Consider the following 57,671-nt stretch of genomic DNA (forward strand, 5'->3'; position numbering starts at 1 on the left):
TGGGGATCTTCCGGGCGTCGTCCTTTCCGGAGAACGACTACGCCTGGGTCGCGGTGAACGCCGGCTGGACGCCCAAACCGGTGGTGAGCAACGGCCTCGGCGGCACCGTGCCCGTCGCGGGCTCCAGACCGGCTCTGGAGGGCGCCTCGATCTGCCGCTCCGGCTCCACCACCGACTGGCACTGCGGGATCATCCGGCAGCTCAGTGCCAGCGTCACCTACCCCCAGGGCACCATCCACGGGCTGGGACGCACCAGTGTCTGCGCCGAGCCGGGCGACTCGGGTGGCTCGTTCATCTCCGTGGACCAGGCCCAGGGGGTCACCTCCGGCGGCTCCGGGGACTGTGCCACGGGCGGCGTCACCTACTTCCAGCCGATCAACGAGATCCTCACCGCCTACGACCTGACCCTGCTGACCGACAGCACCGTCGGCTCGCCGGGTGGCATCTCCGGCACCACCCCATCAGGCAAGCAGGACTGCACCGGCTACCCGAAGACCTACACCGGCACGCTGAACAACGGTCAGTCCGTCTCCCAGCCGAGCCGCTACTACCGGGCCGTCGTCGCCGGTACGCACTCCGCCTGCCTGGACGGCGGTGACGGCGTCGACTTCGACCTCTACCTCCAAAGGTGGCGGCGGCCGAACTGGGTCACTGTCGCCACCTCCGACCGCGCGGGCTCCGACGAGCAGATCAGCTACACCGGCCCGCCCGGCGCCTACCGCTACCGGGTGGTCTCGGTGAGCGGCTCCAGCCCCTACACGCTGAAGGCCAAGGCGCCCTGACCCGCCTTCCGCGGCCCTCACCCAGGCCGCGGCCGTCATGCCGCCGAACGGCCTCAAATCGTCTGCCGCGTGGCGTGTGGCGTTTGAGGCCCTGGCGGCAATGGCTGGATTAGGGTGGCGTTGCCCGTGCGGCGCTCTCCCCCTCCTGCTGTGAAAGCCGAGGTCGAGGAGAGTTTCATGTTCGGCAGACATGCCGTCGCCACGGGCTGCGTGCTGGCGGTCACCGCGCTCACCCTGACGGGTGTGCCGGCTGCGGCCGGACCCCGGGTTCCGGTCACCGCGTCCGCCTGGAAACCGCCGTCGGGCATGCTGGAGGCGCTCCAACGCGACCTGGGCCTGACCAGGGAACAGGTGCGGGCACGTCTGGCCAACGAGATCCGTATGTCGGGAGTCGAGGCGGACCTCCGCGAGGCGCTCGGCGACCGTTTCGGCGGCTCGTGGCTGATGGGAACCGTTTCGCAGACCCTCGTGGTGGCCACCACCGACCCCGCCGACCTCCCCACGATCGTCGCGGCGGGCGCCAGAGCCGAACTCGTCAAACGGTCGCTGACGGAACTCGCCGGGCTCATCAGTGACCTCAACGTGGACCTGCCGGGAAAAGGCGGCGGGGGTGATGTGCGCTTCGTCGACGCCAGGAACAACAGGATCGTCATCCTGTCGAAGAGCCCACTGGCGACCGAGGATCTCGTGGAGGCGGTGGGGGCCGACTCAAGTGTGGTGAAGGTGGTGCCGTCCACCGAGCGGCCCCGGCTCCTCAGCGACGTACAGGGCGGCGACGCCTACTACGTCGGTGTCGCGAGTCGTTGCTCCGTCGGTTTCTCGGTGACGCGCGGGACCCAGGCGGGGTTCGTCAGTGCCGGTCACTGCGGTAAGACCGGTGATGCCACCACCGGTTTCAACCGGGTGCCCCTGGGGATCTTCCGGGCGTCGTCCTTTCCGGAGAACGACTACGCCTGGGTCGCGGTGAACGCCGGCTGGACGCCCAAACCGGTGGTGAGCAACGGCGCCGGCGGCACCGTGCCCGTCGCGGGCTCCAGACCGGCTCTGGAGGGCGCCTCGGTCTGCCGTTCCGGCTCCACCACCGACTGGCACTGCGGCCTCATCAGGCAGTTCAACGCCAGCGTCACCTACCCCCAGGGCACCATCCACGGGCTGACCCGTACCAGTGTCTGCGCCGAGCCGGGCGACTCGGGTGGCTCGTTCATCTCCGTGGACCAGGCCCAGGGGGTCACCTCCGGCGGCTCCGGCAACTGCGCCACGGGCGGCGTCACCTACTTCCAGCCGATCAACGAGATCCTCACCGCCTACGACCTGACCCTGCTGACCGGCGACGCCACCACCCCACCGGGCACCGTCCCGCCCGCTCCGACGGTCTGCACCGGCTACCCGAAGACCTACACCGGCACGCTGAACAACGGCCAGTCCGTCTCCCAGCCGAGCCGCTACTACCGGGCCGCCGTCGCCGGCATGCACTCCGCCTGCCTGGACGGCGGTGACGGCGTCGACTTCGACCTCTACCTCCAAAGGTGGCGGCGGCCGAACTGGGTCACCGTCGCGACCTCGGAGGGCGCGGGTTCCGACGAGCGGATCAGCTACACCGGCCCGCCCGGCTTCTACCGCTACCGGGTGGTCTCGGTGAGCGGCTCCAGCCCCTACACGCTGAAGGCCAAGGCACCCTGACCCGCCTTCCGCGGTCTGGCGCGGGAGGTTCCACGGGACGTCCGCCGCGACCGGTGCCTACCGGCCGCGGCGGCGCCCCTGCTGCGGACAAGGGTGCTCTGTCCGGCAGGTAACACGCTACGTCTCGTATTATGAGACAAGTGGCCGGGGTGGCGGTATGGCGATGTAGAGTGCCTAAGACCTGCCTGTCAGGTCTCCAACTGAATATTTGCTCATCCAGAGGGGTGGAGGGATCGGCCCTGCGAAGCCCCGGCAACCATCCCGGTTCAAGACTCGTAATCGACACGAGGTCAACCGGGACAGGTGCCAATTCCGGTCTGTGACCAAGGTGGTCCGCAGACGAAGATGAGGGAAAGGCCTCGCTTCATGGCGCTCGCAACCACTGAGAACACCACCACCTCGCTCGGCCGTGTCGAAGACACCCGAAACCAGCACTTCGGCCCCGCCGTGGCCCTGTCCTGTCGCGAGTGCGGTGCCCGCTACGACCTCGGCCCGAGCTTCGCCTGTATCGAGTGTTTCGGGCCCCTTGAGATCGCCTACGACTTCGGGCGGGTGACCCGGGAGCAGATCGCCGAGGGGCCGGCCAACATCTGGCGTTACCGCTCGCTGCTGCCCGTCCCCGCCGACGTGGCCTCCAAGCCCAACATGGAGCCCGGCTGGACCAGGCTCGTCAACGCCGGCAACCTCGCCCGTGAACTGGGCATGCGCTCGCTGCACGTGAAGGACGACTCCGGTAACCCCACGCACTCTTTCAAGGACCGTGTGGTGGCCATCGCCGTCGAGGCGGCCCGTAACTTCGGCTTCCACACCCTCTCCTGCTCCTCCACCGGCAACCTGGCCGGTGCCGCCGCTGCCGCCGCCGCGCGGGCCGGGCTGGACGCCTGCGTGTTCATCCCCGCCGACCTGGAGCAGGCCAAGGTCGTCATGGCCTCCGTGTACGGGGGCAGGCTCATCGGCATCGAGGGCACCTACGACGATGTGAACCGCTTCTGCTCGGAGCTCATCGGCGACGAGCTGGGCGAGAAGTGGGGTTTCGTCAACGTCAACCTCCGGCCGTACTACGCCGAGGGCTCCAAGACGCTGGCGTACGAGATCGCCGAGCAGCTCGGCTGGCGCGTTCCCGACCAGATCGTCGTGCCGGTCGCGTCGGGCTCCCAGCTCACGAAGATCGACAAGGGTTTCAAGGAGCTGATCGAGCTCGGTCTCGTCGAGGACAGGCCATACAAGATCTTCGCGGCCCAGGCCGAGGGGTGCTCCCCGGTCTCCACCGCCTACAAGGCGGGCCACGACGTGATCCGCCCGGTGAAGCCGGACACGATCGCCAAGTCGCTGGCGATCGGCAACCCCGCCGACGGTCCGTACGTGCTGGACATCGCCCGCCGCACCGGCGGCGCGGTCGAGGACGTCACCGACCCCGAGATCGTCGACGCGATCCGGCTGCTGGCCAGGACCGAGGGCATCTTCGCCGAGACCGCCGGAGGTGTCACCGTCGGCGTGCTCCGCAAGCTGGTCGCGGCCGGGAGGCTCGACCCGGAGGCGGAGACCGTGGTTCTCAACACCGGCGACGGTCTCAAGACCCTCGACGCGGTGGCCGCCGAGGCGCGCCCCACCGCCGTGATTCGTCCCTCCCTTGACGCATTCCGTGCGGCAATCGCCTAGAAATCGTGAAAGGTACTGAATTATGAGCGTTTCTGTGCGGATTCCGACGATTCTCCGGACTTACACCGGTGGTGCTGCCGAGGTGAGCGGAGAGGGCGAGACCCTGCGCGACGTCCTCCAGAAGCTCGACGCGGACTTCCCGGGGATCGGTGCCCGGATTCTTGATGAAACGGGTAAGATCCGCCGTTTTGTCAACGTCTATGTGGGAGATGAGGACGTCCGCTTCGCCGACAACCTCGACACGGCCACGCCCTCCGGCGTCCAGGTCTCCATCATCCCGGCGGTCGCCGGGGGCTGAGACCCCGCCCCCGCACCGCGCCGGTCGCACCCGCCTCACCCTCCCGGGGGCGCTCACGACACCCTCCCCATGACACCCGCCCGGCTCCGGCCGTGTGCGGGTGTCATGCTTTGTGGCGTAAACCGGTATTCGCGGTGGGGAAAGATAATGTAATCTTTAACTAACTAATAGTGATAGTCAAACTGTGTTCTCGTACTAAATGCTCTTGTAAAGAGCTAGTTTGGTGCTTGACTCTGTTGCCCAACCGGTTCCCACAGGTATGGTCGAGGACGATCGATGTGGCGAAGTCTGCCCCGGAGATTGAGGACTTCGCGAGAGGAATGGGCGTCGTCCTTAAGTCCAGTAAGAGGAGTCGCAAGTGGCGCAGGGCACCGTCAAATGGTTCAACGCGGACAAGGGCTACGGCTTCATCGCGGTAGACGGTGGTAAGGATGTGTTCGTCCATTACTCCGCGATCATGATGGATGGCTACCGTGCACTCGAGCAGGGCCAGCGAGTCGAGTTCGAGATCACCCAGGGGCAGAAGGGTCCCCAGGCGGAGTCCGTCCGGGCGGTCTGACATGGCCGTCCCGTGAACCCGCGGGGAGGGGCCGGTGGATCCCGCGGCAGCGCAGTCCGCCGGATCCACACCACCTAGGCCCGGCTCGCCTCCCCAATCGGCGAGCCGGGCCTTCGCTTTGCGCGGAACACGCGCCCGCGTGACGCGGCGCATACGCTGACGTGGCCCGGAGCGGACGCCCGCTCCGGGCGCGACGCAGGTCAAGGGATCGTGGCTTGCACTCGGCAAGGTAGAGTGCTAAACACATTGTTGGCACTCACGCATAGAGAGTGCCAACCCTGGATCGAGGCGATGGGGCCCGCCGAACGGAGTCGTGGGCCCGCATGCCGTCGCGGGCGTCGGCTCGGTCCGGTGCAAGCCACCCTGTCTCTGGGAGGTCTAGCCGTATGGCAGCCAAGATGATCGCGTTTAACGAGGACGCCAGGCGCGGTCTCGAGCGTGGCATGAACCAGCTCGCGGACGCCGTCAAGGTGACCCTCGGCCCCAAGGGCCGCAATGTCGTTCTGGAGAAGAAGTGGGGCGCCCCCACCATCACCAACGATGGTGTCTCCATTGCGAAGGAGATCGAGCTCGAGGACCCGTGGGAGAAGATCGGGGCCGAGCTCGTCAAGGAGGTCGCCAAGAAGACCGACGACGTCGCGGGTGACGGCACCACCACCGCCACCGTGCTCGCTCAGGCTCTCGTACGCGAGGGTCTCCGCAACGTCGCCGCCGGCGCCAACCCGATGTCCCTGAAGAAGGGCATCGAGGCCGCCGTCGAGCGCGTGTCGGAGGAGCTGTCCAAGCTGGCCAAGGACGTGGAGACGAAGGCGCAGATCGCCTCCACCGCCTCCATCTCCGCGGGCGACCCGCAGATCGGCGAGATGATCGCCGAGGCGATGGACAAGGTCGGCAAGGAAGGCGTCATCACCGTCGAGGAGAGCAACACCTTCGGCCTTGAGCTCGAGCTCACCGAGGGCATGCGCTTCGACAAGGGCCTCACCTCGATGTACTTCGTGACCGACCCGGAGCGTATGGAGGCCGTCCTCGACGACCCGTACATCCTGGTCGTCAACTCCAAGGTGTCCGCCAACAAGGACCTGCTCCCGGTTCTCGACAAGGTCGTGCAGGCCGGCAAGCCGCTGCTGATCATCGCCGAGGACGTCGAGGGCGAGGCCCTGGCCACCCTGGTCGTCAACAAGATCCGCGGTCTGTTCCGCTCGGTCGCCGTCAAGGCGCCCGGTTTCGGTGACCGTCGCAAGGCCATGCTGGGTGACATCGGCATCCTGACCGGTGCCCAGGTCATCAGCGAGGACCTCGGCCTCAAGCTGGAGTCCACCACCCTGGACCAGCTCGGCCGTGCCCGTCAGGTCATCGTCACCAAGGACGAGACCACCATCGTCGACGGTGCCGGCGACGCCGAGCAGATCGCCGGCCGGGTCAACCAGATCCGCGCCGAGATCGACAACACCGACTCCGACTACGACCGCGAGAAGCTCCAGGAGCGTCTCGCCAAGCTGGCCGGCGGCGTGGCCGTCATCAAGGCCGGCGCGGCGACCGAGGTCGAGCTCAAGGAGCGCAAGCACCGCATCGAGGACGCCGTTCGCAACGCGAAGGCGGCCGTCGAGGAGGGCATCGTCCCCGGCGGTGGCGTGGCCCTGCTGCAGGCCGGCGCCAAGGCGTTCGACAAGCTGGAGCTCTCCGGCGACGAGGCCACCGGTGCCGCGATCGTCAAGAAGGCCCTTGAGGAGCCGCTGAAGCAGATCGCCGTCAACGCCGGCCTCGAGGGTGGCGTCGTGGTGGAGAAGGTGCGCAACCTCACCCCTGGTGAGGGCCTCAACGCCGCCACCGGCGAGTACGTCAACCTGTTCGAGACGGGCATCATCGACCCGGCCAAGGTGACGCGTTCCGCTCTGCAGAACGCGGCGTCCATCGCGGCGCTGTTCCTCACCACCGAGGCCGTCATCGCCGAGAAGCCCGAGAAGGCCGCGGCCGCTCCCGCCATGCCCGGCGGCGGCGACATGGACTTCTAAGTCCACCGCTTTCTGGTAAAAGAGGCGACCCCGGGATCTCGGGGGCGCCTCTTTTGCTGTTTCCCCGAGGGGTCGCCTGTCGTCGTACGTCTTCGGAGGAGTCGCCCCGACGGGCGCCGCCCGTGCGGAGCCGCGGGCGAGAGGGGGCCGCGAAAGGCCGGGACCGATCAGGGCAGGGGCCCGCGACCACATCCATGCCGTCCGGCTGATTTCCGTGCTATCAAGCAATAAATGGACAAGGTGGGCGGAACAAGAGTTCAAGTCGGTGTGTCGTTTCCGGGACACGCCGCCGTGTGGCCATAGAACGAAGTCCTTGCCGTAGCGACGGGTTCTTGGTGGTGCAGCGGTGTGCGAGGGGAACGATGGAGCATAGCCACTGGAAATCGCCCGGTCGGTTACAGAGAGGTGAGTGGCGGTCGCGCGTCCGTTCGGCTGTGGCGGTGCCGGTCATCGTGGCCGGACTGGCGGTGCCGACGGCCACGGCTGTGGCGACCAGGCTGCCGGAGAACGTCGTCTACGTGGTCAACTCACAGTCGAACACCGTGTCGGTGATCGACACGACGACCAACAGGGTCACCGCCACCATCACCGTCGGTGAGAACCCCATCGGGGTGGCGGTCGCTCCCGACAACGCGCATGTCTACGTGACCAACGCGCAGTCGGACAACGTGTCGGTGATCGACACGAGGAGCAACAAGGTCAGCGCCACCATCCCCATCAACGGCCACCCCGTCGGGGTCGACGTCTCCTCCGGCGGCACCCGCGTCTACGTGACCGACGTGCAGGCGAACGTGGTGTCGGTGATCGACACGAGAAACAACAGGGTCATCGCCATCATCCCGGTCGGCCACAGCCCCTTCAGACTGGCCGCCGCTCCCTATCGCCGTGTCTACGTGGCCAATCAGGACTCCGACACCGTGTCTGTGATCAACATGGTGACCAACAGGGTCGTCGCCACCATCCCGGTCGGCCGCAGTCCGTTCGGGATCAGGTTCTCTCCCACTCGTCCCCGTGTCTATGTGGCCAATCAGGACTCCGACACCGTGTCGGTGATCAACGTCAGGACCAACAGGGTCATCGCCGAGATTCCCGCCGGCAACCATCCCTTCAGGATCGCGGTCTCCGATGACGGCGCCTACGTCTACGTGACCAACCTGATCCCGAACGTGGTGACGGTGATCGATGCCAAGACCAACAAGATCACCGCCACCATCCCGGTCGAGGGCTCTCCCTTCGGAATCACGATCTCCCCTGACGGTGCCCAGATCTATGTGGCCAACCTGGACACGGACAGCGTGACGGTGATCGACCCCAAGACCAACGAGGTCGTCAGGGTCATCTCGGTCGGGGCAAATCCTTTCGGGATCAGAGCGGCGCATCACATTCGCCGGAGTGCCGCCCCGATCAGGGCGCGAGGGCCGGGGAGCGGGCCCTAGCGCTCGGCATCGGTGTCCCGGCGCGCGGTCACCCGCTGAGCTGGGCGGGAAGCTCCCGGGAGTGCAGGACGGTCAGTGAGGTGACGGCCCGGGTCAGGACCACATACAGGCGGGCCAGGCCGCGAGGCTCGGCATCGACGATGTCCGCGGGTTCGGCCACGATCACGTGGTCGTACTCCAGGCCCTTGGCCAGGGTCGCCGGGATGACCAGGAGACGATGGTCCTCGACGGTGTCGGGGCTCAGCACCCGGTGGTCCAGGTCGGACAGGGCCGCGGACACGGTGCCCACCAGGGCGTCGGGGACGATGACGCCGATCGAGCCCTCGCGGGCGAGTGCCTCCCGCGCGGCATGGGCCAGCGCCGTGGCCAGGTCGGGTGCCGGCCGCACCGACAGGGAGCCCGCGCCGGGGCGCAGCGACCGGGGGGCGGCCAGGTCCGGGGCGACGGAGGGCAGCAGCCTGGCCGCGTAGTCGAGGACCTCGCGAGGCACGCGGAAGCCGAGGGTCAGCTCGGTGACGGCGCCGTCCTCGAAGCCCAGATGACTCAGGACCTCGCTCCAGGACCGGGCGGACCAGGGCGTGGTGCCCTGGGCGAGGTCGCCCAGCACGGTGGCGGAGCCGGTGCGGCAGCGTCGGCCGAGGGCACGCAGCTGCATCGCCGACAGGTCCTGGGCCTCGTCCACGACCAGGTGGCCCAGCGGGACGGTCCGCTCGATCATGTCGCCCAGCTCGTCCATCAGCGCGCCGTCGGCCGCCGACCACTTCGCCGAGCGGAAGGACTTGGGAGGCTTGGGCCAGAGCAGCAGCGACTGCTCGGCGGCGGTGAGATCGTCCTTGGCGGCGGCGGCGAGGAAGGCGGGGTCGCTGAACAGCCGGTGGAGCACCTGCTGTGGAGTCAGCTTGGGCCAGACCGTGTCCACGAGCTGCCTGACCGGCTTGGACCTGGCGACCGCGTCCTGCACCCGGTCGTCGGGAGACTCACCGCGCTGCTCCATCCGGACGAGCACCAGGTGGGCGAGCCGCTGGGCGAGCGTCGCGCGCCCCGGACCGTAGCGAGTGGTGCCGCGGAGCGAGGCGACGATCTCGCGGACCTCGTGGTCCGCCACCCGGTAGCGGTTGATCCCCTTGGTGAACAGCACGCCCTCGGTGGGCTTGACCACGTGCGCCCACAGGGCGCGTCGTAGTACACCGACGATCCTCGCGTCACCCTTGAGCGTGCCGACCGCGGGGTCCTCGGGCGCGGAGTGGTCGCCGAGGATCCCGGCGACCGTGGTCTGGTCGACCTTGACCTCGCCCAGCGCGGGCAGGACGGAGGAGATGTAGGAGAGGAACGCCCGGTTCGGGCCGACGATCATCACGCCCGACCTGGCGAGCCGCTCGCGGTGGGTGAAGAGCAGGTAGGCGGCCCGGTGCAGGCCGACGGCGGTCTTCCCGGTGCCCGGGGCACCCTGGACGCACACCGTCCGGCCGAGTTCGGAGCGGACGATCTCGTCCTGGTCGGGCTGGATCGTCGCGACGATGTCGCGCATCGGTCCCGAGCGGGGGCGTTCGATCTCCTCGGTGAGGATCCTGCTCTGGGCGAGGGCGGCGCCGCCCTGGTCGAGGCGCTCGTCCTCGTAGGCGGTCAGGTCGCCGCCCTGGTAGCCGAATCGGCGGCGCAGCACCACGCGCATCGGATCGGACGGGCTGGCCTGGTAGAAGGCCCGCGAGACCGGGGCGCGCCAGTCGATCACCAGGGGGCGGCTGCGGTCGTCGTGGACGTGCCTGCGCCCGACGTAGACCGTGCCGGGAAGGTCGTCGCCCGCCTGGCGGTCGAGGCGGCCGAAGAACAGGGGCGTGCCCGAGTGGTCGGCGAGCGCCGCGACCCGCTGGTCCAGCAGCGCCTGCAGGATCTGCTGGGAGACCCAGTCTCCGGCGGCGTCGGAGGAGAGGGACTGGGCGTGCTCGCGCATCGCGCGCAGCGCCGTTCTGGAGATGGCCAGGTGCTCGCGTTCGGCGGCGAGGATCCGGGCGGGATCGTCGGTTATGTCAGGGGCCAATTGATGTGCGGGCACGCTGAAGCGCCTCCCATTCGATAAACGGAGGTGGTGGTCATCGGGTAGCGAATGGACCAGCTTAGCGGCGACGCCGGTGTGTCTCAAAAGGATTAACGCCGGACTGGGGCGCGGCGGGCGCGGGTATCCCGACGGTCGTGCGGATCTCCCCTGTCATACCGACGGTCGCCAATCTTCTACTGGCCGCGCTCTGGGGGCTTTCGGTGTTCGCGGGCTGGGGGCCGGACGCATTCTGCTCCGACCCGGGCTGCGTGGCTCGGCTGGACGGGGTGGCCTGGGTGTCGGCCCTGTTCGCGGTGATCGCGGCCGGTTGCACGGCGGGCGCCTGGCTGGCGCCCCCGATTCGCGATGACGAAAATCGTTTCATCACTCTGATGATCGCTGCGGTGATCATGTGGGTGATCGCGGAAAGCGTTTTCTTTACCGGCGGACTGATCGTTCGGTAATCGTCCTGGCACCCTCCGTCATTCTCCCGTGAAATGGCGAAAAAGCCAGGCGAACATGGTGACTCCCGCAGATCATGGGGGTATGTCGCCAGTGGCCGTAAGGCCTAGCGAGGGGGTGGTTTGTTTGTCGAAAGCCCGCGGGATTTCGTGGACCTGACACAAATTGACGACGTGTTCGCCATGTGGGGCTATTCTCCGGCGAGCACGTCGTCCGCGTCGATGATCTGATACGCGTACCCCTGCTCGGCCAGGAACCGCTGCCGGTGGGCGGCGAAATCCTGATCGACCGTGTCGCGGCTGACCACCGAGTAGAATCGGGCCCCGCCTCCGTTCGCCTTCGGCCGGAGCACCCGGCCGAGCCGCTGCGCCTCCTCCTGCCGCGACCCGAAGGTGCCCGAGACCTGAATGGCCACCGCCGCCTCCGGCAGGTCGATCGAGAAATTGGCGACCTTGGAGACGACCAGGACCTGGATCTCCCTGTCGCGGAAGGCCTGGAAGAGCCGCTCCCGCTCCTTGACCTTCGTCTCCCCCTTGATCACCGGCGCGTTCAGGTGTTCGCCCAGCTCGTCGAGCTGATCGATGTACTGCCCGATGACCAGCACCTGCTCGCCCGGGTGCTGCCGGACCAGTGCCTCGGTCACCTGCGTCTTGGACGGGGTGGTCGCGCAGAACCGGTAGCGCTCCTCGGACTCGGCCATCGCGTAGGCCAGCCGTTCGGTGTCGGTCAGCGTCACCCGCACCTCGACGCAGTCGGCCGGGGCGATCCAGCCCTGGTTCTCCATCTCCCTCCACGGCGCGTCGTACCGCTTGGGGCCGATCAGGGAGAACACGTCACCTTCGCGGCCGTCCTCGCGCACGAGCGTCGCGGTCAGGCCCACCCGCCGCCTGGCCTGCAGATCGGCGGTCATCCGGAAGATCGGCGCGGGCAGCAGGTGCACCTCGTCGTAGACGACCAGGCCCCAGTCGCGGGCGTCGAACAGCTCCAGGTGCCGGTAGACGCCCTGCCTGCGGGTCGTCATCACCTGGTACGTGGCGATGGTGACGGGCCGGATCTCCTTCTTCGTGCCGGTGTACTCGCCGATCTCGTCCTCGGTCAGCGAGGTCCGCTTGAGCAGTTCCTGCTTCCACTGGTGCGCCGAGACCGTGTTGGTCACCAGGATCAGCGTCGTCGCCTTGGCCCGCGCCATCGCCGCCGCGCCCACGATCGTCTTGCCCGCGCCGCAGGGGAGCACGACGACGCCGGAGCCGCCGTGCCAGAACGCCTCGGCGGCCTCCCGCTGGTAGGTGCGCAACTCCCAGCCGTCCTCGGTGAGCGTGATCGGGTGGTGCTCGCCGTCGACGTACCCGGCCATGTCCTCGGCGGGCCAGCCCAGCTTGAGCAGGTGCTGCTTGATGTTGCCGCGCTCGCTCGGGTGCACGGCCACGCCGTCGTCACCCAGCCGCTCGCCCAGCAGCGGCTGGATCTTCTTGGAGCGCAGCACCTCCTCCAGCACGGCCCGGTCGGTGCTGGTCAGGACGAGCCCGTGGACGGGATGCTTCTCCAGGCGGAGCCTGCCGTACCGCGACATCGTCTCGGCGACGTCGACCAGCAGCGCGTGCGGCACGGGGTAGCGGCTGTGCGCGATCAGCGCGTCGATCACCTGTTCGGCGTCGTGCCCGGCGGCCCGCGCGTTCCACAGCGCCAGCGGGGTGACGCGGTAGGTGTGCACGTGCTCGGGCGCACGCTCCAGCTCGGCGAACGGGGCGATCGCCTTGCGGCACTCCCCGGCCCTCTCGTGATCGACCTCAAGGAGCAGGGTCTTGTCCGATTGGACGATCAGTGGTCCGTCAGTCACAGACTTCTCCCTATGGTCACTGCGGGCTACGGCGGATCAGCTCATGGTCGCACTCGCGGGCGCGCCCCGCTCCATGTCTCCTGTGTGCAACGGGCGGGAGCGCCCAGGCAGTCCCGCCTCCCGTCCGGCGTGATCGATCTCACCACCTGGCCATCCCTCGCCTGCCCGGTCTGCGGCACCCGTGCGCGACCACAGGCCGCGGATGGCGATCCCGGGGATGTTCAGTCGAAGGCGCCGTTGATGCCGGCGATGATGAAGGCGGCCACACCCAGGATGATCAGCCCGATGTTGATGCCGATGCTGATCCAGGTCCACTTGAGCAGGTTCCTGGCGGCCGGGGGATCGGTGTCCACCCTCCCCAGGGCGACACTCGACAGGATGACGCCGACCAGGCCGCCGAGGGTCACGTAGCAGCTCAGCGTGCACACGATGCTGATGACCATGGCGACGATCGCGTGGGTCCTGACACCCTCGGTGTTGCGGTGCGGGGGCGCGCCGTAGCCCTGGCCATAACCGGGCCGGCCATAATCCTGTCCGTAGCCGGGCTGGCCGTAACCGGGTTCGCCGTAGCCGGACTGACCGTAACCGGGCTGACCATAACCGGGCTGACCATAACCGGGTTCGCCGTAGCCCGGCTGTCCGTAGCCGGACTGGCCGTAGTCGGGCTGGCCGTAGCCGGGGGCCTGGTAGCCGGACGGCTGGGAGTGCTCGGAGTGGTGACCCTGCTGGGGCTGGCCGTAGCCGGGGGTCTGGCCGGGCCCCGTGTTATAGGGGCTCTTCCAGTCGTCCGGGTTGGTACTGGGACCTTCGGAGTGACCGCTACTCACTGTGGATCTCTCGCTTCTGTGGAGCTCGGAACGTCGACAGGTATCACGATATGGGGCGTGAGTCGTGTGCCTTCGGCGAATGGACCCGGTCGCATCCCGGTGGCCAGGCCTTGTCCTCCTGGAACTTTCGCCCGTCGCGGCCGCTCGGGCGACGCCCCGCCGCGTCGTCGGCCACCGCGGCTCCCTCCCTCCGCCTCGCGAGGCACCACCGGCCGATCCTCGCGACGGCAAGGTCCGCGGGACAGGGCCCGGGGCCGGGATGAGACTGAAAAGGGGCCCTCGCGTCCCGGCGAGTGGCGCGATCCCACAGGACCGGTGACCGAGCTCGCGGCGGCCCCATCCCTGGATCGAGACTACCCCCGTGGCCTTTCCCCGGCACGCCGGGGCCGCCCCGGGCCCGCCGAGGGCGTCTCAGGCGATGTCGGCGATGCCGGTGATGCGGTGCAGGGCGAAGCGGTGCACCGCCGCCCGCGTCTCGTCGTAGGCGGTGAGATAGCCGCCCTCCAGCCGGGCCGGTTCGAGGATCCGGCTGGTGGCGTTGCCCTGGGAGTCGAGGTAACCGATCCAGACCTGCGACCCCTGCCGGATGGCCTCGCGCAGGGCGACGATCGTGGAGGTGGCGGGGGAGCGCGGCACCTGGCCGCCGGGAGCGGCCACCGGGGCCCTGCGGGCCTGGTGGGCGGCGTCACCCGCGCGCACGGCGCGGACGGCCGCCGCCACCACGTCGGCCTCGGGGCCGCCGAACGTGATCGGGGCGCGGGCCGCCAGGGTGCTCTCGGTCCTGCGGACGTCGAGCTGGGTGATGATCACGTCGCCGTCGAGGGACTCCGCGGCCGGTGCGTACCCCATCGCGCGCAGCGAGTCGACCAGCGTCGGCCGGGAGGACTTGGAAGCGATCACCGTGGGGGCGAGTCGCCGCAGCCGTAGCGGGATCGCCCGCTTGTCGGCCATCACCTCGTCCAGCAGCGAGGAGTCGTCGCATCGCACGTACGCGCTCGCCGTGCCGACGCGCATCCGGCCGTGGCGCCGGGCCACGTCGGTGACCAGGTAGCTGAGCGGTTGCGGCACCGGCGTGGTCGAGTGGCGCTCCAGCATGGCCAGCATCTCCTCGGCGCCCTGCCCGGAGTCCAGTGCCCGCCGGATCGACCGCTCGTCGAAGCGGTAGACCGTCGCACCGCCGGTCGACTCCACCTCGGCCGCCAGCGCCAGCCACCGTCTCAGGTCACCGGTGAGCGGCCCGGGGGCGACGGCGGTCAGGTCGGCCTGGAGGAGCACGTGGTCGAGCGGCTCGGGCAACAGCGGGAGCAGCAGGCGGGCGGCGGAGGCGGCGCGGCCACCGCCGGGGTCACCGGAGACGCCGGGGCCGTCGAGGGCCTCGGGGAGCAGGGCGCGGCCGTGGCCGGAGAGCAGCCCGAGGCCGGTGACGCCGATCTGCTCGGCCTCGCGCAGCGTGAACTCCACCAGCTGGTCGCGCTGGCCGCCGCGACGGCGGGGCTGCTCCCAGGCCAGACGCGCCCGTACCGCGTCGAGAGTGGGTGCCACCCCGGGCGTCGAGGCGAGCATGGCCAGGGTGGTGGTGCGGACCTCGGCGGCGGCGGTGCGGCGCAGGTCGGGATGGAGGGCGTTGAGCAACCGGTCACGCTCGTCGCGCTCGCCGATGACCCCCGGCACCCGGTCCATGGTGAGCCAGGCGCCTGCCAGCACGGCCCAGCGGTCCTCGGTGGCCTTCACCCGCCAGCCGTCGTAGCCGGGGGTGGGCATCCACTCCCCGTCGACCGCGCCGCTCGCCGCGACCAGCCCCGCCGCGTGGCACACCTCGACGATCAGCCCCGCCACCCACTCGGGCAGGTCGAGCAGGGTCGCGACCCGTTTGAGGTCGCGCACGGCCAGGCCGCCGCTGCGGAGCACGCCGGGCGGGTCGACGCTCCAGCGCTCGCACAGTTCCTCCACCGCGCGGGTGAAGGTGAACGCCTGTCCGGCCGCGGTACGGTCGGCGAGCCGCTGGTCGCGCTCGGTGCCCCCGGTCGCGGGCGGGAGGGGGGACAGGTCCCGGTGGATCCGGCCGTCGCGCAGGAACAGCGCGACCTCGCGGGGCAGCACCACGGTCTCCTCACCGGTGGCGGCCAGCAGCGCGCGGGAGAGGAGCTGCTCGATCGGCGACTGCGCGGTGGCGGCCCGAACCTCGCGACGGGCGTTGGGCACCCGGCCGCTGGCCGGCCCCCAGGCCAGCTCGTTGAGCGCCGACCGGGCCTGCGGCGAGACCTCCTCGACCAGCCGTCCGACGATCTCCGGATCGCCGAGCAGTGCGGCGAGGGCCTCCCTGGTGTCACCGCCCTCGCCTCCGATGTCCTGGATCAGCTCGGCCAGCCGCTCGGCGGAATGGTGCCGGAACGCCTCCTGGGCGGGCGGGCCGAGCCCGGCGGGACCGTCCAGCACCTCCCGCACACCGGGGGCCGGGGCCAGGGCCCGGTCGGGCCCGTAGACCAGCGCCATGGTGCGCAGCCGCTCGACCGCCTCCTTGAGGGCGCTCTGGAACGCCGGGCCCGCCGTCCCCGGCAGGGCGCGGGCCAGCTGGGCGCGTAGCGACCGGTAGGGGACGGGGGAGGGGAGCACGACCAGCGTCTCCATGACCGCGAGTGCGAACCGGTCGAGCCGGTCGAGTGCCCTGCCCACCGCCGACGGGCTGCAGGCTCGCCCGGCCAGCCCCTCCAGATGCGCGGGTACGGGGGTGATGAGCTCGGGGCGTACGGAGACGAGTGCCCGCAACCGGTCGTCGCTCTGACTGCGCAGCCACTCGGTGAACTCCGTGCTCATTCCGTCAATGGTAAGAGGCTTGACCGACATCATGCGGCCTGAGCGAATTCCGTGATCACACGAAGGGGGTGAATCGATCACGTGATGGGTGGTGAATGGGGAAAGAAGCCCACGAGCGAGACGATGTCGAGAGAGGATGGCCAGCGTGATCGAGCGTGCCGATTCCGATTCGGTGGATCCGGACGAGGTAGCACCGGGCGATCTCGATGTCCCCGCTCCCCGCCGGCCCGTGCGGGGGCATCCGTACGCCTCGACGGGAGTCCCCTCGGACGCCGCCGAGCCCGCACCGGGCGATTCCGGCCCCTCGGCCGCTCGCGCGTCAGGGCGGAAGGACCAGGGGACGTCACCGGACGGCGGATCGGGGGGCGGAGCGGACTCCGTGGACGAGTGGGAGGACATCGTGGAGGGCGATCCGCCGACCGAGGAGATACCGCCCGTACGGGAGCCCTCGCCGCGGGAAGCGCGGGACGCGCGGGGAACCCCGCCCGAGGCGCGGGAGGCGTCACCGGCGGCATCGGGGACGGCCCGGCAGGAGGCGCCGGAGGACGCGGGGCCGCGGCCCCGGGTGCCGCCCGGTGTGGTCAGGGGCATGCGAGCGGCGGAGGAGCTGCTGGCCAGGAGACGGGCAGGTGGTCAACGGGGGTGGCCGCGCCGGCGAGGCCCGGCCCGGTCGCGAGAGGACGTCGCCCCCGCCGCGCGTGACACCCGGGCGATCCTGCTGAGCCACCGGCGTGAGACGGTCGGCATGGGCCTGCTCGCCCTGGCGGGACTGCTGATCCCCATCCCTTTCCCGCCGATCGCGATCTTTCGGATCCCGGTGCTGGTCTGGGCCGTCGCGGTGCTCGTCGTGATCGCCTGCCAGAGCTGGCACACCTCCGACAAGGTGCTCGGGATGGCCGCTCCGATCGTGAGCTACACCCTCGGTGGCGGCCTGGTCGCCCTGGTCCGGGCCAGGAACGACCTCGGCACCGTGGTGGACGAGTTCTTCGGCATCAGCGGGCTCATGTTCCTGCTGGGCGCGGCATGGGGGGTCTTCTGGCTGGCCTACCGCCTGCTCGACTCCGAGGTCACCCCGGTGCGGGGAGGCAGGTGACGCTCCACGGGCCGGGCCGGGCCGCTCAGCCGACGGCCTGGACCGCCGACCGGGGCAGCAGGCCGAGCGCGAGGCACACCCAGGCGGCGACGAAACGGTCGCGCTCCGCGCGACCGGGAGGTTCGCCCACGGTCTCCTCGAACAGCCGGTAGTGGACCACCGCCCCGCCGAGCGCGGCACCGATGGCGGGCCAGTCGGCATCGGCCTCGGCGTACTCGGGCTGGGCGCGGAACCAGGTGGTGATCGCGTCGAACATGGGCTGCAGGAGGCCCTCGCGTACGGTCGTGACCAGCTCGGGGAACTGGCTCAGGTCGCGGAAGAAGACGCGCGTGAGGTCTCTCTCCTCGCGGACCTTGGCCAGGCCGGCCCTGCACAGGTGGGTCAGCCGCTCCTCGATCTCGGTCGAGGTGTCGACGGCGCTGAGGTCGGTCAGGGTTTCGGCGATCTGCGCCCGTGTTCTGGCCGCGTGCTCGTTCACCGCCGCGGCCAGCACCTCGTACTTGGACTTGAAGTGCCGGTAGAGCCCCCCGGCTCCCGGCGACAGCCCGGAGGCGGCCTCGATCTCGGCCACCGAGGTTGCCGAGTAGCCCCGCTCGGCGAACAGTCGCAGGGCTTCGTCGATGATCCGCTCGCGCGTTGATCTGGTCATTTCTCTGCCGATACCTCCACCATGACCCTATCCAGTGCCGACCATGCCGGGTCGCACCGCGCCGGTCCAAGCCCGTTGTGAGGGCACGTTCGCCCGGCCGTCGGGCGCTCGGGGGAACCGTCCGGGGAGGTTTGCCCGCAGGATAAGTAAACCCTTCCGGTGAAGGGTTCCACAGTGGGGGACGTCATGTACAACACCTGGGATTGGCCATATTTAGGGGGATTTGGCATTCTTTGAGGGCTTCTCGAAGAAACCTCTTCGGGTAGCCGACAAGGAGCGGTGAGTGACCCGATGAACTCGGTGGGATTCGACCTCGATCTGACGCTTGCCGACACCCGTGCGGGCATCGCCGCCGTTTACGACGAGGTGGCGTCGCGCACCGGCTTCTTCATCGACAGCGGCGCCGTGCTGGCCAGGCTCGGACCGCCGCTGGAGTGGGAACTGGCCAACTGGATGCCCGCCGCCGAGGTCCCCGCGGCGGCCGACGTCTACCGGCGGCTCTACCCGTCGATCGCGGTCCCGGTCACCACCCTCATGCCCGGTGCGCGCGAGGCGGTCGACGCGGTACGGCGGGCCGGGGGCAGGGTCACCGTGGTGACGGGGAAGAACGCCCGCGACGCGGCGCACACCGTCGAGTTCCTCGGCCTGGAAGTGGACGAACTCGTCGGATCGGTCTTCGGGGCGGCCAAGGGGCCCGCGCTCGCGACTTTCGGCGCCGCCGCCTATGTTGGAGATCATGTCGCGGACATCGAGGCGGCGCGAGCGGGAGGAGCCGTCAGCGTGGCGGTGGCAACGGGCGTCTATCCGGCGGTGGAACTGCGTGATCACGGAGCGGATGTGATCCTGGGCGATCTGACCGAGTTCGCCGAATGGTTCGACAGCTGGCGAACTCCTACGGCTCTTGTGTAATTCAGGCCCCAATACACGGTCGCTCTCGGCGTCCGCTGGGCATAACCTACATCCATTCCTTTTCACGACAGTCTGAACGAGGTCACCCCTGTGCCGAGTGGCAAGGTCAAGTGGTACGACGCCGACAAGGGTTTCGGTTTCCTCACCCGCGACGACGGCGGTGAGGTCTTCGTGCATTCTTCCGCGCTGCCCTCCGGCGTGGACTCTCTCAAACCGGGCCAGAAGGTCGAGTTCGGCGTGGCCGAGGGACGCCGCGGCCAGCAGGCGCTCTCGGTTCGAGTGATCGACCAGCCCCCCACGCTCGCCAAGACCGCCAAGCCCAAGGGCAAGCGCAAGAAGCCCGACGAGATGGTCGTCATCGTGGAAGACCTGATCAAGCTTCTGGACACGGTCTCCACGTCGTACCAGAAGGGCAAACACCCCGAGGCCACGCACGCGAAGAAGATCGCTGCAGTGCTCCGGGCGGTGGCCGACGACCTGGACGACTGACCGCCCGCCGACCGCCCGCCCCCGGCTCAGCCGTGGGGGGTGGTCAGCGGCCTGGTCCGCTTCTCGGTGGGGGCGTTCTCCGGCCGCACGACCACCGTGGCCGTCTTCGCGGCCCGCGGCCTGACCCACTCCGCGGACACCCCGTCCCGCGCGAACCGCTCTGTACCTTCGGCGGGACGAGGCCCCGGGGGGGAGGTGCCCGGATCCCGGGCGGCCTCGACCCTGGCGTCCACCTCCCGAACCCGCCTGCGGCGGCGGACCAGCAGCCAGCCGAGCGAGCCCGCCAGCACCACGGTCATCAGAGCCAGCCCGGCCGATCCGCCGGCGAACAGCGAGAGCAACAGCCCGATCAGGCCGCCCAGCACCCAGGAGATCTGCAGGAAGGCCTCCACCACGCCGAACGTGGACGAGCGCACCTCCTCGCCGATCTCCCGCTGCACGATCGCGTCCAGTGCGAGCTTGCCCAGGCCCTGGGCGAAGGCGGCCACCAGCGCGACCGCCACCGCGCTCCACAGCTGGAAGACGACCGCGGCCAGCACCGTGATCGTGGTCGTCACCGCGAGCGTGGCCAGCACGATGACCTGTGGGGAGTGGTTGCGCACCCAGGAGGCCACGGCCGTGCCCGCCAGCCCGCCGGCACCGGCGGCCACGGCCAGCACACCGATGGCGACCGTCGGCGGAAGGCCGGGCAGGTTCCTGTCCTGCACGAGGAAGAGCAGGTAGAAGAGGAGGAATCCGGAGTAGAGGCGGATCGCCACGTTGGCCCACATCGCCTCGGCCACCACCGGGCCCACGTTCAGCATCGTGCGCCAGCGGTGCGGCCGCTCCTCGCCGCTCTCGTCCAGCTCCTCCAGGTCGGGGGAGTCGACGTGGCGCGGGAGCCGCACGGCCAGCACGCCCTGGAGCAGGAAGAGCACCGTCGCCCCGCGCAGCACCCACTCGGCGCCGAGCCAGGCGCTGACCCCCGCGCCGACCGGCACCGCGACGCCGGCCGTGACCAGCGCGAACAGGGCGACCCTCGCATTGGCCGTGACCAGCGCGATGTCGGCGGGCAGCACGCTCGGCATGATCGCCGCGCGGGAGACGTTGTACGCCTTCGACAGCACCAGCACGGCCAGCGCGGCCGGGAAGATCGTGAACACGTCTCCGGGGACGATCGCCGCCGCCATCGCGAAGCAGAGCAGCCCGCGGCCGAAGAGGGTGCCGGCCATCACGAAGCGCCGCCCCGAGCGAAACCGGTCGAGGACCGGGCCGACGAAGGGGGCGACCACCACGAACGGAATCATCGTGATCAGCAGGTAGAGGGCGACCTGGCCGCGGGCCTCGTTCACCGGGAGCTTGAAGAGCGTCCCGGCCAGGGCCGCGGTGACCAGGGCGTCACCCGCGCTGTGCGCGGCGGTCAGCTCGATCAGCTGGCCCAGCCCGGTGCGGCCCGCGCCCTGGGCGTGGGTCAGCCGTCGCGCGGCCCGGCCCACTCGCTGGGTGCCGTTGACCGCGCCCAGGGCCGCCCGGGTCGTCGCCCGGCCCGTGCCCCGGCCGGCGCGCGCGCCGGCCCGGCCCGCGGCGGCGACCGACCTGCCGACCTGCCGAGAGGCGTCACTCACCGTCTTGCGAACCCGCTCCCACCCAGCTGCCACGTATCCAGTCATACCCGAAGGGCGGGGGAGTTGTCCGATGCGCCTGGTCACTCCCCGGGCTAACGGGAGTCCGCGGTGCCGTTCGCTCCGGTCATGGGTGAGAATGAACTGTGAGCGCAGTGAGCGAGCGAGCCAGTAGGGACAGCAGCCGTCGTGCTGCGGGGCTGACGGGAGACGACTCGTGAGCCGGACTCGATCCCGCGCCGTGGTCCTTGACCAGGCGTGTGTCGCGGCCGTCGACCTGGCCCGTGCCGCGGTCGAGGAGAACGTCAGGCCGGGCGATGTGGGCGAGCACCTCGGGGTCGAGGGCGAGGGCGACCGCGTCGTCACCCACTACTTCGCATGTCTCGACCGCGCCTACCGCGGCTGGCGCTGGGCCGTCACCGTCGCCCGCGCCTCGCGGGCGCGCAACGTGACGGTCAGCGAGGTCGTGCTCCTGCCGGGGGCGGGCGCGCTGATGCCGCCGCAGTGGGTGCCCTGGAGCGATCGGCTCCGTCCGGGCGACCTCGGCGTGGGCGACCTGCTGCCCACCTCGGAGGACGACGACCGGCTCGCGCCCGGCTTCACCGAGACCGGTGACGACTCCGACCAACAGATGATCTTCGAGTACGGCCTCGGCCGGGCCCGGGTGCTCTCCCCGATCGGCCGCGACCGGGCCGTGCGGCGCTGGCACTCCGGCGAGTCGGGACCGCACACCCCGCTCGCGCACGCCGCCCCCGCCCAGTGCTCCACCTGCGGTTTCTACTGGCCGCTCGCGGGCGCGCTGCGTACCGGCTTCGGCGTCTGCGCGAACGAGTACGCCCCCGACGACGGGCGGGTGGTCGCCGCCGACCACGGCTGCGGCGCGCATTCCGAGGCCGCGGTGCTGCCGCACCAGGTCGAGCCGACCGCGCCGATCCTCGACGATCTCTCGCTCTCGTACGACACCGCCGAGGACGTCCCGGAACCCGACCTGACCGGGTCGGTGGACGATACGGCCTCCGAGCCGCTCGGTCACTCCTGACCCGGCGCCGCCGGGTCTGTTCCGCCCCGCAGCCGCCCCCGCAGCCGCCCCGCCGCCCTCCCGGCGGTCCGCCCGGCCGTCGCCGTTCGGGCGCCGCTCTCGTGGTGTCCCGGCGGGGGAGCCCGGCCGCGGGGCCCTGACCTTTGGAAGATCGCCTTGACTGACATCTTCGGTACCGAACGACTGCGCTCCACCGTCCTGGCGGCCTGGAAGGCCTCGCCCGCGCGTTTCCGCGAGGACGCCAACGCGGAGGAGGACTTCGCGCTCGGCGGCTACCGTGACCGGCTGATCGTCGAGCTCGCACAGAACGCCGCGGACGCCGCGCTCCGCGCCGGGGTGCCGGGAAGGCTGCGCCTCTCGCTGCGAGAGGGCGTGCTGTCGGCGGCCAACATCGGCGCTCCCATCGACACCCATGGGATCGAGGCGCTGTCCACGCTGCGCGTCTCCGCCAAGCGCGGCGACGCCCACGCGGCCGGCCGGTTCGGCGTCGGGTTCGCGGCCGTGGTGTCGGTCTGCGACGAACCGGTGATCGGCTCGCTCGGCTCAGGGGTCGTCCGCTGGTCCCGTGACCAGACCGCCGCCCTGGTGGCCGCCGAGCCCGAGCTGGCCAAGGAACTCGCCGAGCGCGGAGGGCACGTCCCGCTGCTGCGCCTGCCCTTCCCCGCCGGCCCGATCGAGATCCCCGCCGGGTTCGACACGCTCGTCCGGCTGCCGCTCCGGGACGGGGCGGCCGAGGACGCCGTCAGAGCGATGTTGAGGGAGACCAGCCCGGCTCTGCTGCTGGGCCTGCCCGCCCTGGAGGTGATCGAGATCGACCTGGACGGGGAGACGAGGGTCGTCACCGCGGAGGGCTGGCAGGTCGTCTCGGTCTCCGGGCGCTTCACCCCCGAGCAGATGGCCGAGCTCTTCGCCGACCGTCCGACCGAGGAGCGCTCCCGGCCGCACTGGCTGGTCCGCTGGGCCGTACCCGTGAGCGAGGCGACCGGGGAGCCCCGGCCGCTGCCCGCGCTGGTGCCGCCCGTGGTGCACGCGCCCACGCCGAGCGACGAGCCGCTCGACCTGCCCGCGCTGTTGATCGCCTCGTTCCCGATGGCCACCGACCGGCGGCACGTCGCACCGGGCCCGCTGACCGACTTCCTGGTCGAGCGCGCCGCGGACACCTACCTGGAACTGCTCGCCGGCCTGCCGCGGACGCCCCGGCTCCTCGACCTCGTCCCCGGCCTGATGGGCAAGGGCGAGCTCGACGCGAGCATCCGCCGGGCGATTCTGCGCAGGCTCCCCGACGCCCCGCTGCTCCCCGCGCTCTCCCTGCCGGCCGACCAGGGGGCCGACCAGGGGGCCGAGGCCGGTCCCGGCGAGGCCGGGGCCTCGCTGCTGCTTCCCGACGACCTCGCGGAGAGCGCCGGCGCGGCCTGGGCTCCGCCCGCGGTCGGCGCGGACCTGGTCATCTCGGGGCGGCAGGCGTCCGTGGTCACGGCCACGGCCGAGCTGCTGGAGAGGATCGCTCCGATGATCGGTGGGCTGCTGCCCGCGGGGTGGCCGTCCCGGCATCCGGCGATCAACGCGCTCGGCGTCAGGCGGGTGCGACTCTCCGACATCGTGGACATGCTCTCCGGCGACGCCGTCAAGGACCGGGATCCGGCCTGGTGGCGGTCGCTGTACGAGGTGCTGCCCGCCGACGACCCGGAGGCGCTCGGCGCGCTGCCGGTGCCGCTCGCCGACGGCCGCCTGGTCAGGGGACCGCGCGGCACGCTGCTGCTGACCGACGGCTCCGCGCTGGACCCGGCGGTTCTCGCCCCGCTCGGGTTGCGCGTGGTGCACCCGGACGCGGCCCACCCCCTCCTGCTCAGGCTCGGCGCGGCTGAGGCGACGCCCCGCACGGTCCTGGAGGATCCGCTGACCCGCTCCGCCGTCTCGGAGTCGCTGGAGGGCGCCGACCCGGAACCGGTGGCCCAGGCGGTGCTCGCGCTGGTCGACGCCGCGGGGCTGACCGCGGGCGACGCGCCCTGGCTGGCCGAGCTGGCGTTGCGCGGCGCCGACGGCGAGCTGTACCCGGCGGGCGAGCTGCTCCTCGCCGACGGGGCGCTGGCCGGGCTGCTCGACGCGGAGACGCACTTCGGCACCGCCGCGCCCGAGCTGGTCGAGCGGTACGGCCGGAGGGTACTCGCCGCGGTCGGGGTGCTCGACGGCTTCGCCGTGGTCAACGACCACGACGTCATGATCGACCCGGACGAGTGCGACCACGACCTCGATCGCGAGGACGAGTGGCTGGAGACGGTCCTCGACCTGCTGCCCGAGATGAACGTGCCGCCGGTCGCCCGGGAGTTCTCCGCGGTCCGGGACCTGGAGTACGTCGCCGACTGGCCCGCCGCCCTCGCCCTGCTGTCCCGCCCGCCGCTCCGCTCGGTACTGCATCCGCTGCGGGTCCTGGTGTCGGGGGAGGTCGTGGAGGTCCCGTCCTACACCGCGTGGTGGCTCTCCACGCACCCGGTGCTCGGCGGCAGGCGCCCCACGCAGCTGCGACTCCCGGCGGGTGACCCGCTGCTGTTCGGCCTGTACGGGGACGCCCCGGCGGATGTCGACGAGGCCGCGCTGGCGATGATCGGCGTCCGGAGCACGCTGGCCGACCTGCTCGCCTCCCACGGGGGGCCGGACGAGCTGCTCGATCTGCTGGGCGACCCCTCCGTGGAGGTCGACCGGGCGCAGCTCCGCTCCCTGTGGGTGGCCCTCGCCGCCGTCGACCCCGCCCGTGTCGCGCCCCCGCGCGCCGTCCGCGCGGTCCTGGGTGACGAGATCGTCGTGGTCGACGCCGCCGACGGCCGGCCGGTGCTCGCCGGTGCCGAATCGGGGGCCGGTTCGGGGGACGAGGGCGCGGGCGAGCCGGTCGTGGTCGAGGCGCCCGACCTGCTGCCGCTCGTCGCGGGACGGCCGTTGGTCCTGGCCCCGTTCGACCTGGCGGAGGCGCTCTCCGAGCTGCTCGACCTGCCGTTGGCCGGCGAGGAGGCGGCCGGGGAGGTGACGTCCTCGGGCGAGGTCCGTGACGTCCCGCCCGCGGTACGGTCGCTGCTGCCGACCGCGCCGGCGAGCTACGTGGCGCACGAGCGGCTGCTGGTGGACGGCGTCCCCGCGGCCTGGCGGTTCTTCGAGGGCATGGTGCACGCCTCGGATGTGGAGGGGCTGGCGCGCGGGCTCGCCTGGGCGTCCGGCCAGTGGGGCGACCGGCTCGCGGTGGCGGCGCTGCTGCGCGATCCCGCGGCGGTGCCGCTGCTGCTCGCCGAGGCCGACCTGGACAGCTGGACCGCCTCGACCTAGGGGCTCGACCACTTGGGGCTCGACTCGGACGATCGTCCCGGGCGCGAGCGTCGGGTCACGCTCGCGCCGGTTCCGGGCACGCTGCCGGGATCGGCGCGGGCGTGGCCGGTACGGGCGTGGCCGGGACGGGGGCGGTCGAGCGGCTCAGAAGATCGCCGTGGTGGGTTCGATCGGACCCTCGGACGGGGGCGGGGGGCGGCGGTCGCGGCGGCGTACGAACCAGAGGCCGAAGAGGCCGCCGCAGATGCCCGACACGCACATCCAGATCCACCAGCGGTGCTCGGGGTCCGGCTGCACGACCAGGAGGACGACCAGGGCGACGGCCCACAGACCCGTACCCGTGAGGATCGTGAGCTTGTCGTTGGTCTTCAACGGCTGCAGATCCGGGAGGCGTGGCTGGTTCACGCGCTCCAGACTAGGCGACGGGGTCGCAGGGTTCGCAAAACGGATTACGTCAAAGCGCGAATCCATCTCGAAACCATCACCATCGGCGACCAGGTCTTCCCGGAAGGGGGACTCGCTGTCACTCTGCGTGAGTGAAAGATAGTAAAACCTCCCAAATAAGTGGACTTGACCGTTTCTTCCACATCTCCGACCGGGGCTCCTCCGTGGGCCGGGAGGTGCGCGGCGGTCTCGCCACGTTCTTCACGATGGCCTACATCGTCGTGCTCAACCCTCTGATCATCGCTACCGTCCCGGACGTCGAGGGCCAGTTCATCGGCGACGGGAGTGTGCCCAACGTCCCGCTCGTCGCGGCCGGTACCGCCTTTGTGGCGGGAGTGCTCAGCATTCTGATGGGGGTCATCGGCAAGGTCCCCTTCGCGATGGCCGCGGGACTCGGCCTGAACGCCTTCGTGACCTTCGGCATCGCCTCGCAGATGTCCTGGGAGTCGGCGATGGGCCTGGTGTTCCTGGAAGGTGTGATCATCGGGCTCCTGGTGCTGACCGGGTTCCGCACCGCCGTGTTCAACGCCATCCCACCTCAGCTCAAGACCGCGATCAGCGTCGGTATCGGCCTGTTCATCGCCCTGATCGGCTTCGTGGACTCGGGCTTCGTCCGCCGCGTGGCCGCGGGACCGCCGCTGGAGCTCGGCATCGCGGGTTCGCTGGCCAGCTGGCCGATCTTCGTCTTCGTGGTCGGCCTGCTGCTGATGGTGGTGCTGGTGGCGCGCAAGACGAAGGGCGCCATCCTGATCGGCATCATCGCCACGACGGTTCTCGCGATCATCGTCCAGGCCGTCACCAAGGTCGGTGCCGCGACGGTGCCGGGCCAGGACCCCAACCCGGCGGGCTGGCAGCTCGTCGTTCCGGAGATGCCCAAGGAGATCTTCGGGTTCCACAACCCGCTGGTGCTGTTCGCGGAGTTCGACCCGATCGGCGCCTTCGGCTCGGTCTCGGTCATCGTGGCCCTGCTGCTCGTCTTCACCCTGCTGATCACCGACTTCTTCGACACCATGGGCACGATCGTGGGCGTCGGCGGGCAGGCCGGGCTGGTCAAGGAGGACGGCACCCTGCCCAGGACCCGGGAGATCCTCCTCGTCGACTCGATCGGCGCGGCGGCCGGAGGCGCGGCCTCCGTCTCCTCCAACACGACCTACATCGAGTCGGCCGCGGGTGTCGGCGAGGGGGCGCGCACCGGCCTCGCCAGCGTCGTCACCGGTGTCCTGTTCCTGCTGGCGATCTTCTTCTCGCCGCTCGTCGCGGTCGTCCCCTACGAGGCCGCCGCCCCCGCCCTGGTCGTGGTCGGCTTCCTGATGATGACCTCGATCCGCGAGATCGACTTCACCGACTACGAGATCGCCATCCCGGCGTTCCTGACGATCGTCCTGATGCCGTTCACGTACTCGATCGCCACCGGTATCGGCGCGGGTTTCGTCACCTTCGTGCTGATCAAGCTGATCAAGGGCAAGGCCCGCGAACTGCACGCGCTGATGTGGATCGTCGCGGCGCTGTTCGCCGTCTACTTCGCCCTCGGCCCGATCAAGGTCCTGTTCGGCCTGGGCTGAGAAGCCGCGCGGAAGCCGTCACGGTGCTCGATCCTCATCGGTCGCCGTGGCGGCTTTCGCGTGTCGGGGGCGGCTGCTTCACGCCAGGATTGGCGAGCCCCTGATCGTCCGGCCCGCCCCCGGCAGGAAACCCGTTGGAGGGAATCACGTGCGGTCGTATATAGTTAGCAAAGGTAATGACTTATGATAACGAATCATCCCAGGAAGGACCACGTCGCGATCCTGCGAAGCGACGCCGGTCTGGCTTCGTCCCTGCGCGTGTCACTGGCACGACTGAACAGGCGCCTGCGCAGGCAGGCCGCGGTGCACTCGCTGACGCCCACCCAGCTCGCGACGCTCGCCGCCGTGGAACGGCATTCCGGGATAACCCCCGGAGAATTGGCCGATCTAGAGAAGGTGCAGCCGCCCTCGATGACCCGCGTGATCGCCGTGCTGGTCGAGCGGGAGCTGGTGTCGCGTACGCCGCACCCGACCGACCGACGCCAGGTGACCGTGAGCGTGACCGGCCAGGGGTCGGCGCTGCTGAAGGAGGAGCGCCGCCTCAAGGAGGCATGGCTGACGCGGCAGCTGAAGGAGCTGACACCCGAGGAGAAGGCGACGCTCAGGCAGGCGGCCCTGATACTGGAGAAGCTCAGCCGGATCTAGCCGACCCCGAGGAACCCGGGGCCCCGGCGGTCCCGTGTGACGCCGGGGCGTCCGCCGTGCCAGGCGGAAAGTCCGGAAGAAGGCCCGGAGGAAGACTCGGACTGAGGGCGCGGGTGCGGCGGCGGGCCGCGAGGGCCGCCGCGGTGAACGAGCTCCAGGCCACCGAGAGTGGATCGGCCCAGGTCGTGCCCGAGACGCGGGACGGGATGTTCCGGTCGCTCCGCGTCTACAACTACCGGCTGTTCGCGGCCGGAGGCGTGGTCTCCAACGTCGGCACCTGGATGCAGCGCACCGCGCAGGATTGGCTGGTGCTCGACCTGACGAAGGGCAACGCCGCCGCGCTGGGCCTGACCGTCGCGCTGCAGTTCCTGCCGCTGCTGCTGTTCGGACTCTGGGGCGGCATGCTCGCCGACCGCTATCCCAAGCGGTTGCTGCTGATCGTCTGCCAGTCGCTGATGGGCCTGCTCGCGCTCACCATGGGTGTGCTCACCGTGACCGGCTCGGCCCAGGTCTGGCAGGTCTACGTGATGGCCTTCACGCTCGGCCTCATCGCCTGTGTCGAGGTGCCGACCCGGCAGGCGTTCGTCGTCGAGATGGTCGGCCGCAAGGACCTGTCCAACGCGATCGCGCTGAACTCGTCGAGCTTCAACCTGGCCCGGGTGGTCGGCCCGGCCGCCGCGGGTGTCCTGATCCACGCGCTGGGGGGCACCGGCCCGATCTTCCTGATCAATTTCGTGTCGTTCGCCGCGGTGCTCAGCGGGCTGCTGCTGATGCGCACCTCCCAGCTGACCACCCCCGAACCGGTGCCGAGGGCCAAGGGGCAGCTTCGCGAGGGCCTGCGCTACGTGATGGCGCGGCCCGAGCTGCTCATGCCGATCCTGCTGATCGCCTTCGTCTCGATGTTCACCCAGTCGTTCTCGATGTCGATAGCGCTGATGGCGCGCGAGACCTTCGGGGCCGGCGCCTCCTCGTTCGGGCTCGCCTCCAGCATGTTCGCGATCGGGGCGCTGGCGGGAGCGCTGATGGCGGCGCGGCGGGTCAGGCCGAGCAGGCGCCTGCTGGTCGGTGGAGCCGTCGCGTTCGGCCTGTTCCAGATCGCCAGCGGCCTGGCGCCCTGGTATCCGCTCTACCTGATCCTGCTCGTGCCCGCCGGCGTCGCGCTGATCTCGATAAACACCGCGGCCAACGCCGGCGTGCAGCTGGCCACCTCGCCGGAGATGCGCGGCCGGGTGATGGGGATCTACGTGCTGGTGTTCACCGGGGGAGCCCCCCTCGGTGCGCCGCTGCTCGGCTGGATCTCCGAGCTGGGCGGGGTGCGTACCGGAGTCGTGATCGGCGGGGTGCTCACTCTGATCGGCGCCGCTGCGGCGACAATGCTGACAAGGGTGATCAGCAGGAGGTCGCATGCGGCTGTTCGTGGGATTACCGCCGCCACCGCCGGCGCGCGATGAGCTCGTCCGCGCCCTCGAACCTCACCTGGCGCGATGGCCGGGGCTGCGCTGGCTGGACGCGGAGAACTGGCATGTGACGCTGTCGTTCCTGGGGGAGGTGCCCGACCGTGCGCTGCCCGAGTTGCGGACGCGGCTCGCCAGGGCGGCCGCGCGGCACGTCCCGATGACACTGTCCTTCGCCGGCGCCGGCGCGTTTCCCTCGGCGGGCAGGGCGCGGGTCTTCTGGACCGGGCTGTGCGGTGACCGCCTCCGGCTGGGCCGCCTGGCCGACTCCGTGGCGGCCGGGGCGCGCCGCGCCGGAGTCGGCCAGGCGGAGCACCGGAGGTTCACCCCGCATCTGAGCCTGGCCAGGTGCCGTCCCGAGACGGACATCGGTCCTCTGGTCGAGGCGTTCGGGCCGTTCTCCGGCACCGAGTGGGAACTGGGGACGGTGCACCTGATACGGAGCAACCTCGGGGCCAAGGTCCGCTACGAAACGGTTGAGGAATGGGACCTGGCGGCGCGGGCACCTCGTGGGCAGGGCTAGGCTCCAGGGCGTGGATCGTCCCCGTCGCTGGCTGCTGCCCACGGTGCTCGTGCTTCTCGTGCTCCTCGTGGTGATCGGCGCACTCGTGTCCTAGGCCCTGTCCCCTGGATCTTCTGCCCCGCCGCACCGCGGCCCCCTCTCACGCCCCACGAGAGGCCCCTGACCGAGCCTGGCCACGGCGAGAGCCGCGGGACGGGAGGCCGGCCGCCCGTCGACGGCCTACCAGGCGTACTCCTCCGGCGCCGTCCTGAAGCCGGGGAAGATCTCGTCCAGGCGGGCCAGGGCCTTCTCGTCCAGCGTGATCTCCAGCGCCTTGACGGTGCCGTCGAGCTGGTCGAGCGTGCGCGGCCCGATGATCGGCGCGGTGACGACCTTCTGGTGGAGCAGCCAGGCCAGCGCGAGGTTGGCCGGGTCCACACCGAGCTCGTCCGCGAACGCCTCGTAGCGCTCGATCTTGTCGCGGTGCTTCTCCAGCTGGGCGGTGATCTGCTCCGAGGCCGACCGGCCCTTGTCGATCTTCTTGAGGATGCCGCCGAGCAGGCCGCCCGCGAGCGGGCTCCACGGGATCAGGCCCAGGCCGTAGTCCTCGGCCGCCGGGATGACCTCAAGCTCGGGGGCGCGGACGATCAGGTTGTAGTGGGACTGCTCGGAGACCAGGCCGAGAGTGTTGCGCCGCCGCGCGCTCTCCTGGGCCTTGGCGATGTGCCAGCCCGCGAAGTTGGACGACCCCACGTACAGGATCTTGCCCTGCTGCTTGAGGATGTCCATGGCCTCCCAGAACTCCTCGAACGGGGTGCTCCGGTCGATGTGGTGTGCCTGGTAGAGATCGATGTAGTCGGTCTGCATCCGCTTCAGCGACGCGTCGGCGGCGCGCCGGATGTTGAGCGCGGACAGACGGCCCTCGTTGGGCCAGTCGCCCATGTCGCCGTAGAGCTTCGTGGCGATCACCGTCTTCTCGCGGCGCTCGCCTCCCTTGGCGAACCATCGACCGATGATCTTCTCGGTGATGCCCTCGCCCTTCTTCCAGCCGTACACGTTGGCCGTGTCGAAGAAGTTGATCCCCAGCTCATGGGCGTGGTCCATGATCGCGAAGGAGTCGTCCTCCGAGGTCAAGGGGCCGAAGTTCATCGTGCCCAGGCAGAGGCGGCTGACCTTCAGGCCGGTACGGCCAAGCTGCGTGTATTCCATGCGCCCACCCTAAATACCTGGAGTGCACTCCAGGCGAGAGGATCGGCGGGGAAATCCGTGCCGGCCGCCTCCGTCGCGTCTGTGACGTCCGCCGGTTCCGCCGGGGCATGATGGCTGGATGCTGAGTAAGCCGGGGGAAGTCTTGGTCCGCGCGTTCGCGGTGGTCGGCCTGACCGCGGCCACGGCCTTCACGGGGCAGAGCGCGCCGGCGGGCGGTGGGCGGGCGGCATGGGCCGACGCGGGTCAGGGCACGCGAGCGGACGGTGAGGAGCGGATCCTCTTTCGCTTCAAGGACGGCCGGATCGGCGAGTCGAGCGGGCTGGCGGTCTCGCCGACCCACGAGGGCGTCTACTACACGCACAACGACAGCGGCTCCGGGCCGGTCTTCTACGCGGTCGGCCCCAAAGGTCAGACCCGTGCGACCTTCACCCTGCGGGGGGCGGAGGCCCGCGACTGGGAGGGCATGGCCGCCTCCGTCGACCAGAAGACCGGCCGGGGGGTGCTCTGGTTCGCGGACATCGGCGACAACTTCGACGGGGCCTGGCCTGACATCTCGGTGTACAAGGTCGCGGAGCCCACGGTGCTGAGCGACGCCGTCGTCCCCGCCGTGCGCTACCGCTTCCGCTACGAGGACGGCGGGCACAACGCCGAGGGCGTCATGGTGAACCCCCGCACCGGGCGCCTCTACATCGTGACCAAGCAGTTCGCCGGCGCCGTCTACGAGGCACCGAAACGGCTGCGCACCGACAGGGTCAACGTGCTCCGCAAGGTCGGTCCCGCGCCCCTCATGGCCACCGACGCCGCCTACGCCCCCGACGGGTCGAGCTTCGTGATCCGAACCTACTTCTCCGCCACGGTCTACCGCGCTCCCGGCGAACAGATCACCCGGGTGACGATGCCGCAGCTGGATCAGGCCGAGTCGATCGCCTACACGCGTGACGGCAGGTACCTGCTGACCGGTAGCGAGGGGAAGCGCAGCCCGGTCTACCAGGTGCCGCTGCCCGAGGAGGTTCTCCGCGAGGCGGCTCCGGAACCCACGACCGCCCTGCGGCGGGCGGCCCCCACGCCGGACGCCGAACCGGCCCCCACGCCGGTCGCCGGGAAGAAGGCCGAACGGGACGACGCGGGCGAGGACGCGGGCGTGCCGACCTCGGCCGTGCTGCTCTGGCTGGCCATCGCCGCGGGCGCCACGGGCACCATCACCCTGATCGCCCGTAACACCCGTTGAGCGGCGATCTCCGGCCGGGGAGGCTTCCGGTTCAGTCGGGAAGTCGCAGGTCGCGAGGGGCGGCCTGAGTCAGGGAGGCCGCCACGTCGGCGTCGACGGGGAACCAGGCGGACAGCCCGGTTATCTGCAGGAGACGTCCCAGGACGTCCGAAACCTCGGCCAGCCGCAACCAGCCGCCCGCCTCCGAGGTCATGCGCGCGCCGCTGAGAAGCGCCCGCAGTCCGGTGGAATCGCAGAAAGTGATCTTCTGGGCGTCGATGACGATCCGCGGGCGGCATTCGGAGACCAGCCGCTCGATGGTCTTCCTGAGCAGTTCGCTGGAGTTGTGGTCGATGTCGCCCGCGACGCTGATCACGGTGCAGCCGGCATGCTCGTGGTGGTCGACGCCGATGGAGAGTTCTCTGCTCATCGCCTCGCATTTCCACCCGGTGAAGCTGTCGGTCTCGGCTGTCGTCCGACCTGATCAAGGTATACCCCGCCGGACCGCCGGGGTGGGCGACGGGCGGGAGACATGTGCGTAACGGCTGCGAGGACCATCGTTCGTCTCCCGTACCGCCGGCCGGTCCGGAACATGACCCCGTACCGAAGATGAATGACCACATCCAGATTTATTGCCCTGACATATTCGAATATTCCTCAACCGTCCCGGATGGATTTCCGGCAATAGGCAATGATGGTTAAGAACCAGAGGGGTTATCCCTTCTCTTCCGGTGAGGATTGCCGCTAACTTTCGAAGATGCGCGTTCTGGTAACCGGGGCATCAGGTTTCGTCGGTTCGCATGCGGTCGCCGCGCTTCTCGCCGACGGGCACGAGCCGCTTCTTCTCATCCGCAATCCAGAGAGAACGCGCGAAGTGCTGGCCGGTGTCGGGGTGACGGAGCCGGTTCCCCTGCACAGGGCCGATATCCGCGATACGGCGGCGGTGCGGGACGGGCTCGAACAGTGCGACGCGGTCATTCACGCCGCCGCGGAAATCGGGGTCATCGGCCGTGCCGGTGATCTGGCCGGTACGAATGTGACCGGAGCGAAGAACGTCCTCGGGCAGGCCGTCGAACTCGGTCTCGACCCGGTCGTGCACATCTCGAGCATCGGTGTCTTCGTGCCCCCGACCGGTCCGGTGATCACGACCGAGAGCCCGCTCTCCACGCCGAGGAACGAGTACGGCAGGAGCAAGATCTCCGCAGAGCACTACGCCAGACGGCTCCAGGAGCAGGGGATGCCGGTCACGATCGTCTATCCGGCGGCGGTCGCCGGACCGTACCAGCCCTCGCTGGACGCGCTGATGGACGGGCTGCGCGCGGGGCTGGAACAGGGGTGGCCGATCACCGCCGGCGGCGTCGGCGTCGTCGACGTACGGGATCTGGCCCTCGTGCTCGCCCGCTGCCTCGAACCGGGGCTGGGGCCTCGCCGATTCATGCTGGGCGGGCACTACCTCACCTGGGCGCAGCTCGCCGACGTCTGCGACGAGGTGACCGGGAACCGCTGCCGGAGGTTCCGGGTCCACCGGTCGGTGCTGCGCGGCGCGGCGGCCGTGGTCGACGCGATGAAACTGATCAAGGAGATCGACTACCCGCTGACCAGGGACGCCGTCGAGATGATGGTCACGATGGTCCGCGCGTACGACACCCCGACCCTTGAGGCGCTCGGCGTGGGGTTGCGGCCGGTCCAGGAGACCGTCACCGACTCGCTGCGCTGGCTGGCGCAGGAAGGGCACCTCGGTCTGGACAAGGTCGGCAGGCTGGCGGGTAGTGTCACGCGGTAACGCGATCCCTCCAACGCGACAGGGGTGGCGGCGGTGACCACCTCACAGTCAGGAGTCGGCGATGGACGTCGGGGTCGTCGGTGCGGGGATCGTCGGTCTGGCCGTCGCCAGTTCGTGGGTGGGCGTCGGCGGTGGGTGTCGGGGTCGAGGTGCGGACGGGGGGCGGCGATGAACGTCGGGGTCGTCGGTGCGGGGATCGTCGGTCTGGCCGTCGCCAGGGAGGCGGCGCTGACCCGCGGGGCCAGGGTGACGGTGCTGGACAAGGAGGACCGCGTAGGAGCCCACCAGACCGGGCACAACAGCGGCGTCGTCCACGCCGGGATCTACTACCGGCCCGGTTCGCTCAAGGCCACGCTCTGCCGTGAGGGGGTGGCACTGCTGCGGCAGTACTGCGCCGAGCACCGCATTCCCTACGACGAGGTCGGCAAGCTCGTCGTCGCCTCGACCTCGGCCGAGCGGCCCGAGCTGCGGCGGATCGCCGAGCGGGCCCGCGCGAACGGGGTTCCCGGCATCGCCGAGCTGGACGCGCTGGGCCTGCGGGAGATCGAGCCGCACACCGTCGGCACGGGTGCCGTGCACTCCCCGCGCACCGCGATCGCCGACTTCCCGGCCGTCGCCAGGCGTCTGGCCGCGGACGTGGCGGAGAACGGCGGATCGGTGCTGCTCTCACATCCGGTGCGCGCGGTACGGGAGACCGCGAGCGGGGTGAAGGTCCGGGCGGGGGAGCGGACACTGAGCTTCGACCGGCTGATCGTCTGTGCCGGGCTCGGCACCGACACCGTCGCACGGATGGTCAAGGCCACCGGGGACGTGCGGATCGTCCCCTTTCGCGGTGAGTACTACGCGCTGGCCGGCGCGGCGAGGGACCTGGTCCGAGGGCTCGTCTACCCGGTTCCCGACCCCCGCTACCCGTTCCTCGGCGTGCACCTGACCCGCAGGATCGACGGCGAGGTGCTGGTCGGCCCCAACGCGGTCATGGCGCTGGCGCTGGAGGGCTACTCCTGGCGGGACGTCGACCTGGCGGAGCTGGGCCGGATTCTGGCCTGGCGTGGCACCCGGCGGCTGGCCGCCCGGCACTGGCTGACCGGCATCAGGGAGGTGGCGGGTTCGATGGGCAGGAGGTCGTTCCTGAGGGCCGCGCGCCGCTACGTCCCGGCCCTGACCTCCGCCGACCTCGTCAGGACCACCGGCGGCGTCCGCGCACAGGCCGTGGACGCCTCCGGCGGCATGCTGGACGACTTCGCGATCGACGTGCACGGCCGCGTCGCCCTCGTGCGCAACGCCCCTTCCCCGGCGGCAACCTCCAGCCTGGCCATTGCCAGACATATTGTGGGGTTAGCCTCTGTGTTGACCAGTTAACTGCTTTCTCATGTGGGCCGGTGAAAATAGACCAGTGACCGACTCACCCGAGGCACGTCTGCTGATCGTCGAGGACGAGCCGAACATCCTTGAGCTTCTGGCCGCGAGCCTGAGGTTCGCCGGGTTCGGCGTCAACACGGCGGGCAACGGTACGGACGCCGTCGCCGCCGTCCAGCGGCACCGGCCCGATCTCATTGTGCTCGACGTGATGCTTCCGGACATGGACGGCTTCGACGTCGTACGGCGCCTGCGCGGTGGCGGCAGCGACACCCCCGTGGTCTTCCTCACCGCTCGCGACGCCACCGAGGACAAGATCCGGGGGTTGACCCTGGGCGGGGACGACTACGTGACCAAGCCGTTCAGCCTGGAGGAGGTCGTGGCCCGGATCCGGGCGGTGCTGCGCCGCACCGGCTCCGGCGATCTCGTCCCCCGGCAGCCCCGGCTCAACTTCGCGGACATCGAGCTCGACGAGGAGAGCCACGAGGTGTGGCGCAAGGGCAAGGCGGTGGCGCTGTCACCCACGGAGTTCAAGCTGCTCCGCTACTTCATGGCGAACGCGGGGCGGGTGCTGTCCAAGGCCCAGATTCTCGACCACGTGTGGGACTACGACTTCCGGGGTGATGTCGGGATCGTGGAGTCCTACGTATCCGTGCTCCGTCGCAAGATCGACAACACGGACCCGCGGCTGATCCACACGCTGCGCGGCGTCGGATACGTGTTGCGCCTGCCGCCGACGCCGTGATGCTCAACGCGACCCCGCTGCGGGTGAAGCTGATCGCCGTCATCCTGGCCCTGCTGATGATCGCGCTCACCCTCATCGGGCTCGGCAGTGTCTCGATCATGAGTGGTTACCTGATCGACCGGGTCGACACCCAGATCGACCTTACGGTCGACACCGCGCTGCGCCGGATGAACCGGGGGGTCATGCCGATCGGCAGGCCGCTGTCGCCCGACGCGAGGTTGGAGCTCCGTGACTCCAGCGGCAAGGTCGTCGACGCCTACAGCGGCGCCGACGTGGAGGGCAAACCGGGACCGTCGGTGCCTCAGGGCCAGGACAACCGGCCGTTCGACAGCGGCGACTGGCGAGCCCGTGCGGTCTCGCTGAACGACGGCGGAAACCTCGTCGTCGCCGTCGACATGGCCGAGGTCCGGCAGATCGTCGGCCAGCTCGCGCTGGTGGAACTGCTCGGCGGCGGGGGCCTGATGCTGATGCTCGCCGGGGCCGGGGTGTTGATCATACGCAGGAGCCTGCGCCCGCTGGAGGAGATCGAGCGCACCGCCCAGGCCATCGCCGCCGGAGACCTGAGCCGCCGGGTCCCCGATGCCGACCCGCGCACCGAGGTGGGCCGCCTCGGCCAGTCGCTCAACGGCATGCTCGCCCAGATCGAGACCGCCTTCCGGGCCCGTTCGGAGTCGGAGTCCGCGGCGCGCAGGTCGGAGGAGCGCATGCGAAGGTTCGTGGCGGACGCCTCGCACGAGCTCCGCACACCGCTGACCTCGATCCGGGGGTTCGCCGAGTTCTACCGGCAGGGACCGGGAATCGACGCCGCGCCGCTGATGCGCCGGGTCGAGTCCGAGGCGGTCAGGATGGGCCTGCTCGTCGACGACCTGCTGATGCTCGCCCGGCTGGACCAGCAACGGCCGCTGGTCATGCGCCCGGTCGACCTGCTCGCCATCGCCGCCGATGCCGTCCACGACGCCCGCATCCTCGCCCCTGAGCGCGAGGTCACGCTGTCCGTGGACGGTTCCGCGCTCATCGTCTCCGGCGACGAGGTACGGCTCCGCCAGGTCGTGGGCAACCTCATGACCAACGCGCTCACCCACACTCCCGAGCGGACGCCCGTGCGGGTGGTGCTCTCCGCCGATGACGGGATGGCCGTCATCGAGGTCGCGGACGAGGGGCCCGGCCTCACCTCCGAGCAGCGCGAACGCGTCTTCGAGCGGTTCTACCGCGTCGACTCCGCCCGGGGCCGCCGCGCCCCCGAGGACGGCGGGAGCGGGCTCGGCCTGGCCATCGTGGCCGCGATGGTGGTGGCTCACGGCGGCAGCGTCGCCGTGGACTCGGAGGTCGGCAAGGGGGCGACGTTCCGGGTGCTCCTCCCCCTCGCCCCCGAGTCCGACTGACCTCCGTCCGGCCCGACGCCGGCTGTTCGGGGTGTGGCGACCCCACCATGGCTCCCGTGCCGGCGGTGGCCGTCCGGGCTCAGAGGGCGCCGGTGCCGGCCTCCGGCCAGCTGCTGTCGGGGAACTCCCCGCCGGCCGCGCTGCCGGGCAGTACCACCCGGTCGTTCTCGGTCAGCCCCGAGGTGATCTCGACGTACCGGTCACCCCGGACGCCCGTCTCCACGACCCGCTCGACGCCGCCCTGCACGGTGACCCGGGAGACCCCCGCACTGGTCCGCACCGCCTGGGCCGGGACGTAGAGAGCCTCCGCCGACCTGGCGACGGTCACGGTGACCGAGGCGGTCTGGCCCACCATGAGGTCCGCCGGGGGCTCGTCGAACGCGATCGTGACGCCGTACCTCACCAGGCGGTCCGTGGTGGTCGCGGTGGGGGCGATGCCGGTCACGGTGCCCGTGTACCGCTCCCCCTGCCGGGTGGCCAGGGTGATCGCCGCCTGCTGGCCCGGTTCCAGGCTGCCGATGTCCGACTCGGTGAACAGCGCCTCCACCTGAAGCTCGTCCAGGTCTCCCAGGGTGAGGAACGTCCCGGTGCCCACGCTGTCGCCGACCGCGCCGGCCACGGACATGACGGTGCCGTCGGCGGGGGCGACGATCCGCACGCCCGCCAGTTCCTCCCTGGCATCGGTCAGCTCCGCCCGGGCCTGCTTCACGCGGGCCTCGGCCTGCTCCACGCTGAGCGTCCCCCGCCCGGCGCCGCCGCTCTGCCCGGTGCTCGGGGCGGTGCCCTGCTTGGCGGCCTGCCCGGAGTTCCGGCCCGCGCCCGTGTTCGCACCGGCGTCGGCGCCGGTGGTCGCGCCCGGCTTCTGGGTGGGGCATCCGGTGGACCCGGGAGTCGGCGTCCTGACCGTGGTGGGCCTGGCGGTCGCCGTCGGCCTGGCCGTGCCGGTGGGGGCGGCCGTCGGCTCGGGGTGGGCCGTCGGTCCCGCGGGCCCATCCGGGCCGGTCGTCGGGCCGGAGGGCCGGGCCGTGGGCGCCGGCCCCGAGGTCGCGGACGGCCCGCCACCGTCCGGCCTCGCGGTCACGGTGACCGTCGCGGTGGCCGTCACCGTCACCGTCGGAGCGGCCGTCACGGTGACGGTGACCGTCGGGGCGGGCTGGGGAGAGTCGCTCCCCGGCCGTCCCGCCGCCGACGGGGTGGGGGTGGCCGTGGGCGTCACGGGCGAGGTCCGGGTGAGCGCGGCGGCCGGCGTGGAGGAGCGCGCCGGGTCGGGTACGGGCGTCGGGGTGACCGGTGCCGTCATGAGGCGATATCCGGCGGGTGCGACACCGGCGGCCGGGACGACCCGTACCTCCCGCTCCGTTCCGGTCGGTTCGGGCGCCGGGGCGCTCGGCCTGGTCGGTGTGGGGGTGGCGCCCGCCTCCGGAGGCCGGGTCGCGGTGGGCTCGCATCCGGTCTGCCCGGTGGGATCGGACCGGTCGGTCCCGGTCCGGCTCTGTGTCGGCTGCTGCCGCTGGGGAGCTCCGACCGTCGCATCCCCCACGGTGCTTCCGGTCGTGCTTCCCGCCTCCTCCAGCGCCTCCTCGGCCGCCGCGAGTTGCGCCTTCGCGGCGGCGTAGCGCTCGCGTGCGGGCGCGGAGCCGATCCTGGCGAGCACATCTCCCTTGCCGACCTTGTCCCCGGCCTTGACGTAGACCTTCGTGACCGTTCCCGATCCGCCGAAGGCCAGGTCCCGGGTGCCGTCGTCCACGGTGTTGCCCGCGGCCGACACCGCGGCGGTCACCGTTCCGCGCCTGGCGGAGGCCAGCTCCACCCGGGGGGCCTGGTCGGAGCCGCCGTCGAGCACGACGACCGCGCCCGCGCCCACCAGGACGAGGGCGGCGAGGGCAAGCCCTCCCACGCGCAGGTTCTTCGACAGATGGGTCGGTCTCATGGCGGACAATCCTGGACCGTCTGATTCACAGCATGCTCACAGGTGCCTGAAGGTTTGCTGTGCATCCTGAGCGGTAAGACACGGTCTACAGGAAATCTTCAGCCTTTGCCGGGGTAGGCCCAAGCCTGGTACGTCAGGGTCGAGCGCTGTGAAGCTGTCGACCAAGCGCGGAGCGCTGATCGTGAACGGGACCCTCGGGGTCCTGTTGCTGGGCGGCGCGGTGATCGCCTACTCCTCCCTCGGCGGCGAGGCCTCGTCAGCCGACGCCGCGGTGCGGACCGTGCAGGTGACCCGGGCCACCGTCACCGCCTCCGTCTCCGCCTCGGGGACCGTGGCCAGCGCCCGCGCGCGGGCGCTCGATTTCGCGTCGAGCGGCACCGTCGAGAAGATCTACGTCAAGGTGGGGGACAAGGTCACCAAGGGCCAGATCCTCGCCAGGCTGGACGACGACTCGGCGCAGGAGAGCCTGGACGCGGCCGCCGCCGCCCTCGACACCGCGGACGACGACACCTCGACCGCCGCGGCCTACGCCCAGTACGTCACGGCCAGGAACACCTACCGGGCCGCGAAGCGCGCCGTGGACGGCACGGTCATCAAGGCGCCGTTCTCCGGTACGGTCACCGCGATCAACGGCACGGTCGGGGGCTCCTCGGGTTCGGGCTCCTCGGGCTCCTCCACCAAGGCCACGGGCAACGCGAGCGGCGCGGCCGGCTCGGGTTCCTCCGGCGGTGCGGCGAGCGGCTCGGGCGGTTTCATCGACATCGCGGACACCGGCAGACTCCAGCTCGTCGGCACCTTCACCGAGTCCGACGTCACCCGGCTCAAGGTCGGCCAGCCGGCCTCCATCGGGTTCGACGCGCTCAACGGCGTCACCGCGGCCGGGAAGGTCACCCAGATCCAGCCGACCGCCACCACCAGCAACAACGTGGTCCAGTACCCGGTGACGATCTCCTTCACCGAGGTGCCGGACGAGGTCAGGCTGGGCCAGACCGCCACGGTCAGGGTCGTCGTCGAGACCGTGGAGAACGTGCTCGCGCTCTCCTCCACGGTGATCTCCACCACGGGTTCCCGCAGCACGGTGACGGTCCTGCGCGACGGGCGGCAGGTGCCCGTCCAGGTGGAGGCCGGGGTCAAGGGCGACACGCTCACCGAGATCAGATCCGGGCTGAACGAGGGCGACCAGGTGGTCCGCCCGGCGACCACCGGGACCACCCAGCAGGGTGGCGGTCTCCCCGGCCTCGGTGGCGGCGGCGGTCGTAACTTCGGCGGTGGGGGAGGGCCCGGCAGATGACCGTCCCCGTCCTCTCCCTGAGGGACATCACCAAGGTGTACGGCCGAGGCGACGCCGAGGTCCGGGCGTTGCGCGGTGTCTCGCTCAGCGTCGAACGGGGCGACTACGTCGCCATCATGGGCGCCTCCGGGTCCGGCAAGTCCACGCTCATGAACATCCTGGGCTGTCTGGACGTGCCCACTTCGGGCGACTACCACATCGACGGCACCGATGTCGGCTCGCTGGACGAGCGCCGGCTCGCCGTGCTCCGCAACCGGAAGATCGGCTTCGTCTTCCAGTCGTTCAACCTCATCCCCCGGATGAGCGCGCTCGCCAACGTCGAGCTGCCCATGGCGTACGGCGGGGTCGGCGCCGCGGATCGGCGGGCCCGCGCCCTGGCGGCCCTGGAGCAGGTCGGTCTCTCCGACCGGGTCCGCCACGAGCCGAACGAGCTCTCCGGCGGCCAGCAGCAGCGGGTGGCCGTGGCCAGGGCGCTGGTCACCGCGCCCGCCCTCCTCCTCGCCGACGAGCCGACCGGCAACCTCGACACCGCCTCCACCGAGGACGTGCTGGGCATCCTCGACGGGCTCAGCGTCTCAGGCAGGACAATCGTGATCATCACCCATGAGGACGACGTGGCCGCTCACGCCAAGCGGGTCATCCGTCTGGTGGACGGCCAGATCATCGAGGACCGCCGCCAGGCCCCCGTCGACGGGCTCCCGCCCCGCATGCCGGAGGTCATCGCGTGAGCCGGCTGGAGATCCTGCGGTTCGCGCTCCGCGGGCTGGCCGCGAACAAGCTGCGCAGCTTCCTGACCACGCTCGGCATCCTGATCGGGGTGGCGGCCGTGATCCTGCTGGTCGCCTTCGGCGAGGGAGCCTCACAGAGCATCCAGCAGTCCATCCAGCGGCTCGGTGCCAACACCCTCACCATCTCGGCGTCCTTCGCCGGTGGCGGTGGCGGTGGCGGTCTCGGCGGCGCCGGGGGAGGCCGGGTGAGCGCGGGACAGAACTCCGGTCCGCGTACCCAGGCCAGGTCGCTCACCCTGGAGGACGCCAGAGCGCTGACCGACCGCGAGCAGGCGCCCTCGGTACGGAGCGTGTCGCCCGTGGTGACCGCGAACTCGGCCACCGCGGTCCACGAGGGCGCCAGCCACCCGATCGCGCAGCTCGTGGGCACCTACCCCAGCTACTTCGAGGCGACGAACAAGCCCGTCGAGAGCGGCACCTACTTCGTCAACGACGACGTGATCGCCGCCAGGAAGGTCATGGTGATCGGGCGGACCGTGGCCGAGGGGCTGTTCGGCACCGCCGATCCGGTCGGCAAGCCGGTCAGCGTCTCAGGCGTGCCGTTCACCGTGATCGGGGTGCTGAAGGAGTCGGGCTCCACGGGCATGCAGGACGCCGACGACGTGGCCATCGCGCCGTTGCCCGCCGTGCAGCAGAGCCTGACCGGGTTCGGCGCGCTCGGTTCCATCATCGTGCAGGCGACCGGCGCGGACGCCACCGACTCGGCGCAGGCCGAGGTCACCGCCGTGCTCAACCAGCGGCACGGCATCACCCCGACGGGCACCGCGGACTACCGGATCCTGAACCAGGCCACCCTGCAGGAGACGGTCAGCTCGACCATCGGGATCTTCACCGCCCTGCTCGGTGCGGTCGCCGCCATCTCCCTGCTGGTCGGCGGCATCGGCATCACCAACATCATGCTGGTCACCGTCACCGAGCGGACCAGGGAGATCGGCATCCGAAAGGCCATCGGCGCACCCAGGAGCGCCATCCTCGGCCAGTTCCTGCTGGAGGCGACGGTGCTGAGCCTGCTGGGCGGCCTGTTGGGCGTCGCGATCGCGTTCGCCGGCACCCGCTTCACGATCGCCGGGATCTCACCGGTGCTCGTACCGTCCTCGATCGCGCTGGCCCTCGGCGTCTCGGTGGGCATCGGGCTGTTCTTCGGCGGCTACCCGGCCAACCGGGCGGCCAAGCTCCGGCCCATCGAGGCCCTGCGCCACGAGTGACCCGTACGGCTTAGGCAAGGAGAGAGACATGGGCGGCAACGCCGACGAGACGGTCCCGGCGGGGAGATCCCTGGAGGGCTCCCCGTTCCGCGGGGACCTGGACAGCGAGCTGGCGGCCCGGCCGCCGCGCCGGCTGTCCACGCTCACCCTCGTGCTGGGCGCCGGGGTGATGCTCGTGGCAGGGGTGATCGTGGGTATCCAGGCGCAGAAGACGATGGGCGTCACATCCGGTCCAGTCGGTGCCCCGGGAGCCGTGACGCGGCAGGGCGCGGGTCCCGGCGGTTCCGGGGGATACGGCGGTTTCGGAAACGGGCAGCAGGGGGGTCAGGGCGCGGGCCAGGGGCCGGGGCAGGGCGGTGGCGGCCGAGGTGGCATGACCGTCGGCACCGTGCAGCGGGTGGAGGGCGAGAAGGTCTACCTCCAGACGACCGACGGATCCGTCGTGACGGTGAACACCACGGACGAGACATCCGTGCGCCTCACCAAGGAGGGCAAGGTCGCGGACCTCAAGCCCGGTGGCACGGTGGTCGTACAGGGAGCCAGGGCCGAGGACGGCTCGGTCAGCGCGACCGCGATCAACGAGGGGGGTGGCCGGCGGTGAGCCGGTTCCCAGGAAACGTTCAGCTTCGGCTGAGCTTCGTTCCAGAGAGGTGAGCGAGCCTCGGGGGGTGCTGGACAGAGTGGAAGCCCGATTGCTGGTCGTGGACGACGAACCGAATATCAGGGAGTTGCTCTCGGCCAGCCTGCGACTGTCCGGGTTCGAGGTGGTGACCGCGGTGGACGGCAGGGAGGCCATGCAGTTCGCCGAGCGCATCCGCCCCGACCTCGTCGTGCTGGACGTGATGCTGCCCGACATGGATGGCTTCGCCGTGGCCGGGCGGCTGCGGGAGATGAGCGGGCAGATGCCGGTGCTCTTCCTCACCGCGCGGGACGGCACCGACGACAAGGTCGCCGGGCTGCGGGTGGCCGACGACTACGTGACCAAGCCGTTCAGCCTGGAGGAGGTGCTCGCCCGCATCCGGGCCGTGCTCCGGCGTACCAGGGGAGACCTCGACCTGCCGGCCCGCCTGCAGGTCGGTGACCTGGAGTTGGACGAGGAGGCGCACCAGGTCTGGCGCTCCGGTGTCCCGGTGCGGCTGTCGCCCACCGAGTTCAAGCTGCTGCACTACTTCATGGTCAACAGCGGCAGGGTGCTGTCCAAGGCGCAGATCCTCGACCACGTCTGGAACTACGACTTCGGCGGTGACGCCGGGGTGGTCGAGTCCTACGTCTCCTACCTGCGCAGGAAGGTCGACACGGCGGAGCCGAGGCTCATCCACACCCTTCGCGGGGTGGGGTACGTGCTGCGCCCCCCGCACGGTGATTGAATTTTCAGCTGATATTCAGCACTACCTGACCTGATTCTGAGTTTTGTGTGTTCAAATAGACACTGCACGACCCCCGATCTCCTCGGAGCCATCCGATGGACTCGGGCTCGCCTCCAGCTGCGGGGGAGACGAGTCCGGCATGGTCCGCGGCTGGAATCCGAGGGCTGGGCCCCACCGCTTTACCGAGTTCGCCCCCGTAACCCGGTCAGGCGGTGGGGCCGATTTCGTCTGAGGGGGGCCCGCGGCGACACGCCGGCCGGATTCGCCGCCGTGACCCGGGTGAGCGGTGGCACCGATCGCGTCTAGAGGGGCGTCCTGTCGGGCAGGATCGACCGTATGGGCGACAACGACGGTCTGCTGGAGACGTTGCGAGAGTTGCGGCGACATCTCGACCGTGACCTGTTCCCCCTCGCGATCGGCGACGTGGCGGCCGACCGCCGGGCACTGCGCGAGCTGACCGGCCAGCTCGACGACTACCTCATCCCCCGGCTGAGCGCCATCGACGCCCCGCTGCTCGCCGTCGTCGGCGGCTCCACCGGGGCCGGCAAGTCGACGCTGGTGAACTCCCTGGTCGGTACGGACGTCTCCGAGCCCGGCGTGCTGCGGCCCACGACGATGGCCCCCACCCTGGTCACCAGTCCCGCCGACCGCGACTGGTTCACCGCCCAGAACATCCTGCCCGGCCTGCCCCGCGTCACCGGGAGCGGCAGGGGCGAGCCCGGCACGCTCAGGGTCGTCACCACCGAGGCGCTGCCGCCGGGACTGGCCCTGCTGGACGCCCCCGACATCGACTCGGTCGTCACCGCCAACCGCGAGCTGGCCGCCCAGCTGCTCGCCGCCGCCGACCTGTGGCTGTTCACCACCACCGCCGCCCGGTACGCCGACGAGGTCCCCTGGAGTTTCCTGCGCTCGGCCAGGGAACGGAGCACGGCCCTGGCCGTCATCCTCTCCCGGGTGCCGCCGGAGGCACTGGGCGTGGTGCGCAAGGACCTGGCACGGTTGCTGGAGGCCAACGGCCTGGGCGGAACCCGGCTTTTCGAGGTGCCCGAGCTGGTGCTGCCCGAGGAGAACGCCCGGCTGCCGCGCCAGGCGGTCCAGCCGGTCGCCGACTGGCTCGCCACCATCGCCGCCGACTCCCGCTCCCGCGCCGACGTGGTGCGCCACACCCTGTCCGGTGCGCTGGAGAGCCTCTCCACCCGCGTTCCCGCGCTCGCCGGAGCGGTCGAGCGCCAGCACGCCGGAGCCGCCGAGCTGCGCTCGATGGCGGACGCCGCCTACGCCGTGGGCCTCGCCTCCTTCGACGAGGGCATGCGGGACGGGTCGCTGCTGCGTGGGGAGGTCCTGGCCCGCTGGCAGGACTTCATCGGGACCGGTGACCTGATGCGCTCCCTGGAGAGCCGGGTCGGCCGGCTCAGGGACCGGGTCGTGGCGTTCGTCACCGGGCGGCCCGCGCCGGAGAGCGAGCTGCGGGTCGCGCTGGAGAGCGGGGTGGAGGCACTGATCAGGGCCTCGGCCGACGGTGCCGCCGAGCGCCTGATGGAGTCGTGGTCGTCGCACCCGGCGGGACGCGCCCTGCTGGAGCGTGAAGGGGTCGCCACCGCGGGGCGTCTCGGCCGGGCCTCCGCCGACCTGCCCGCCAAGGCTCAGGAGGCGGTCAGGGGCTGGCAGTCGTACGTGCTCGACCTGGTCAGGAAGGAGGGGGCGGACAAGCGGACCACCGCCCGCATCACCTCGTTCGGACTCAACGGCGCCGGACTGCTGCTGATGCTCGCGGTGTTCGCCTCGACCGGCGGCCTAACCGGCATCGAGGTCGGCATCGCCGGAGGCACCAGCGTGCTCAGCCAGAAGGTCCTGGAGGCCGTCTTCGGCGACCAGGCCGTCCGCACCCTCACCGTCAAGGCCCGCTCCGACCTGCGCGCCCGGGTGGCGATCCTGCTCGGTGCGGACGCCGACCGCTTCACCGCCCTGCTGGACGCCGTCCAGCCGCCCGAGAACACCGCCCCCGCCCTCCGAGCCACCGCGGACGCGGTACGCGAGCACCTGCGCGAACTGCCCGTCGCGGACCGCAGGGCCGCCCTCTCACCGGGCTCCGCTCCCGAAGCCGAGGTGGTCCATGATGCCCGGCGGCGGTCCGGCGGCGTCCAGCGCCCGGCGGGCGGGCAAGGGCCGCATCCGCCCGGCGGCGACGTTCCACGTACGAGTGGCGGGATCGATGACGGGGGGTCGCGCGCCACCGGCGCCGGAGAGGTGGGCGAGGCGTGAAGCTGCTGCGCAGGGAGAAGGCGGTCTCGCTGGACGACCGGCTGGCCGCGCTGGCGCGGGCCGCCGACCTGGCCGACGGGCGGCTGGACGCCGAGACGGTCGCCGTGGCGCGTTCGGTGGTCTCCCGCGCCGGGGTACGGGCGAGCCTGTCGGTCGACCACACCGTGGTCGCGCTGGCCGGAGCCACCGGCAGTGGTAAGTCCTCGCTGTTCAACCTGCTGTCCGGCACCTCGCTCGCCACGGTCGGGATCACCCGGCCGACCACCTCGACCGCCCAGGCCGCCCTCTGGGAGGGCGGCGGCGCGGGACCGCTGCTCGACTGGCTGGGTGTCCCCCGCCGCCACGAAATCCTGGACACCTCGGGCTCGGCCGGCGTCGCTCCCGACGTTCCCGGCGTTTCCGAGACGCCCGCCCCCGGTCTCGTCCCCGACGCTCCCGTGCCCGCAGGGCAGCCGTCCGGGATGGACGGGGAGGCCGCCGGACTGATCCTGCTCGACCTGCCCGACCACGACTCGATCGAGCCTTCGCACCGGCTGGAGGTCGACCGGCTCGTCGAGCTGGTCGACCTGCTGGTCTGGGTGCTCGATCCGCAGAAGTACGCCGACGCGGCGGTCCACGACCGCTACCTCAGGCCGCTGGCCCGGCACCGGGAGGTCATGGTCGTCGTCCTCAACCAGATCGACCGGCTCTCTCCGGCCGCCGCCGAGCGGTGCCTGAAAGACCTCCGGCGGCTTCTCGACGCCGACGGGCTGGCCGGGGTGCCGGTGATCGGGGTCTCCGCCCGCACCGGCGCGGGTGTTCCCGAGCTGCGTTCCCTGCTCGCCTCCCGGGTCGCCGGCCGGCGGTCCTGGGCCGCCCGCCTCGCCGCCGACACCGGCATGGCCGCCGACGTGCTCGGAGAGGCGTCCAGTGCCACCACTCCGGGAGAGAACCTCTCGATGGACGCTCTGGTGAAGCCGCTGGGGGACGCGCTGTCGGAGGCCGCGGGGGTGCCGGCCGTCGTCGAGGCCGTGGCCAGGTCCCACCGGCACCGCTCGGTCGCCGCCACCGGGTGGCCGCCCACCCGGTGGATCCGCCGCCTGCGGCCGGACCCGCTCCGCCGCCTCCGTCTGGACGCCGGCAGCCGTGCCTCCGGGGAGCAGGGAGACATCGTCGGGAGGACCTCGATTCCGGTGGCGACGGTCGTCCAGCGCTCCCGGATGGACAACGCGATCAGGGAGGCCGCGAGAGGCGCCTCTGCCGGGCTGCCCGCGCCGTGGACGACGGCCGTGCGGCAGGCGGCGAGGTCACACGAGGACGAGCTGGAGGACGGCCTGGACCGAGCGGTGGCCACCACCTCTCTCGGTGCCGCCCGGCGGCCCCTGTGGTGGCGGCTGGCCGGGCTGGCCCAGTGGCTGGCGCTGGCGACGGTGCTCGCCGGAGGGGCCTGGCTGCTCGCCCTGCTCGCCATCGACTACCTACGACTTCCGCAGCTCTACCTGCCGACCGTGGGAGAGCTGCCCTGGCCCACCACGCTGCTGATCGGGGGCGTCCTGCTCGGCCTGCTGATCGCGCTGCTCTCCCGGGTGGCCTCCCGGCTCGGCGGCCGGCGTCGCGCCCGCAGGGCGGCGAGGGCGCTGCGGGCGAGTGTCGACCAGGTCGCCCGCGAGCTGGTGCTCGATCCCATGGAGGAGGAACTGGCCCGATACCACCGTTTCGCCGAAGCGGTCACGCTGGCCCGGAACGGGACTCGCAGGTGAGGTGGACGGGCCTTGTGCCCTGCCTGGCGAAGCCTGCCGAAGGTCACGTGCTCGTCGGCATGGGTCTCGATACGCGGGGCGGGAAGCGGTCCGGGGCCGTGCGGTTCCCGGCGGATGCTCTGGGGGCGAGCGCCTCCCGGTAGAAGGGGACGGACCCGGAGAAGGGAGATCGGTGTCCGTCACGCAGGAGGCGCTCAGTTGGGTCCTCACCGCGGGGCCGGACGGTCGGTGCCGGTCGGGGCGTCAGGTGAGGAGGCGGATCAGGCGACGAGGTTGACGTAGTACGTGGAGTAGCCGTTCATGTCGATCAGACGGGTGCCCACGCGCCTGGCCGCGGTGCTGCCGATGTTGATGCAGGAGTCGAAGGCGTTCTGATAGACGTACATCGGGCCGTAGGCACCGGTCCAGACGGCGCCGTTGGCGGCCTCGGCGTAGTAGGCGGCGTAGCGGTTGTTGGTGTTGAGGACGAACGCCTCGCCGCCCGGGTCGATGGCCCACCAGCCCCGGGTGCCCCACTGGCCGTAGTCGCGGCAGCCGTCGGGGCTGTAGAACATGATCGCGACCCACACCTTGGAGCCGTAGCGGTTACGGAAACGCAGCTGCATGTCTACTCCTCCGCTTCCGTGAATCGCAGGGCGAGGGGCCTGTCGTCGAGCGCCTCGCCGGCCACCGGGGGAAGGTGGTCGTCGCTCTTCGCGACGACCGCGACGCGGTCGGCCGCTCCCGGCCGCTCGCTCGTCTCTCCCGTGCTGGCCGCCGTGGCGTCCGCGAACGCCACCCGGGGGTCCGGGGGGTGTTCGGTGCCGTTGTCCGGCATGGTTGCTCACCTACATTCGTTTGAGTGCGTAGGGTGATCGAGAGACAACATACAGTAACATTCAAGGTCATGTAAAGAATCGTTTTCATTTCCACGGTGGGTGCGCCGGTGGAGTGAAGGTCAGGGCGGCGCAGGCAGAGTCATCGTGCGAAGCAGGTTTGGCGTCCGGCCAGGTGGTCCGCCGCGGTCCGCAAGGTGGGTGAAGAACTATGACACAAGGTGTCGGGTTTTGGGGCGAGCATGGGTTCACCGGTCGGCGTCGATGGCGTGTGTGGACCGGGCCCTACGGATGGACAAGGACTTCAATGCGCGAAACGTCAGAAGAGCTCAAAGAGCTCCAGGCTCTCCTCGACGCCTCCCTCTCCCGCTCCACCTCGCACCTCCGCTCGATCATCAGCGGCGAGCGCACCCTGACCGCGGAGCAGCTCACCCAGGTCCTCACCGGCATGTGCCCCCTCGCGCTGTCCACCGTGACGGCGAAGGGCGAGCCGCGAATCAGCGGTGTGGACGGGCACTTCCTGCACGGAAAGTGGCACTTCGGCACGGCGCGCAACGCCGCCAAGGCCCGCCACCTCGCCGTCCGGCCCGCGGTCAGCGCCGCGCACATGCGCGGTGAGGAGCTTGGCGTGTTCACGCACGGTACGGTGGAGATCCTCAACCCCCAGGACGGCGAGCCGGCCGCGGACTGGCCGGACCTGCTCGGGTACTTCAAGGACTTCTACGGCGACGACGCCTTCGACTGGGACAACGACGTGGTCTACTACCGGTTGCATCCGCACTGGACGACCGTCTACGCGTCCGACGTCGCGAAACTCATCGCGGTGTCCCAGCCCTGATCCACAGCACAGTCCTTAGCGGGACCATGTCCCCCGACGAGGCCCCCCTGAGCCTCCACAGCCAACGAGTCGTCAGGCCGTGCCGGGCGGCGCGGCTCACCTGCGACACCGGTCTGTTCAGCCGAGATGGGCAGTGCGATGCGCCCGCCCGCCGGGATCTGGTGCTGCTGGAGCCGAAGTCGGTGGACGGGAAGGCGCTGGTCGACAAGGTTCTGCGGGGGATGGGGGCGCGGTCGACGACCCGGCCGGCCCCGCTGCCCGGTCCGCGTGGATGGCGTTCGCCGGGCCCCGTCGGAAACTTCCTGTTGATCCGCGGCTCCATCGCGAATGAGCGCAGCCATCGTTCAGAGAAGATGACGGTACGATCACGGTCGGGGAGGTGCGACGGCATGTATATCGCCGATCTCAAAGTCTCCGGTGTCCGCGGCTTCTCCGGCTCCCGGAGCGCGGATCTTCGGCTGACCCGTCCAGATGGCAGTCACGCCGGATGGACGGTTCTGGCGGGGCGGAACGGCTCGGGCAAGACGACCCTGTTGCGCGCACTCGCGCTGGCCATGGCAGGGCCTTCCGCGGCGCGCAGTCTCGTTCCCACCTTCGACGGCTGGATCTCCAACGACCTCCTCGACGCGACGGTCGAGGCGAAAATCGTGTTCGATGACCGCCTGGACGGGTTCGGCCGTGGGCGGCGCCCTCGGCACTCGTTTCCCGCTCGGTTGACCTGGTCCCGTGCGCTCATCGGCGACTCCGGCCGGTACGGCCCGCAGCCGAACATGCAGGGCCATGGAACGACTGCTTCACGCGGGCCGTGGGCGGACAACCCGCAGGGCTGGTTCTTCGCCGGGTACGGTCCCTTCCGGCGGCTGACGGGCGGCTCGGCCGACACCCGGCAGCTCATGCGGAGCGCGGGGCCTGTGGCACGCCTGGCCAGCCTGTTCCATGAGGACGCCTCGTTGGCCGAAAGTGTCAGCTGGCTGATCGACCTGCACCTTCGGAGCCTGGAAGGGCAGCACGGGGCCGCGGACCTGCTGGCATTCGTCACCGAACTACTCAACGACGGCCTTCTGCCTGACGGGTTCCGGATCGAACGGGTCAACAGTGACGGCCTGTGGGCCAGGCGGGACGGCGAACTCATCTCGCTTCGGGAGATGAGCGACGGATATCGGACCGTCACCGCGCTGGTCCTCGATCTCGTCCGCCAGATGAACCAGGCGCGTCCTGGTTACATGGAGGGGAGCGTCGCCGGTCGGCTGGCAGATCTTCCCGGCGTACCATTCGCCTCGCCCGGGGCGCCTGATTTCAAATTTCCGGGTGTCGTGCTGATCGACGAGATCGACGTTCATCTCCATGTGAGCTGGCAGAAGAAGATCGGCGAGTGGCTCAAGCAGCACTTTCCCGCCACCCAGTTCATCGTGACCTCACACAGCCCGTACATCTGTCAGAGCGCCGATCCGGGAGGGCTGATCCGGCTCCCCGGCGTCGACGAGGACGTTCCACCGCGTGTTGTCGACGAGGAACTGTACGAACGCATCGTCTACGGCAGCGGCGACGACGCACTCCTTACCGACCTCTTCGGGATGGACTCCCCCTACTCCAGCCACGCCGAAGACCTGCGGCGCAGGCTCACCGTGCTGGAGCGTGCGGTTCTTCGGGGGAAGGCGACTCCCGAGGAAACGCGCGAGTACGAACAGCTTCGGGAAACGCTCACCAGCTCCCTGACAGCTCGGGTGGACGAGGTCTCCGCGAGGATCGCCTGACTCCATGATCCGCATTCACCGCGTGACGCTCCCCTCCCACCTGGCCGACCAACTCCGCGATCGAGCCGGCAAGCTGCGTGAGAGCCAGGCCGACTGCCCGGCGGCCCGTGCCGCGTGGAAGTCCGCAGCCACCACCCGAACGCGGCTGACCGAGCAACTGACCACGATGGCCGCTGGAATCCGTCGTTGTATGTACTGCGGCGACGGTCTTGGCACCGACATCGACCACTTCGAGCCTCTGGCGGAGGCGCCGCTACGCGCCTTCGACTGGCCGAATCACCTCCTGGCCTGTTCACACTGCAACAGCCATCAGAAACGGGAGCTCTTTCCACGGGACGGGGACGGCAGGCCCCTGCTTGTCGATCCGTCGGCGGAAGATCCGTACGAGCATCTCGAACTCGTGCTGAGCACGGGAACCTACGAGGCGCTGACTGCCCGAGGAGACGCCACGATCAAGGTCTTCGGCCTGAACCGGGGCGATCTGAAGCGTGGCAGGGCCGCCGCTTTCATCCGGACGGTGTCAATGCTCCGTGACCACGCCCGTCTGCGGCGATCCGATGCCGGCGAGGCAGAGGCAACCGAAGTCGCCCTGTCGCTCCTCGACCAGCCCTTCGCCGATGTCCTCTACGCCATGATCCGCTATCGCGACCTACCCGGCGCCGAGCACGTTCTGAGAGGCCGGGATGTCGTAACCGCCCTCGCCGACCCAGCACTGCACTTCTGGTCTTGATCCGCTCCACAACCTGACAGGCATGTCCGCTGCTTTTCTCTGGCGAACTCGGAGTATGCGGGAATGAATGCCGATGTCGATACGCCTCTTACGGTCTCTGGCCGGCAGGGGGCGGGTTGAGAGAGTCGCCGTCCCAGCCGAGTCGGTGGTCGACGCTGACCTTCATGACCTCCAATTCGTCATCGGCGACCAGCGTCGCGATGCATTCGTCGGTGCCGCCGACATAGGTGGTCATCAGGTCCACATCGGTGGCGACACACCACGCGCGGTCCCGTGGCCACCACAGGCCGGCCCGCTGGTCGAGCCACGACGGCTCGCTGAGCGAGGTGGTCGCGGCGGACAGTGGTCCCGACAGCAGCAGCATCGACCGGGCGGGCATCTCCATCCTTGGGATCTCCTCATTCTCTACGGGAAGGCCGAGGCCACCAAAGCCCTCCCATACGGCGAACCAGCACTGTTCAGGGATCACGGTGTACGCGGCGAGGATCCGGGCCAGCCGTGCCGCCTGCCGCACCGGGAGTGATCCCTCCCTCGGAGGCGTGTCCCACAGTCCTGGCTGGTGACCGGAGAAGAGGGATCGCCAGGAACCGGTGATGGAAGGCCACTGCATCGCCGGATGCGTCAGGCGCCCGTTGGCGTCGGCCACCTCCGCCCACGACACCTCCTCGGTCCGCTCACCGTCCTCCCGGAGGGCCGGATGGAACACCCGCGCGTAGGCCGCGAAGATCGGCGGGACCAGGCATCCCACGACGTTGTCGCTGAAGTTCCGGGCTGTGGCCATCGCCCAGTCGGCGGGGCGCATGTCGGTCCGCAGGGTCAGGCCGCCGATGGTGAAGGGTTGATCCATCCCGCGATTATGTCGGCCCCGTCATGGTCTGCCCTTGTCAGTACGCGGGACTACGCCATCGTTTAACCCGGCTTTCGCGCAAAATCGATGACATCGCCCGCGCCGCGCTGGTCCTCGCCCGTTTCGAGCACGGCAGGCCTCATTTGAGAGTCGCTGAGATCATCTCGGTGACTAAGCGGGAAGATCCCAGCTTGGTCCGTCAGGCTCGCCCAGCCATACATGTTGGCGGTCTCTGGTGGCTGTGAGCCCGAACGCCGACTGGTGTGGCGATCCGGCGGCTTGCCAGAGCAGGATGGCGTCCTCGACCGCGTCCCACAGCCGCAGGGGGCCGTGTTGGTGCACGATCCAGCCTCCGCCTGGGCTCGGACTGGTGTCGGCCCGCGACCCGGTGCCGACATCCAACAGGATCGTCATGTCCTCACCCGACGCCCGCTGAGCGGCCGGCGCGGCGAGCTGGGCGACGAACAGGGCGGCCTCGTCATCCAGGATCGCCGGATCGATCCTGCTCTCCCGGGCGTCTCCGATACCGGTCACGATGGGTGGCCGAGGCGGCGGCAGGTGGGAACGGGCCCGCATGAAGTAGAGGTCGTCCTGCAGGAACCGTCCACTCGCCTTCCCTTCGTCGTCGAGGGTGAGGTGCGCGAACGCGACCCCACCCATCCAGCCCCAGGTGGGAGTGGTGATGGTCCCCCCGGCGCGCATCTGTTCCAGCCATGCCGGGGGGATGGTCCGTACCGAGCAGGTGCCGATCAGCCTGTCGTAGTCGGCGTTCTCGTAGTAGCCGTGCAGGCCGTCACCCACAACCAGAGTCGGTGTGTGCCCGGCTTTGGTGATGGCCTTCCTGGCGCGCTCGGCCACGGCAGGGTCGTACTCGACCGAGGTGACCGTACCGCTGCCGAGGCGCTGACACATCAGCGCGGTCGAGTAGCCGGTACCCGTGCCGATCTCCAGCACTCTGTCACCCGTACCGATCTCCGCTGCTTCCAGCATCCGTACGACCAGGCTCGGGGTCGTGGACGACGAGCTGGGTGATCCTGTCACCATCCCCGTCGCCTCCTCGGCCAGGACCCCGTCCACCTGGGTCACCCACGTCTCGTCGGTGTAGACCAGGGCCAGCCAGCCGTCCTCACCTACCTCGGCGCGCCGGACCGGCGTCCAGAGATCACCTCGGGTCGTGTCAGCCAGGTAGACGGCATCTCCCACGAACAGCTCACGAGGCACCTCCTCCAACGCCTCGTGCCAGCCCGACGACCCCACAGTGTGCGCCAACGCATGGCGGAACTTCATGGCCGTGGTCACGGCCACCACCCTTCCAGTAGTACGTCAGCGAAGGCGTGCGCCATCGCGGTGGCGTCAGGTAGCCAGGCCCATTGCCCGTTCGGGTTGCATTCGATGAAGGTCCAGGATTCGGACCTTCGCCCACTGACGGCTTCGAGCGCGAAGTCGAAACAGCCGAATACCAGCCCAAAATGGTCGAGGTAGGCGCGTAGGGCGTGTCTGATCGGTTCGGGCACGTCGATTGGATCGTGGGTTAGCTGCTCCCAGTCACCGCTGCGCCAGTCGAGAGCGTCATCGGGGGCGGTGATTCTGCTTGCGAACACACTTTTCCCGATTACGGTCACTCTGGCATCGGCAGTCTTACGCACCTCCTGCTGAAACAGGTGAGCAGTCACCGAAACCGAGTCGTCCAGATCTTCCGGGTCAATCCGTTGTGTCCATATGGCAGCAACGTGACCATCCAGAGTGCGTGGGGCACCTCGGAAGGACTTGTAGATAATTGGGCCGTGCTCAGCGGCAAACTTGCGTGCCTGCTCCACGTCATTGGTGATCAGGGTCAGCGGGACGGTCAGTCCAAGCTGAGCGGCCGTCTGGAGTTGGTAGGGCTTGTAATCGGAGCGGTTGTTCGCTGCCGGGTGGTTGACGTACACCGCGCCGTGCAGGTGGTTCAGGATGCCATTGAGCCCATGCTGAGCTTCAACCGCAGCGAACTTCCGATCCAGGGCAGGCAGGTGGGCGAATCGGGCGGAGAACGGGGTGGGGCGGCGGTAGTACACCGCCCCAACCTCCTCCAGCGCGATGTCACGACTCGGCGTACGAAGCCGGCCCGCCCACTCCTTCCGGCGGTCATCGCCGATGTAGGCGCTGAATACCAATTCGGCGCCGATATCGCCGGGATCGGCGCGGACGATCTGCACCTGGCGCTCGTTCAAAACCTCGATGACCAGGTTGGCAGTGATGTCCTCTGCCGATGTGACGACCAGAACGGTCTGTGGCGAGGGCCGCATGCCCCTACCCGTCGTTGTTGCTGTCGTCCGCTACCGAGGAACTTCCGCTTGAGCCATCGCTCCCGCCGCCCCTGGATTTGGTAACGGTGACCTTCTTGCCCATGTCCACGATGGCGCCGGCTCCGTCGTAGAAGTGAGTGAGCTGAGTTACGGGATCGAATTCAGCCGTTTCGTACAATGGCGGTTCCTCGGGAAGAGGCTCCGTCATCCGGCTAAGCCCCCAGGGAGTGACTGCTGTCATGGCGCCCTTCTTTCTTTTGGCGGCGCGGGGGTTGAGTGGCGGTGCAGCCCTGGTAGGGAGAACAGAGAGGATTGCCTGCTGCGGGTCCAGAGAACCAGGCTCCTGAATCATTGGGCCCGAGAGACATGGGAGCATGATAAGCCGCAACGGTCTTACCCATTGAGATGTCGCTTTGATCTGTTGCGTCGTCTCTTTCGTCATGTTAGGGGGGTTATGTCGAGATGACGCATTCACTCGGAGGGATTGTCGGATAGAAGCCCTTGTGAACGTTTTGGTCAGGCGAGGTCGCCGTTCTTGATGCTGCCGGCGAAGGTGGACCACGCCGCGGGGGTGAGGATGAGGGCGGGGCCGGTGGGGTTTTTGCTGTCGCGGATGGCTCGGTGGTTGCCGGAGAGGTTGGCGATTTCGACGCAGTTGCTCGCGTCATCGCCGGAGAGGGTGGATTTGCGCCAGTGGGCGGTGTGAAGTTCCTGGGTCAGGTCGTCCATCGCTGGATTGCCTCCTTGATCATGTCGCGTGAATCGCTCCGGGATAGGGCATCCGCACGGATCAGGTCGTATCTGAATTCTAGTCTTTTTACCTCTTCTGTCCGCTCGCTTACTCGGTCCTCAGTGCTCTGGGAATCGATGTAGGCCACGGGAGGTGCGCTTCCCGGCATGTCGGCGATGGTGAAGCCACCCAGCAGGCCGAGTACGTTGCGCGCGGTGTAGGGGAGCACCTGCAGAGAGAGCCATGGGCTCTCCGACATCTCCAGAAGGTAGTGGAACTGCCCCCTCATCACCTCGGGATCGGCGATGGGACGGTGCAGGATGCCCTCGTCCAGGATGGCCCAGAGCATCGGGGGGTCGGGTCGGCGAAGAATGCTCTTTCTGTCCATCCGGGCCGCGATGTTCTCCTTCACCTGCTCGGGAGTAACGCCGGGGCTGCGGCTGAGGATGGCTTCCGCGTACTGCTCAGTCTGGAGGAGGCCGGGCACTATCAGGGGTTCCCAGATGCGCTGGGAGACCGACAGGGGCTCGAACGCCAGCCAGGGGCGGAACCAGCGGGGGACCTGGGTGGCGACGCGGTCCAGGCGGTCCAGGAGGTCGACGAGTGTTGTGCCCAGGTCGAATGCCTCGTCCAGTTGATGGGCCAGTTTCCTGGTGGGAGCCCGGTGGCCGTTCTCCAACATGCTCAGATGGCTTACCGCGATGGGGACGACGGTGCAGAGCTGCCTTTGGGTAAGTCCGGACAAAATCCGGTATTTCCGTAGCTCTCTGCCGAATTGAACGCGCGTGGATTCGTATGAATACGTATCGAACTCCAGCTCCGAGTCCGGCTCGGGCTCCGGCTCCATGGCGATGCTCACCTCGGTCTCCTCTCGTTGCCTCTTTAATAGTCTCCTTCATTTTCATTACCGAGGGAATGGATATGAGGTTCTCGGAGGTTCACAGTGTTGTGAACTTACTTCGCGAACTGTGAACCCGTGATAAGCGCGGATCGGCTTCCGCTGTGCCCCGGTGTTTGGGACCGTGTTCCTGTCGAGCTATGGCTGTCACGGGATGTCAGTTAATGGCTCCGGTGAAAGCAGGTCGGCTTGATTCGGTCGGAAGGGGCAATTCCATGGAACCGGAGACGTTCAGCGAAATACTTCTGCCCAGTAATCCCGAAGCCGCCTCGCGGGCGCGGGAGGAGGTCCGTAAATGGCTGGGGGAGAGTCATCCGGCCTATGAGAACGCGCGGCTGGCCGTGTCCGAGCTGGTGACCAACGCGGTCCGGCACGCCCGGCACGGGACCGCCGGGCACGGGGTCGCCGGG

51 protein-coding genes and 1 riboswitch (1 of these 52 running past the window's edge) are annotated in these 57,671 nt (G+C 69.9%); of the genes, 33 read left to right on the top strand and 18 right to left on the bottom strand.

Features of this window, described 5'->3' with window-relative positions; genetic code table 11:
* From AB0J58_RS21405 to AB0J58_RS21435, 7 genes are all read left to right on the top strand, one after another.
* On the top strand, positions 1-782 hold a 782-nt coding region (locus tag AB0J58_RS21405), incomplete at its 5' end, for a S1 family peptidase (RefSeq protein WP_364218053.1).
* 177 nt (positions 783-959) lie between these two features.
* On the top strand, positions 960-2,462 hold the full coding sequence (locus AB0J58_RS21410) for a S1 family peptidase (RefSeq protein ID WP_364218055.1): 1,503 nt from the start codon (positions 960-962) through the stop codon (positions 2,460-2,462).
* A 209-nt stretch (positions 2,463-2,671) separates the two neighbouring features.
* Positions 2,672-2,814, top strand: a riboswitch (SAM riboswitch).
* Positions 2,815-2,828: 14 nt separating this feature from the next.
* Positions 2,829-4,121 (top strand): threonine synthase, encoded by a 1,293-nt coding sequence (gene thrC / locus AB0J58_RS21415; protein WP_364218057.1) that lies wholly within the window; start codon positions 2,829-2,831, stop codon positions 4,119-4,121.
* Between the two features lie 22 nt (positions 4,122-4,143).
* The gene (locus tag AB0J58_RS21420; RefSeq protein WP_343983009.1) at positions 4,144-4,419 is read left to right on the top strand and encodes a MoaD/ThiS family protein; all 276 of its coding nucleotides are present in this window, start codon (positions 4,144-4,146) and stop codon (positions 4,417-4,419) included.
* Between the two features lie 358 nt (positions 4,420-4,777).
* The gene (locus AB0J58_RS21425; RefSeq protein WP_012895270.1) at positions 4,778-4,978 is read left to right on the top strand and encodes a cold-shock protein; all 201 of its coding nucleotides are present in this window, start codon (positions 4,778-4,780) and stop codon (positions 4,976-4,978) included.
* A 386-nt stretch (positions 4,979-5,364) separates the two neighbouring features.
* On the top strand, positions 5,365-6,990 hold the full coding sequence (groL, locus tag AB0J58_RS21430; RefSeq protein ID WP_364218059.1) for a chaperonin GroEL: 1,626 nt from the start codon (positions 5,365-5,367) through the stop codon (positions 6,988-6,990).
* A 440-nt stretch (positions 6,991-7,430) separates the two neighbouring features.
* On the top strand, positions 7,431-8,426 hold the full coding sequence (locus AB0J58_RS21435) for a YncE family protein (RefSeq protein ID WP_364218061.1): 996 nt from the start codon (positions 7,431-7,433) through the stop codon (positions 8,424-8,426).
* A 28-nt stretch (positions 8,427-8,454) separates the two neighbouring features.
* On the opposite strand, the gene AB0J58_RS21440 is transcribed toward AB0J58_RS21435, so the two are convergent.
* Positions 8,455-10,479, bottom strand: coding sequence for an AAA family ATPase (locus tag AB0J58_RS21440; RefSeq protein ID WP_364218063.1), 2,025 nt, complete (start codon positions 10,477-10,479; stop codon positions 8,455-8,457).
* 137 nt (positions 10,480-10,616) lie between these two features.
* Between AB0J58_RS21440 and AB0J58_RS21445 the strand changes: the two genes are divergently transcribed.
* Complete coding sequence (locus tag AB0J58_RS21445) at positions 10,617-10,925, top strand: hypothetical protein (RefSeq protein WP_364218065.1); 309 nt, start codon at positions 10,617-10,619, stop codon at positions 10,923-10,925.
* A 188-nt stretch (positions 10,926-11,113) separates the two neighbouring features.
* Here AB0J58_RS21445 and AB0J58_RS21450 read toward each other — a convergent pair whose 3' ends face one another.
* The 3 genes from AB0J58_RS21450 to AB0J58_RS21460 form a co-directional block, all read right to left on the bottom strand.
* Complete coding sequence (locus AB0J58_RS21450) at positions 11,114-12,760, bottom strand: DNA repair helicase XPB (RefSeq protein WP_364218067.1); 1,647 nt, start codon at positions 12,758-12,760, stop codon at positions 11,114-11,116.
* A gap of 221 nt (positions 12,761-12,981) precedes the next feature.
* The gene (locus AB0J58_RS21455; protein ID WP_364218069.1) at positions 12,982-13,587 is read right to left on the bottom strand and encodes a hypothetical protein; all 606 of its coding nucleotides are present in this window, start codon (positions 13,585-13,587) and stop codon (positions 12,982-12,984) included.
* Positions 13,588-13,998: 411 nt separating this feature from the next.
* A complete protein-coding gene (locus AB0J58_RS21460; protein WP_364218071.1) occupies positions 13,999-16,401 on the bottom strand; it encodes a helicase C-terminal domain-containing protein in 2,403 nt (800 codons plus the stop codon).
* 379 nt (positions 16,402-16,780) lie between these two features.
* Between AB0J58_RS21460 and AB0J58_RS21465 the strand changes: the two genes are divergently transcribed.
* Positions 16,781-17,494 (top strand): hypothetical protein, encoded by a 714-nt coding sequence (locus tag AB0J58_RS21465; RefSeq protein ID WP_364218073.1) that lies wholly within the window; start codon positions 16,781-16,783, stop codon positions 17,492-17,494.
* Positions 17,495-17,519: 25 nt separating this feature from the next.
* On the opposite strand, the gene AB0J58_RS21470 is transcribed toward AB0J58_RS21465, so the two are convergent.
* A complete protein-coding gene (locus AB0J58_RS21470; RefSeq protein ID WP_364218075.1) occupies positions 17,520-18,143 on the bottom strand; it encodes a helix-turn-helix domain-containing protein in 624 nt (207 codons plus the stop codon).
* A gap of 279 nt (positions 18,144-18,422) precedes the next feature.
* On the opposite strand from AB0J58_RS21470, the gene AB0J58_RS21475 reads away from it, so the two are divergent.
* Together AB0J58_RS21475 and AB0J58_RS21480 are read left to right on the top strand one after the other, a co-directional pair.
* The gene (locus AB0J58_RS21475; RefSeq protein WP_343982976.1) at positions 18,423-19,052 is read left to right on the top strand and encodes an HAD family hydrolase; all 630 of its coding nucleotides are present in this window, start codon (positions 18,423-18,425) and stop codon (positions 19,050-19,052) included.
* Between the two features lie 90 nt (positions 19,053-19,142).
* The gene (locus AB0J58_RS21480) at positions 19,143-19,541 is read left to right on the top strand and encodes a cold-shock protein (protein WP_355624224.1); all 399 of its coding nucleotides are present in this window, start codon (positions 19,143-19,145) and stop codon (positions 19,539-19,541) included.
* Positions 19,542-19,567: 26 nt separating this feature from the next.
* Here the strand turns inward: AB0J58_RS21480 and AB0J58_RS21485 are convergent, their stop codons facing one another.
* Positions 19,568-21,178, bottom strand: coding sequence for an MFS transporter (locus AB0J58_RS21485; RefSeq protein WP_364218077.1), 1,611 nt, complete (start codon positions 21,176-21,178; stop codon positions 19,568-19,570).
* Positions 21,179-21,359: 181 nt separating this feature from the next.
* Here AB0J58_RS21485 and AB0J58_RS21490 point away from each other — a divergent pair, with 181 nt between their 5' ends.
* Entirely contained in the window at positions 21,360-22,181 is an 822-nt protein-coding gene (locus tag AB0J58_RS21490) for a DUF3027 domain-containing protein (RefSeq protein ID WP_343980863.1), read from the top strand.
* A gap of 156 nt (positions 22,182-22,337) precedes the next feature.
* Positions 22,338-25,493 carry a hypothetical protein gene (locus AB0J58_RS21495; RefSeq protein ID WP_364218079.1) on the top strand — a complete coding sequence of 1,052 codons (3,156 nt, stop codon included), beginning with the start codon at positions 22,338-22,340 and terminating at the stop codon, positions 25,491-25,493.
* A 144-nt stretch (positions 25,494-25,637) separates the two neighbouring features.
* Here AB0J58_RS21495 and AB0J58_RS21500 read toward each other — a convergent pair whose 3' ends face one another.
* Entirely contained in the window at positions 25,638-25,898 is a 261-nt protein-coding gene (locus tag AB0J58_RS21500) for a DUF2530 domain-containing protein (protein WP_364218081.1), read from the bottom strand.
* Between the two features lie 131 nt (positions 25,899-26,029).
* On the opposite strand from AB0J58_RS21500, the gene AB0J58_RS21505 reads away from it, so the two are divergent.
* The 4 genes from AB0J58_RS21505 to thpR all read left to right on the top strand — a co-directional run bounded on the left by AB0J58_RS21505 (position 26,030) and on the right by thpR (position 30,121).
* The gene (locus tag AB0J58_RS21505; protein ID WP_364218083.1) at positions 26,030-27,499 is read left to right on the top strand and encodes an NCS2 family permease; all 1,470 of its coding nucleotides are present in this window, start codon (positions 26,030-26,032) and stop codon (positions 27,497-27,499) included.
* Positions 27,500-27,682: 183 nt separating this feature from the next.
* Positions 27,683-28,144 carry a MarR family transcriptional regulator gene (locus AB0J58_RS21510; protein ID WP_343980792.1) on the top strand — a complete coding sequence of 154 codons (462 nt, stop codon included), beginning with the start codon at positions 27,683-27,685 and terminating at the stop codon, positions 28,142-28,144.
* A gap of 143 nt (positions 28,145-28,287) precedes the next feature.
* The gene (locus AB0J58_RS21515; protein ID WP_364218085.1) at positions 28,288-29,595 is read left to right on the top strand and encodes an MFS transporter; all 1,308 of its coding nucleotides are present in this window, start codon (positions 28,288-28,290) and stop codon (positions 29,593-29,595) included.
* Positions 29,549-30,121: an RNA 2',3'-cyclic phosphodiesterase gene (gene thpR / locus AB0J58_RS21520; protein ID WP_364218087.1), complete on the top strand. Its 573-nt coding sequence runs from the start codon at positions 29,549-29,551 to the stop codon at positions 30,119-30,121. The genes AB0J58_RS21515 and thpR overlap by 47 nt, the downstream gene beginning before the upstream one ends.
* Positions 30,122-30,340: 219 nt before the next feature.
* Here the strand turns inward: thpR and AB0J58_RS21525 are convergent, their stop codons facing one another.
* Entirely contained in the window at positions 30,341-31,309 is a 969-nt protein-coding gene (locus tag AB0J58_RS21525; RefSeq protein WP_343980783.1) for an aldo/keto reductase, read from the bottom strand.
* Positions 31,310-31,427: 118 nt separating this feature from the next.
* On the opposite strand from AB0J58_RS21525, the gene AB0J58_RS21530 reads away from it, so the two are divergent.
* Positions 31,428-32,537, top strand: a complete 1,110-nt coding sequence (locus AB0J58_RS21530) for a hypothetical protein (protein ID WP_364218089.1) — start codon at positions 31,428-31,430, stop codon at positions 32,535-32,537.
* Between the two features lie 31 nt (positions 32,538-32,568).
* Here AB0J58_RS21530 and AB0J58_RS21535 read toward each other — a convergent pair whose 3' ends face one another.
* Positions 32,569-32,946: an STAS domain-containing protein gene (locus AB0J58_RS21535; RefSeq protein ID WP_343980777.1), complete on the bottom strand. Its 378-nt coding sequence runs from the start codon at positions 32,944-32,946 to the stop codon at positions 32,569-32,571.
* A gap of 327 nt (positions 32,947-33,273) precedes the next feature.
* On the opposite strand from AB0J58_RS21535, the gene AB0J58_RS21540 reads away from it, so the two are divergent.
* From AB0J58_RS21540 to AB0J58_RS21555, 4 genes are all read left to right on the top strand, one after another.
* Positions 33,274-34,299 (top strand): NAD-dependent epimerase/dehydratase family protein, encoded by a 1,026-nt coding sequence (locus AB0J58_RS21540; protein ID WP_343980774.1) that lies wholly within the window; start codon positions 33,274-33,276, stop codon positions 34,297-34,299.
* 168 nt (positions 34,300-34,467) lie between these two features.
* On the top strand, positions 34,468-35,658 hold the full coding sequence (lhgO, locus tag AB0J58_RS21545) for an L-2-hydroxyglutarate oxidase (RefSeq protein ID WP_364218091.1): 1,191 nt from the start codon (positions 34,468-34,470) through the stop codon (positions 35,656-35,658).
* A 10-nt stretch (positions 35,659-35,668) separates the two neighbouring features.
* Positions 35,669-36,400 carry a response regulator transcription factor gene (locus tag AB0J58_RS21550; RefSeq protein WP_364218093.1) on the top strand — a complete coding sequence of 244 codons (732 nt, stop codon included), beginning with the start codon at positions 35,669-35,671 and terminating at the stop codon, positions 36,398-36,400.
* On the top strand, positions 36,400-37,782 hold the full coding sequence (locus tag AB0J58_RS21555; RefSeq protein WP_364218157.1) for a HAMP domain-containing sensor histidine kinase: 1,383 nt from the start codon (positions 36,400-36,402) through the stop codon (positions 37,780-37,782). The genes AB0J58_RS21550 and AB0J58_RS21555 overlap by 1 nt, the downstream gene beginning before the upstream one ends.
* A gap of 79 nt (positions 37,783-37,861) precedes the next feature.
* Here the strand turns inward: AB0J58_RS21555 and AB0J58_RS21560 are convergent, their stop codons facing one another.
* Entirely contained in the window at positions 37,862-39,712 is a 1,851-nt protein-coding gene (locus AB0J58_RS21560) for an efflux RND transporter periplasmic adaptor subunit (RefSeq protein WP_364218095.1), read from the bottom strand.
* Positions 39,713-39,860: 148 nt separating this feature from the next.
* On the opposite strand from AB0J58_RS21560, the gene AB0J58_RS21565 reads away from it, so the two are divergent.
* The 7 genes from AB0J58_RS21565 (at position 39,861) to AB0J58_RS21595 (ending at position 48,364) form a co-directional block, all read left to right on the top strand.
* Complete coding sequence (locus AB0J58_RS21565; protein WP_364218097.1) at positions 39,861-41,003, top strand: biotin/lipoyl-binding protein; 1,143 nt, start codon at positions 39,861-39,863, stop codon at positions 41,001-41,003.
* Positions 41,000-41,731: an ABC transporter ATP-binding protein gene (locus AB0J58_RS21570; RefSeq protein WP_343974997.1), complete on the top strand. Its 732-nt coding sequence runs from the start codon at positions 41,000-41,002 to the stop codon at positions 41,729-41,731. The genes AB0J58_RS21565 and AB0J58_RS21570 overlap by 4 nt, the downstream gene beginning before the upstream one ends.
* Positions 41,728-42,996, top strand: coding sequence for an ABC transporter permease (locus tag AB0J58_RS21575; RefSeq protein ID WP_364218099.1), 1,269 nt, complete (start codon positions 41,728-41,730; stop codon positions 42,994-42,996). The genes AB0J58_RS21570 and AB0J58_RS21575 overlap by 4 nt, the downstream gene beginning before the upstream one ends.
* Positions 42,997-43,024: 28 nt before the next feature.
* Entirely contained in the window at positions 43,025-43,597 is a 573-nt protein-coding gene (locus AB0J58_RS21580) for a hypothetical protein (RefSeq protein WP_364218101.1), read from the top strand.
* Positions 43,598-43,664: 67 nt separating this feature from the next.
* Positions 43,665-44,363, top strand: coding sequence for a response regulator transcription factor (locus tag AB0J58_RS21585; protein WP_343974987.1), 699 nt, complete (start codon positions 43,665-43,667; stop codon positions 44,361-44,363).
* 336 nt (positions 44,364-44,699) lie between these two features.
* Positions 44,700-46,625, top strand: a complete 1,926-nt coding sequence (locus AB0J58_RS21590; RefSeq protein ID WP_364218103.1) for an ABC transporter — start codon at positions 44,700-44,702, stop codon at positions 46,623-46,625.
* Positions 46,622-48,364 carry a GTPase gene (locus tag AB0J58_RS21595; RefSeq protein WP_364218105.1) on the top strand — a complete coding sequence of 581 codons (1,743 nt, stop codon included), beginning with the start codon at positions 46,622-46,624 and terminating at the stop codon, positions 48,362-48,364. Before AB0J58_RS21590 ends, AB0J58_RS21595 begins: the two co-directional genes overlap by 4 nt.
* Positions 48,365-48,624: 260 nt before the next feature.
* Here the strand turns inward: AB0J58_RS21595 and AB0J58_RS21600 are convergent, their stop codons facing one another.
* Both AB0J58_RS21600 and AB0J58_RS21605 read right to left on the bottom strand, forming a co-directional pair.
* Positions 48,625-48,969 (bottom strand): DUF1036 domain-containing protein, encoded by a 345-nt coding sequence (locus AB0J58_RS21600; RefSeq protein ID WP_343974979.1) that lies wholly within the window; start codon positions 48,967-48,969, stop codon positions 48,625-48,627.
* Between the two features lie 2 nt (positions 48,970-48,971).
* Positions 48,972-49,181 carry a hypothetical protein gene (locus AB0J58_RS21605; RefSeq protein WP_343974976.1) on the bottom strand — a complete coding sequence of 70 codons (210 nt, stop codon included), beginning with the start codon at positions 49,179-49,181 and terminating at the stop codon, positions 48,972-48,974.
* Positions 49,182-49,486: 305 nt separating this feature from the next.
* Between AB0J58_RS21605 and AB0J58_RS21610 the strand changes: the two genes are divergently transcribed.
* From AB0J58_RS21610 to AB0J58_RS21620, 3 genes are all read left to right on the top strand, one after another.
* On the top strand, positions 49,487-50,017 hold the full coding sequence (locus AB0J58_RS21610; protein ID WP_364218107.1) for a pyridoxamine 5'-phosphate oxidase family protein: 531 nt from the start codon (positions 49,487-49,489) through the stop codon (positions 50,015-50,017).
* Between the two features lie 389 nt (positions 50,018-50,406).
* On the top strand, positions 50,407-51,771 hold the full coding sequence (locus tag AB0J58_RS21615) for an AAA family ATPase (protein ID WP_364218109.1): 1,365 nt from the start codon (positions 50,407-50,409) through the stop codon (positions 51,769-51,771).
* Between the two features lie 4 nt (positions 51,772-51,775).
* Entirely contained in the window at positions 51,776-52,501 is a 726-nt protein-coding gene (locus AB0J58_RS21620) for an HNH endonuclease (RefSeq protein ID WP_364218111.1), read from the top strand.
* Positions 52,502-52,589: 88 nt separating this feature from the next.
* Here AB0J58_RS21620 and AB0J58_RS21625 read toward each other — a convergent pair whose 3' ends face one another.
* The 6 genes from AB0J58_RS21625 to AB0J58_RS21650 form a co-directional block, all read right to left on the bottom strand.
* On the bottom strand, positions 52,590-53,348 hold the full coding sequence (locus tag AB0J58_RS21625; RefSeq protein WP_364218113.1) for a hypothetical protein: 759 nt from the start codon (positions 53,346-53,348) through the stop codon (positions 52,590-52,592).
* A 171-nt stretch (positions 53,349-53,519) separates the two neighbouring features.
* Positions 53,520-54,647, bottom strand: a complete 1,128-nt coding sequence (gene tgmC / locus AB0J58_RS21630; protein WP_364218115.1) for an ATP-grasp peptide maturase system methyltransferase — start codon at positions 54,645-54,647, stop codon at positions 53,520-53,522.
* On the bottom strand, positions 54,644-55,633 hold the full coding sequence (tgmB, locus tag AB0J58_RS21635; RefSeq protein ID WP_364218117.1) for an ATP-grasp ribosomal peptide maturase: 990 nt from the start codon (positions 55,631-55,633) through the stop codon (positions 54,644-54,646). Before tgmB ends, tgmC begins: the two co-directional genes overlap by 4 nt.
* 4 nt (positions 55,634-55,637) lie before the next feature.
* Positions 55,638-56,075 (bottom strand): putative ATP-grasp-modified RiPP, encoded by a 438-nt coding sequence (gene tgmA, locus AB0J58_RS21640; RefSeq protein WP_364218119.1) that lies wholly within the window; start codon positions 56,073-56,075, stop codon positions 55,638-55,640.
* Between the two features lie 74 nt (positions 56,076-56,149).
* Positions 56,150-56,362, bottom strand: a complete 213-nt coding sequence (locus tag AB0J58_RS21645) for a DUF397 domain-containing protein (RefSeq protein ID WP_364218121.1) — start codon at positions 56,360-56,362, stop codon at positions 56,150-56,152.
* Entirely contained in the window at positions 56,350-57,222 is an 873-nt protein-coding gene (locus AB0J58_RS21650; RefSeq protein WP_364218123.1) for a helix-turn-helix transcriptional regulator, read from the bottom strand. The genes AB0J58_RS21645 and AB0J58_RS21650 overlap by 13 nt, the downstream gene beginning before the upstream one ends.
* Before the next feature lie 254 nt (positions 57,223-57,476).
* Here AB0J58_RS21650 and AB0J58_RS21655 point away from each other — a divergent pair, with 254 nt between their 5' ends.
* A protein-coding gene (locus AB0J58_RS21655; protein WP_364218125.1) for an ATP-binding protein crosses the window boundary here: on the top strand, positions 57,477-57,671 show its beginning. Its footprint extends 390 nt past the window's final position; only the first 195 of its 585 coding nucleotides appear in the window; it begins with the start codon at positions 57,477-57,479; its stop codon lies beyond the right edge, outside the window.

The sequence above is a fragment of the Streptosporangium sp. NPDC049644 genome (assembly GCF_040675205.1).
In the GTDB taxonomy this organism is placed as follows: Bacteria; Actinomycetota; Actinomycetes; order Streptosporangiales; family Streptosporangiaceae; genus Streptosporangium; species Streptosporangium fukuiense.

Coding starts and splice junctions, on each gene's coding strand:
- AB0J58_RS21410 (WP_364218055.1), top strand. CDS start 960: ATGTTCGGCAGACATGCCGTCGCCACGGGCTGCGTGCTGGCGGTCACC.
- thrC (WP_364218057.1), top strand. CDS start 2,829: ATGGCGCTCGCAACCACTGAGAACACCACCACCTCGCTCGGCCGTGTC.
- AB0J58_RS21420 (WP_343983009.1), top strand. CDS start 4,144: ATGAGCGTTTCTGTGCGGATTCCGACGATTCTCCGGACTTACACCGGT.
- groL (WP_364218059.1), top strand. CDS start 5,365: ATGGCAGCCAAGATGATCGCGTTTAACGAGGACGCCAGGCGCGGTCTC.
- AB0J58_RS21460 (WP_364218071.1), bottom strand. CDS start 16,401: ATGAGCACGGAGTTCACCGAGTGGCTGCGCAGTCAGAGCGACGACCGG.
- AB0J58_RS21470 (WP_364218075.1), bottom strand. CDS start 18,143: ATGACCAGATCAACGCGCGAGCGGATCATCGACGAAGCCCTGCGACTG.
- AB0J58_RS21510 (WP_343980792.1), top strand. CDS start 27,683: ATGATAACGAATCATCCCAGGAAGGACCACGTCGCGATCCTGCGAAGC.
- thpR (WP_364218087.1), top strand. CDS start 29,549: ATGCGGCTGTTCGTGGGATTACCGCCGCCACCGCCGGCGCGCGATGAG.
- AB0J58_RS21525 (WP_343980783.1), bottom strand. CDS start 31,309: ATGGAATACACGCAGCTTGGCCGTACCGGCCTGAAGGTCAGCCGCCTC.
- AB0J58_RS21530 (WP_364218089.1), top strand. CDS start 31,428: ATGCTGAGTAAGCCGGGGGAAGTCTTGGTCCGCGCGTTCGCGGTGGTC.
- AB0J58_RS21535 (WP_343980777.1), bottom strand. CDS start 32,946: ATGAGCAGAGAACTCTCCATCGGCGTCGACCACCACGAGCATGCCGGC.
- AB0J58_RS21540 (WP_343980774.1), top strand. CDS start 33,274: ATGCGCGTTCTGGTAACCGGGGCATCAGGTTTCGTCGGTTCGCATGCG.
- lhgO (WP_364218091.1), top strand. CDS start 34,468: ATGAACGTCGGGGTCGTCGGTGCGGGGATCGTCGGTCTGGCCGTCGCC.
- AB0J58_RS21550 (WP_364218093.1), top strand. CDS start 35,669: ATGTGGGCCGGTGAAAATAGACCAGTGACCGACTCACCCGAGGCACGT.
- AB0J58_RS21555 (WP_364218157.1), top strand. CDS start 36,400: ATGCTCAACGCGACCCCGCTGCGGGTGAAGCTGATCGCCGTCATCCTG.
- AB0J58_RS21560 (WP_364218095.1), bottom strand. CDS start 39,712: ATGAGACCGACCCATCTGTCGAAGAACCTGCGCGTGGGAGGGCTTGCC.
- AB0J58_RS21570 (WP_343974997.1), top strand. CDS start 41,000: ATGACCGTCCCCGTCCTCTCCCTGAGGGACATCACCAAGGTGTACGGC.
- AB0J58_RS21580 (WP_364218101.1), top strand. CDS start 43,025: ATGGGCGGCAACGCCGACGAGACGGTCCCGGCGGGGAGATCCCTGGAG.
- AB0J58_RS21590 (WP_364218103.1), top strand. CDS start 44,700: ATGGGCGACAACGACGGTCTGCTGGAGACGTTGCGAGAGTTGCGGCGA.
- AB0J58_RS21600 (WP_343974979.1), bottom strand. CDS start 48,969: ATGCAGCTGCGTTTCCGTAACCGCTACGGCTCCAAGGTGTGGGTCGCG.
- AB0J58_RS21605 (WP_343974976.1), bottom strand. CDS start 49,181: ATGCCGGACAACGGCACCGAACACCCCCCGGACCCCCGGGTGGCGTTC.
- AB0J58_RS21610 (WP_364218107.1), top strand. CDS start 49,487: ATGCGCGAAACGTCAGAAGAGCTCAAAGAGCTCCAGGCTCTCCTCGAC.
- AB0J58_RS21615 (WP_364218109.1), top strand. CDS start 50,407: ATGTATATCGCCGATCTCAAAGTCTCCGGTGTCCGCGGCTTCTCCGGC.
- AB0J58_RS21620 (WP_364218111.1), top strand. CDS start 51,776: ATGATCCGCATTCACCGCGTGACGCTCCCCTCCCACCTGGCCGACCAA.
- AB0J58_RS21625 (WP_364218113.1), bottom strand. CDS start 53,348: ATGGATCAACCCTTCACCATCGGCGGCCTGACCCTGCGGACCGACATG.
- tgmB (WP_364218117.1), bottom strand. CDS start 55,633: ATGCGGCCCTCGCCACAGACCGTTCTGGTCGTCACATCGGCAGAGGAC.
- tgmA (WP_364218119.1), bottom strand. CDS start 56,075: ATGACGAAAGAGACGACGCAACAGATCAAAGCGACATCTCAATGGGTA.
- AB0J58_RS21645 (WP_364218121.1), bottom strand. CDS start 56,362: ATGGACGACCTGACCCAGGAACTTCACACCGCCCACTGGCGCAAATCC.